This window comes from Pseudomonas sp. PS02303 (genome assembly GCF_029959925.1).
Taxonomy (GTDB): domain Bacteria; phylum Pseudomonadota; class Gammaproteobacteria; order Pseudomonadales; family Pseudomonadaceae; genus Aquipseudomonas; species Aquipseudomonas mandelii.
Genome location: NZ_JASCOM010000025.1, coordinates 1 through 53,276 on the forward strand (window position 1 = coordinate 1; position 53,276 = coordinate 53,276).

The window sequence follows — 53,276 nt, forward strand, 5'->3', positions numbered from 1 at the left end:
AGGCTTGCCCGCGAAGGCGATGTAACAGCCAACATAGATGTTGGAAGTTATGACGCCTTCGCGAGCAAGCCTCGCTTCTACAGGTATTTTGGACGCATGAAAGTCAGCAGCGGCCTTCGAGAATGGCGGCGTAGCCTTCTCGATAGCTTGGGTACTTCGGCGTCCAGCCTAGGGCCTTCGCCCGGGCATTGCTGCATTGCTTGCTGCCCGTGCGCCGTACGCTCGCGTCGTCAGCCCACTCGGTCACGCCCAGATACTCACGCAACCAGCCCACCACTTCGGCCAGCGGCGCTGGCGCGTCGTCGACACCGATGTAGACGTCATCCAACGCCACCCCGCGTCGATCCGCTTCAAGCAGAAACGCCATCAAGCCCGCCGCGTCATCGGCGTGGATGCGGTTGCCATACAGCGGCGGGTCAACCGCCACGCGATAGCCACGACGCACTTGAGTCAGCAGCCATTCGCGGCCCGGGCCGTAGATGCCAGTCAAGCGCACGATGCTTGCCGGAATGCCGCTCTGGAGTGCCACTTGCTCGGCCTCCAGCATCAATCGACCCGAGTAGCCTGATGCAAGGGTCGGCGAAGTCTCGTCGACCCACTCGCCCTCCTGCTGGCCATACACACTGCTGCTGGAAACAAACAGCAAGCGATTCGGTACCTGCCCGTAGTCGTCGAGCCACTCCAGCACATGCTCCAACCCCTCGACATACGCGGCGCGATAACCGGCTTCATCGTGATTGGTCGCGGCCGCACAATAAACGAGGTAATCCACGGCACCGATTGGCCACGTCTCAGGACAGTCCTTATCGAACAAGTCGCCGGCAACGCCAATGACCCCCTCGGGCAGGCGCGAGACGTCCCGCCTCAGGCCATGAACCTCCCACCCGGAAGCCATCAATTGCGTGGCCAAACGACCGCCGACATCACCACAGCCGGCGATCAACACAGAAGGCGCAGACATCAGAAAACTCCCATCAGAAAGGCAAAGACTAGCGCCGACAATGGACGAGCGGCTAGCAATGAAGGAAAAAAAGATACTCTATTACTTTTGTTAACAAGAATTACTTGCAATAATGCACGCCACTTTTGTTCTCGGCCTTACGAGGCCTGGAAGAGCATTTACCGTTTTTCTATTTCAGGTCCGGCCAGCATGACACGCAATCAATTCCCCGCTTCGCCAACCAAACGACCTCGCGCCTGGAGCGCAGTGGCCGCCCTGCTGCTCAGCCTGATGCTGGCACCGACCGCCGCTTTCGCTGACGTACAAGCTCCGGCCACTCCGGCCGCCACCGCTGCTCCAGCCCCGGCTGATCATGCCGCCCCCGCCGTTGCACCCGCCGCAACCGACCCGGCTCAGGCAGTAGATGCCGAAGACGTCCCTGAAGTTCTCGAAGCCGACAACACCCTGGGCATGGCCCACGACCTGTCGCCTTGGGGCATGTACCAGAACGCCGACATTATCGTGAAAATCGTGATGATCGGTCTGGCCATCGCCTCGATCATCACCTGGACCATCTGGATCGCCAAGGGCTTCGAGCTGATGGGCGCCAAGCGGCGTCTGCGCACTGAAATCGTCCACCTGAAAAAAGCCACCACCCTTAAAGAAGCCAGCGCCACCGCCACGAAGCAAGGCACCCTCGCCAACCTGCTGGTGCATGACGCCTTGGAAGAGATGCGATTGTCTGTCAACAGCCGCGAGAAAGAAGGCATCAAGGAACGTGTTGCCTTCCGTCTCGAGCGTCTGGTTGCAGCCTGCGGTCGCAACATGAGCAGCGGCACCGGCGTGCTCGCCACCATCGGTTCCACCGCGCCATTCGTGGGCCTGTTCGGCACCGTGTGGGGCATCATGAACAGCTTCATCGGCATCGCCAAAACCCAGACCACCAACCTCGCCGTCGTCGCCCCCGGCATCGCCGAAGCCCTGCTGGCCACCGCGCTGGGTCTGGTTGCGGCGATTCCTGCTGTTGTGATCTACAACGTCTTCGCCCGCTCCATCGCTGGCTACAAGGCGCAAGTGTCCGATGCCTCGGCTGAAGTCCTGCTGCTGGTCAGCCGCGACCTCGATCACCTGCCGACCGCCGAGCGCTCCGCGCAACCCCACATGGTCAAAGTAGGGTAATCAGCCATGGGCTTGCATTTGAAAGAAGGCGCAGACGACGATCTGGCCGAGAACCATGAAATCAACGTCACGCCGTTCATCGACGTGATGCTGGTGCTGTTGATCATCTTCATGGTGGCCGCTCCGTTGGCCACCGTGGACATCAAGGTCGACCTGCCCGCCTCCAGCGCCAAACCGGCGCCGCGGCCAGAGAAGCCGGTGTTCCTCAGCGTCAAGGCTGACCAGCGCCTGTTCCTCGGTGAAGACGAAGTGAAGGCCGAAGCACTTGGCGCCACCCTCGACGCCAGGACCCAAGGCAAGAAAGACACGACGATCTTCTTCCAGGCCGATAAAGGCGTGGATTACGGCGACCTTATGAGCGTGATGGACAATCTGCGCTCCGCCGGTTACCTGAAGGTAGGTCTGGTCGGGCTCGAGACGGCAGTCAAGAAATGATCACGACGCGCCATAAGCTGACGCGTTACAGCGCGAGCCTGGCCGTGGTGCTGGGCGTCCATGCACTGGCTATTGCGCTGGCGCTGAACTGGACGTCGCGCCCACCCATCGAGCTGCCTCCGCAGGCGATGATGGTCGAGTTGGCGCCGGTTCCGGCCCCACCACCTCCGGCACCGCCGAAGGTGATAACGCCGCCACAGCCACCGGCCCCGGTGGAAGAACTGCCGATCCCGAAACTGGCTGAAGTGCCGAAGGCCGAGATCGTTGTGCCGAAGCCGGTCAAACCCAAGCCGAAGCCGAAGCCGCAACCACCCAAGCCTGTGGAGAAAAAGCCGGAGCCGCCGAAGGAGAAACCGTCAGAGGAGAAACCTAGCGACGCGCAACCGACCCAGGCACCGACGGAGAAATCCGCGCAACCAGCACCGGGCCCATCGCCTGCACAACAGGCTGCCAAGGCCAGCTGGGAAGGCACTTTGCTCGCGCACTTGGGCAAGTACAAAAAGTACCCGGTGAGTGCACAGAATCGGGGCAAGCAAGGCACCAACCGTCTGCGCTTCATCGTTGATGGCGAAGGTAATGTGTTGTCGTACGAACTGGTGAGCCGCTCAGGCACCGCCGATCTGGACCGCGCTACCCTGGAAATGATCCGCCTCGCCCAACCGCTGCCCAAGCCACCGGCGGACATGCTGACCAATGGCACCATCGAAATCACGGCGCCGTTCCTCTACTCACTGGAAAAACGCCGCCGCTAAACGCAACACAAAACCATTGCAGGAGTGAGCCTGCTCGCGATCAGGCCACCACATTCAACCTTTTTGGTAAATGTATACCGCTATCGCGAGCAGGCTCACTCCTACAGGGGCCTCCTCCAGCAGAAAAGTCCATGATCATGCAGAGAAGGCACCGAAAGGTGCCTTTTGTGTATCTGCCAGCGGCAAACCGGCATTACCCAGTGTCACTCTGCACACTCACTCTGATAACGTGCGTCTATCGATTGCAGCCGTTATGCTTGGCGCGCAACTTCATGGACGCTTGCTATGACTCTCACAGAATTACGCTACATCGTTACCCTCGCCCAAGAGCAGCATTTCGGCCACGCAGCCGAGCGTTGCCACGTCAGTCAGCCGACCCTGTCGGTGGGCGTGAAAAAGCTTGAAGACGAACTCGGTGTGCTGATTTTCGAGCGCAGCAAGAGTGCCGTGCGCCTGACTCCGGTCGGTGAAGGCATCGTTGCCCAGGCGCAGAAAGTCCTGGAACAGGCCCAAGGCATTCGCGAACTGGCCCAGGCTGGCAAAAACCAGCTGACCGCTCCGCTGAAAGTCGGCGCGATCTACACTGTCGGCCCGTACCTGTTTCCGCACCTGATTCCACAACTGCACCGGGTCGCCCCGCAGATGCCGTTGTACATCGAAGAAAACTTCACTCACGTACTGCGCGACAAACTGCGCAACGGCGAGCTCGACGCAATCATCATCGCCCTGCCGTTCAACGAAGCCGACGTGCTGACCCTGCAGCTCTACGACGAGCCGTTCTACGTGCTGATGCCGGCCCAGCACCCGTGGACGCAAAAAGAATCCATCGACGCCAGCCTGCTCAACGACAAGAGCCTGCTGCTGCTCGGCGAAGGCCACTGCTTCCGCGATCAAGTGCTGGAAGCCTGCCCGACCCTGGCCAAAGGCAACGACGGTGCCAAGCACACCACGGTGGAATCCAGCTCTCTGGAAACCATCCGCCACATGGTCGCGTCCGGCCTGGGCATTTCGATCCTGCCGCTGTCGGCCGTCGACAGCCATCACTACGCCCCCGGCGTGATCGAAGTGCGCCCACTGACGCCTCCGGTGCCGTTCCGCACCGTGGCCATTGCGTGGCGCGCGAGCTTCCCGCGTCCGAAAGCCATCGAGATTCTCGCTGACTCCATTCGCCTGTGCTCGGTGGCCAAGCCGCAAGCACCGGTGGTTGCGGCCTAAGTCGCTGCCATGACCGAGTTGTCGCAAGTGTCGGTCACGGCACTCAAGGGTGTCGGCGAGGCCATGGCCGAGAAACTGGCCAAGGTCGGCCTGGAGAATCTCCAGGACGTGCTGTTCCACCTGCCGCTGCGTTATCAGGACCGCACTCGCGTGGTCCCGATCGGCCATTTGCGACCGGGCCAGGACGCCGTGATCGAAGGCACCGTCAGCGGCGCCGACGTGGTCATGGGCCGTCGCCGCAGCCTCGTCGTGCGTCTGCAAGACGGCACCGGCGGGCTCAGTCTGCGCTTCTACCATTTCAGCAACGCCCAGAAAGAAGGCCTCAAACGCGGCACGCGGATTCGCTGCTACGGCGAAGCCCGGCCCGGCGCGTCGGGGTTGGAAATCTACCACCCGGAATACCGCGCCATCACCGGCGACGAGCCACCGCCGGTGGATGAAACCCTGACCCCGGTCTACCCGCTCACCGAAGGCCTGACCCAGCAGCGCTTGCGCCAACTGTGCATGCAAACCCTGACCATGCTCGGCCCGACCAGCCTGCCCGACTGGCTGCCGACCGAACTGGCCCGGGACTATCAACTCGCGCCGCTGGCCGATGCGATCCGCTACCTGCATCACCCGCCCGCCGATGCCGATGTCGACGAACTTGCCCTCGGCCATCACTGGGCGCAGCACCGTCTGGCCTTTGAAGAACTGCTGACCCATCAGCTATCCCAGCAACGTCTGCGCGAAAGCATGCGCTCCCTGCGCGCGCCGGCGATGCCGAAAGCCACCAAACTGCCGGCGCAATACCTGGCCAATCTGGGCTTTACGCCAACCGGCGCACAGCAACGAGTCGGCAACGAAATCGCCTACGACCTGAGCCAGCACGAACCGATGCTGCGACTGATTCAGGGCGACGTCGGCGCGGGCAAAACCGTGGTCGCGGCCCTCGCCGCGCTTCAGGCATTGGAGGCTGGTTATCAGGTCGCATTGATGGCGCCCACGGAAATTCTCGCCGAGCAGCACTTCATCACCTTCAAGCGCTGGCTCGAACCGCTGGGCATTGAAGTCGCGTGGCTGGCCGGCAAGCTCAAGGGCAAAAACCGCGTGGCCGCGCTGGAGCAGATCGCCAATGGCGCACCCATGGTGGTCGGCACTCACGCGTTGTTCCAGGAGGAAGTGCAGTTCAAGAACCTCGCACTGGCAATCATCGACGAACAGCACCGCTTCGGCGTGCAGCAGCGCCTGGCATTGCGGCAGAAAGGCGTCGGCGGGCGGATGTGTCCGCATCAGCTGATCATGACCGCCACGCCAATTCCACGAACGCTGGCCATGAGCGCCTACGCCGACCTCGACACCTCGATCCTCGACGAACTGCCGCCCGGCCGAACCCCGGTCAACACGGTATTGGTCACCGATACCCGGCGTGTCGAAGTCATTGAGCGCGTGCGCGGTGCCTGCGCCGAAGGGCGTCAGGCCTATTGGGTGTGCACGCTGATTGAAGAATCCGAAGAGCTGACCTGCCAGGCCGCCGAAACCACTTACGAAGACCTCACCGCCGCGCTCGGCGAGCTGAAGGTCGGCCTGATCCACGGCCGCATGAAGCCCGCGGAAAAAGCCGCCGTCATGGCCGAATTCAAGGCCGGCAATTTGCAGCTGCTGGTTGCGACCACCGTGATCGAAGTCGGCGTCGATGTGCCGAACGCCAGCCTGATGATCATTGAAAACCCCGAGCGCCTCGGCCTCGCGCAGTTGCACCAATTGCGCGGCCGCGTCGGTCGAGGCAGCGCCGCCAGCCATTGCGTGCTGCTCTACCATCCGCCGCTGTCGCAGATCGGCCGTCAGCGCCTGGGCATCATGCGTGAAACCAACGACGGTTTTGTCATCGCCGAAAAGGACCTCGAACTGCGCGGCCCCGGTGAAATGCTCGGTACGCGCCAGACCGGCCTGCTGCAATTCAAGGTCGCCGACCTGATGCGCGACGCCGATCTATTGCCCGCCGTACGCGACGCCGCCCAGGCATTGCTGGAGCGCTGGCCGGATCACGTCAGCCCGTTGCTCGACCGCTGGCTGCGCCATGGGCAGCAATACGGCCAAGTGTGAGCACCGTCGCAGTTTGTGGACGATGCTTTTAAACAAGCTGGTTATACTCCTGCAATTGTTTGAATACGGATACAGACCATGACTGAAGCTGCCCTCGCCCCGGAACCCCTGCACGCTCCGTCTGTTATTCGGTTGCTGCTGGGCAAATTGGGCATTGCCTACGAAGAAGTCCTCGATCATCACGGCCTCAACGCCTCGCGCAAAGTGCAGGCGGTTCTGGTGGACGACGCCGTCGGCGCCTTGATGGTGCTGTTCCCGCAAAGCCAGTTGCTTGACCTCAATCGCCTCGCCGAATTGACCGGTCGCCGCCTCACCGCAGTGCCCACCGAACGCCTGGTGAAAATGCTCGGCAAGCACAACCTGAGCCTGCTGCCTGGCCTGCCGGCGCTGACCAGTTCGCCGTGCCTGTACGAAGAAAGCCTGCTGCGCGAACCGAAGTTACTGATCAACTCGGGCGAGCCGGGCCTGCTGCTGGAAATCACCAGCGAAGATTTCAAAAGCATGCTGACCAAGGCCAGCGCCGCCAACTTCGGCGAGAACCTGACCAGCATCCGCCCCAACCTCGACCGCCCCGACGATGACCGCGAGGAAATCACCCAGGCCGTCCAGGCGTTCACTGCGCGACGCATCCAGCAACGCCTGGAAGCCACCATCGAGATTCCGCCGCTGGCCGAGACCGCGCAGAAAATCATCAAGCTGCGCGTCGACCCCAACGCCACCATCGACGACATCACCGGCGTGGTTGAAACCGACCCGGCGCTGGCGGCCCAAGTCGTCAGTTGGGCCGCGTCGCCGTACTACGCCTCGCCGGGCAAAATTCGTTCAGTGGAAGACGCGATCGTGCGCGTCCTGGGTTTCGACCTGGTGATCAACCTGGCGCTGGGCCTGGCCCTGGGCAAAACCCTGAGCCTGCCCAAAGACCACCCGCAACACACCACGCCGTACTGGCAGCAATCGATCTACACCGCCGCCGTCATCGAAGGCCTGACCCGCGCCATGCCCCGCGCCCAGCGCCCGGAAGCCGGCCTGACCTACCTCGCCGGCCTGCTGCACAACTTCGGCTACCTGCTGCTGGCCCACGTCTTCCCGCCGCACTTCTCGCTGATCTGCCGTCACCTGGAAGTTAACCCGCACCTGTGCCACAGCTACGTCGAGCAACACCTGCTCGGCATCAGCCGCGAACAAATTGGTTCGTGGCTGATGCGCTACTGGGACATGCCCGACGAACTGGCCACTGCGTTGCGCTTCCAGCACGACCCAAGCTACGACGGTGCCTACGCTGAATACCCGAACCTCGTGTGCCTGGCCGTACGCCTGCTGCGCAGCCGCGGCATCGGCTCCGGTCCGGACGAAGACATCCCCGACGCATTGCTGGAGCGCGTAGGCCTGACTCGCGACAAAGCCAACGACGTCGTCAGCAAAGTCCTCGAAGCCGAAGTCCTGCTGCGCGAACTGGCTTCGCAATTCAGCCAAGCCTAAAAGCATCGCGGGCAAGCCCACTCCCACAGGATTCACGCAATCCCTGTAGGAGCGAGGCTTGCCCGCGAGGAATCCAACTCGGTCTATCTGAGTGAATCAAGCCAGATAGCGCAACATCCATCCGCCCTTAAAGCTCGGCAAAGGTTCACCGTCTCCCCACAGGCTTCCGCAAATAACAATGCGTCCATCAGCCATTAATGCCATGTCCAATGCGTGCTCAAACCCTTTCTCACCGTCAAAAACAGCAAAGCCTTTACCGGCATTGAATGTCATGTCCAATGAGCCGTCAGAAAGATAACGCGCCGTCACCACTGCCATCTCCTCAGAGACGAAGCCTTGCCCGGTGCTTCCGGTGACACTGATTGATCCATTGGCGTGCAACGCACAGCGCGCCCAATCCTGCCCCTGCGGCACCAACTCAGAAAAAAGGGCCCGTCCGTTGTTAAAAGGAAGATTGTAGGACCCACTCTTGTTTAAAACGACGATCACCCCGTTTTGAACGTCCTTCCCTCGCGAATTCCCCACCGCAACAATCCTGCCGTCACTTTCTCTAACCGTGATGGCGCTCAACATCATCCAGCGAGGACTCGGAATGGTCACCGCAAGGCCGCCATTAAACGTGCGGTCTACTTGTCCCAGTGAGTTGAAGCAAGTTACGAAGGCTCCCATGGATTCGTCCTGTTTCACGTACATGCCAGTCACCAATATCTGGCCGTCTGCCTGAACCGCAACACCTTCGGCACCGCTCCATTCATGCTCGACACCTGGGAGTTCGACAATCGCGAAGCCAGTCCCGGCAAACGTCAGATCGGGCGAGCCGTCTGAATTACGCCGCAGCACAATTCCCTTCGGTTTTCCGGAAGTGTTGATAACGGAACTGACCAGCACGATCTTGCCATCCGACTGCTCAACCACAGAGACTCCGCTGTTGCCAGAGACCCGGGAGCGTCCTGCCGAAGTCTTTTCGCCATGGCGGCCAGCAACCTCCAGCGTCACCCCACTGTGCTGGGGACTACCCAAATCATCATAAGGAATGAAGAGTTTTCCATCGCCATTCAAGGACGTATCCAGTCGGCCATCCTGAAACTGCCGCACGATGAGCAAACCGCCACCGCTGAACGATATGTATTGGCCAACGATCAGCCACCCACCATTAGCCAGAGGCGTGAGCCCGAATACATAGATGTCACTATCTTCGAAAGGCACTTCAACAAAGCCACGCTGCGCAGTGCCAAATGAGCGATCCAGCGTCCCGTCTTCATTCAGCCGCGCAACTATGACCGGAACGTTGAACGCTGTAGGCCTCATGGCAACAAGCGTTTTGTTGTCATCCAATGGGAGAACCGCATCGGGGAATCCGTACACTTCAGAGAGCGGAAAGTCCAAAACACCAGAACCGTTAAATGTCGGATCGAGGCTTCCTGAGTTGGCTGGTTTCAGCTGGTTCATGATTTTGCTCCATCAAGGTGAGTGGAATCCGCTATGGACCTCCCTCCCCGAGTAGAGCATTCACAGTCACCCTATCGCGCCTGTAAAAACTGACAGTTCTATTGTCCTCTTGAGCCTAAATGATGACAGCGTGAGCCAGCACTGGATTTATGAACGAACAGCAGCAGGCTTCTTCTTCGGCTTCAAATACTTGGTCAACCCCTGAAACCAGATCACCAACGCCGGATTGCCCTTGATCTGAATCGACTTGTCCTGAATCCCCGTCATAAACGCCAACTGCTTGTTCTTCGCCTGCATCGTGGCAAAGCCATACGCCGCGTCTTTAAAGGCAATCGCAAACGCCGGCTCGGCATACATGCCCGACTTGCTGGTAATGCGCTGATCCTTCACAAAGAAATGCCGCGCCACTTTCCCGTCCAGGGTCTGTAGCTGGAACACCAATTCCTTGTCACCCAACTGCTGCTGAAACGCAGGATTAGTCCGACTGGCCTTACCCATCAACAAACCCAGCATCCACAGAAGAAAACGAAATTTCATGCGCACAGCCTCAAGAGAAAAGTGAACGGCCGGCGCAGTGTAGCGGCTTCAAGCGAGAACGCCACTGTTGTGCAGCGATAGAAGAAGATGCCGTGGTTTTTGACGCTGATGACTACCAAGTCATTGACGAAACGAGGGTGTTTAAAAGCGTGGAAATTTTGAGCTTTCTACGCTCGACTCCATCGGACATTTCCTTCAACACGTGGTGCTGTTCGTGAACTAGGCAGCCGTGCGCTTCATCGATAGGCTTTGTTCGTCACCGCAAAATCGGTGACACGGACGTGCAAGTCCGGCGGGATACACAATGGTTATGGCAATTCATCGAGCATTTTCCTATGCTCGCGAACCGTTATGGCAGTTGTGTATGGGAGACCTTCGGGTCTGCCGGGTAATCCCGCCGGTCTTGCACACCTATGCACAGCTGCCACCTCTTTCGAAGTGCAAGCGAAACGGTGTCGGCTCCATAATTACGGGATAACACTTATGATCAAGCCAACACCTAATCCACCACAAAACGAAGCCACCTCCCCCTACGAATCCCTCGATTCGAAGAAACTCCACGAAGCCGCCGAACGCGCCCTCAACCACCATTTCGCCCCACCACCCGGCGACAAACCCAAGCCTCGCAAAGGCAACCTCTTCGCCGTCTCCCCCGATATCGACACCGAAGCCCTCCTGGCCAACGCCTCGGAAGACCTGCTATCCATCAGCGCCATCGCCGCCAACCTGGCCGACGACGTGGACGGAGCACGACGCTCCTTAGCTTTAGCGCTTAGCAGATTGGCGGATGGGGTCCGGTTGTTGGTGGAGCGAGCGCTGGATCACATTGATTCGCCGAATCCGGCGGAGCATCGGGGGAAGGTGTAAGCAGGAACAAGGAGCGCGCCAACATTGGCGCGCTCCTAAAGATTTCTACAGTGCGAAATCCGAGACTTCAGTAAGCATCCAACATTGCCCACGCACGAAGCGATACTCAACCACGTAGTCCGTATCAGGCTTTTGCAAAATGGCCGTCGCCTTATCCCCTCTCTGCTCTTTGACGGTTAGCATCAAACCTTCAGCCTCTCGCTTCGCACGCTCAGGCACGAGTGGAAACTTGATCTGATCGTCCTTCAGCGAACGCTTTTCTTGTCGCGGCTCCGGCTCAGCATTCACCGTCACCACAAAAGTTAGGGGCCGTTGGACGAAGACCTTTTGAATGGCCGCACTCTCAGAGAAGGAAGCGAGAAAAGTGTTGAAGTCAGAGGATGGGCAGACAACGTCAGCAGTTTGAGCGGCTGGACCAGCCGAAATGTCAGGTGCAATCTTGTCCAGATAAACCGAACGCTCTCGGCTCATTCCCGTGATGCAACTGTTCACTGTCGTGACATAAGCAGGCTTGCCGGGCTCAAGCTCAAACGCCTCAAGATGGCAATTCGCATCGCGAAGCTTAATCCACGCACGCTGCGACTCCTTCACCTTCACCGCATACGTCGCCCCCAATTCGGGATTGGCTTGATACTGGGTTTCGAGCCGCGCCAGCAGTTCGTGATAACTCGTATTCAACTGTGAATCAGCACCAGCCTTCGACGCTTCAGAGCACTTATCAATTTGTAGGCTTGTCATGATCTCGTTGCACTCATCCTGAGCAAACGCCGTTGAAACCGGCAGAGCGGCCTGGAAAGTCAGCGCACAAAGAATGCTGAAAAAAAAGCGTTTCACTGTCTTCTATCCTTGATCTATTCAGATGAAATCCGAGCAACCGAATCAGGGGAGAGATCGGTGACACAAAGCTTTGGCTCATTCATTTCCCAGTAGGTGCTAAGCAGAGCTCTCTTGTCGCGCTCTACCCGCAGATTGGAGAAATCGTCGCCACAAGCTGGAGTCAGCTCCTTGAAAAAACCTGCTTCGGGCTGGTAAACAAAAATCCTGTGAATGGTGTAGGTGCCCATTCCGTCATCGATCTGCCAGACCGCAAAATCCTTTGCACCGTCGAAATTGAAATCGTCTATTTGCACATGCAGTTCGTTTTCAGCTTGAAAATCGATTGTCCGAGATTCGCTTTGGGTATCGCTTTTAACAGCGACCGTTAACATTGAGCCTTCCAGCACGAGCGTCGCTTCGACGTTTTTGGTTGGGCTGAAAGTGGTTGCCTCGGCAAATACCGGTGCCGTCCACAGCAGGCCGAGCAATGAAATGGCTAAATACTTGAATCGCATGTGCTCGCCCTACTCTCACTTCCATTCGGTTTCCAAAAAAGAGTCGGAGGCCATCTGAGCGCCCTGAGACACCAACTCATAGATTCCATTCCTTTAACGGTTCATGGGTAACTGAAAACGCATCCGCACAGCGCAATAAGCGAGGTCTTCACGAAACAAACGAAAACTCATCTCGCACTGTCCGTCCGCATACTGCTTCCAAACCGGATCGTCGAAGTCACCCCCTCCGAGCAGATTGATCGAGGCCTTCAGACCGCTTTCGCGATCCTGCCCTGCCATCAACGAAGCAGCTTTGTAAAAGCCATCATTCGGCATACCTGTCTGTAGATAAATGAGCTCACCCAACCGGGCAGTGGTTGTCTGCGCCAAGCACGTAAGCTTATCGATGGGCGCCTCCGCTCCCGGCAAAACCGCTTGATACAGATCCTCGCAATACGCTTCCTTGAAGCGCACCCATCTTCTTTGCACATCGGTGAGTTGCTTCCTGTCTGCGGGAGACAAGCTGGCCAGGGTTTTCTTGTATTGCTCATTCAACACAGCGTCGACTTTTTCGAAGCTTTGCTGGCCGCAAATGATCAAATCGGGATTGGTAAAGCTGTCAGGGTTGCAGGTTTCCTTTGCGATAGCGGATACACTTGAAGCAGATGAAGCATTCCCCGCAGGAAGCTTAGCCTTTTCCGAGGTGCTGGAAACGCAATTTGACAGGCAGGCCAGCGCCAGCAGATTCGGCTCATCACTTCCAGCAAATAGGTAAGTTGCAGCCCCGACACGGGTTCCGGCTCTATACACGGGAACACTTACAGCCAAGGATTTGGAGGGGACGGAGATGGCTGGGGCTTTCGGCACCACTACCACGTTACCTTCAACATCTCCACACAGTGCCTGCATAGCTGATTCGCTGAAAGGCACGCCACTTCGCGGAGTAAATAATTTGAAGTCAGGTCGGCAATCGTAGCCGTGCCAGTAAGGCCCTGACTGTTTGGCGGTATCTAATGAGAAGATGTAAATCCTCTGTAGATCAATCTTTCCACCCTCGTATCCAAACACCACCCAGCGACGGGACCGAGCCCTGGAAATATTTTCATTAGCCAGAATGTATTGACTGCCATCCCGATAGAGTTCAAACGAATTGAAAGCTCCAGTCGGCTCCGCCGTGTCAGATAGCATCTTGCCGGACCCGGCATCCAATATAAAACCATTACTATCTAGCACCACCGAGCAATTAATCGTGACATTGCCATCCTGCGTACACGATTGCAGGTTGTGAACAATCGGTTCAGCGGCCACAATCGAAGGACATAAGAACACCCCCAACCAAAACAACTTACTCAATACTACTTCCTTTTATTGATGCAGACACTTGTAGAATATCGAACAAATTAATTTATAGTTCGAAAACACAACTAATAAAACAGTCAAAACTACCCGACCGCGACCACATAACCCTCAATCTAAAAGAGTAATCTTTATTCACCAGACTCACATTCAATCAAGGAGACGGATTAATTTGATGCTCGTCCTCATCAGAGATGAAGACAGCTAAACTAATCCGACTCCACTCGGTTATTTCCCTGCTTCGGAACAGCTCAGATCTTTAATCACCGTCGCCACGACAGGAATGACGCAGCTTCTGCGCTGCTCACCGGTTGGCTGCAGAGGGGTAAGACTCAGTGTCAAATGGATACCGTCAGCTTTCACCGAAATATCTTCGAAACCAGCATCGGCAAAATCCGAACCAAATTTTTTACCTTCAAAGGTACAAAAATTCGAAGAAGACAAAACTTTCCAATTTTTCTCAGGGCTAATCACCTGAACTTCAAGACAGCTTTTACCAAATATTTTTACATATCTGACGACATTATCGCCAACACGACCGGCTCCGACCTCTGAGACCGGGCCGATATCTGGTATTTCCGCCGCTGCGTGCCCCATGTAAAAAGCACAAAATAACGGTATCCACTTCGAAAACTTCATAAATCACCTAAGATAATCATTGAACCGATCTTCAGGCACATTGCCCCATTTTGAACGATCGCCTATTACACCTGAAAATGCAGACAAATTATTGTCAGTCATATGCCTTTGAATAAGAGCCCTCGAATCGCCAGTGTAGTCACCTCGATAAATCAAATCGATTGCCATATCCTGAATTTTTGGATTTGTCGAATCCCAGTTCAAACGACCGTAAAGGTTAATAGCATCGGACTTATCCGATATCCTAATAACTTCGCTCTTTAAGGAAAAGGGGACGGATTTATTTATTGGCGACCGCATCATCATAAATAAATCCGTCAACTTTTCACTTTCAACCTCCACTTATCTTGACTCACCTTCATACAGCTTCGTTTCTGAATTAAAGCGCCAAAGATGGGGAGTAGTCAGCGGCATTCCATCTCTGTGCATAATTTGATCTTGTTTATCTCTATTATATGAATGGATCTGAATATCTTTATATGGAGTATTCTCTGGATGGCTATCTACAACTTTTACATCTGCAAAGTAATCACCTTCCACATTCCTCAGAAAGCCTTGGCACTGGACAAAAAATCCGTAAGTAAAATCACCACTGGAACCCGCGCTAGAATATGAAAGAAAAATAAAGTCCTTCACTCCATCACCAATGAAGTCTTCGTTATAGACGATTTCCCTTCCTCAATTGAAAATTTCTCATCCTCAACCCGTGAAAGCAAATCGATTGTGCGTGAGTCTTCGGTCCACTGCGATAAAAAATGCTTAGGCCCTTCCGTGGGATAACAGACATCTACAGGGGCAGCGCCAGCAGCAGCAGTAGCAAACAAAGCAAGAACAAAAAAGTACTTCATATATAAATTCGCTCTTTTCGAATTTGCTGCGAGACAGGCCAAACCTCCACATAACTGTGAAAGCTTGCCCCCCCTTCCATCTGCAATTCAATAAACTGTTAAAGGAAACATGAAGAAGCTATATTTTTTATTATCACCAGATTTTGATATCCACTCGCCTTTATAGCCATCACCATCTGCCTTACCAACAAACTGAGCCCGCGGGCTTTTTCCACCAGCTGCGTACTCAGTCAATTTCATGCTTCCTGCTTCGACACATCCATCAAAAACAATTTTCTCGGAGGAGCTCTTATATTTATAACTCCCTTCACTAGCACATGAAGTATTTTTTATGTCGCCGAGAAACCAGGTACTTTTGGAAACTCTTCCGACATACGTGATGGCCGTGCCATCAGACTTCAGCTTGCAGTTCGAATAACAAGCCATCTGAAAAAAATCGGGCTTATCCGTGTCGAAAAACAAATACGTAGCTGAATCGGCTGTTTCCCCTGCGCTATAAACAGGGATATTTATAGCGATATCTACACCCATGGACGTATCAGGCGTTTCTTTTCTTAGCTTCAGACTATTTCTGGCAGCTTTTCCACAAAATGCGCTTACTGCCGACTCACTAAATGCTTGATCCTTTGCATTGATTAGACTTCCTTCGCCGGCTCGGCATTCATATCCATACCAAGCAGCTACCGATGCCGCTGAAATGACCTGAGAAAAACTGTAGATCCTATCGACCACAACTTGCTGCTTACTGTAGGAGAACACTACCCAGCTACGGGACTTAGAGGATGAAAAGTCCAAATGCTCCAGAACATATTTATCACCATATATATAAAGCCAGTTAGCGCTCATCATCCCCGTATCCTCAGAGATTTCTGATAGCTTTTCACCTGTAACAGCATCAACTAAAAAACCGTCTTCATTGAGTACAACTTTGCAAGCTTGTGATTTTTCTTTACCGGCGCACGAATCATGACTGGGAAAAAATGGCTTCGCGTAACTTAAGGAGGGAACCAGAACGGCTAAAATCAAAACTAAAATCTTCAATTTTTAATTCTCTCTAAAAGATTTTCAAATTTTTGGGCATAAAATGCAATTACGTTTTTCTTGTCAGTCCCATTAATGATTCGACGAGCCGTAACATAATTTTTATTTCCAGGAGATAAATGCGCAGCAAGTGTCTCTCCTGCTTTGAATACCCCGCCCTTCATTCCGCCAATCATAATTCTAGTTGCATATTCTAACTCTAAAGCCAAATCTGGATTATTTGTAAAATCTATCCCCAAGGCTGCAGAAAACTTTTCATAGTTAGCTTTCCAGGTTATCTGACTAAGCCCACGACCCCGATACTTGTAGCCATCACCAATTTCAGTATTATGATAGTCCCTCGCCATAGCGGCCCTACGCCCTGTGGGGCCAGAACCGTAATCTATTTCAGCTTTTTCTTCACTGATTTTTTCAGCAATAGGGGCGAAGAAAACAACGCGATTAAAATCGTATGCCTCCACACGAATTGTGGCTAACATATAGGCCAAGTAAACATCATTGCACTCATCAAAGTACTCACCCCACAACTTCATCATCATCGCCAATAGCTTTTTCAGATTTTCTTCTGACTCTTGATTCAGAGAATAAGCCAGTGAAACATGAGTCACGTTGTCGTCTTCGAACCAGCCAAATACATGCCGATGTTCTTTTTTGTACTCTTCAACGAACTTCTCTATATTTAAGCACCCGCAAGAATACTTCATACAATTTGATATCAAGCCAACAGGGTGAATATGCTGTACGCTAGTAGTAGCAGTTATTCCATGCTGCCCAACCAACTTCGCCCACCAACTTAACCGTTCAATTCGTACCTTTTCTTCTACCCAAGCTTTATGAGGGTCAGAATCGCTGTGGCCAATAATTTCATCCAGGGCATCCCAGTTTTCTTTTTTGTAGTCCCATTCATTCTCATAACGCGTCACCATCTGCGATATGGGTTGAGAGAACCACGGTTTGCCCAACGCCTCCGCAATTTCAGACGGCGCCAGCTTTTTATCCCCATTCCTGTCGAGAATCTTGTACAGCGTCTCGCTAACAGAACCAGCGAGGGCGACCTCTACATTCGGAAGATACGATTCACGCTCTTGTTCATCGAGCCTATCTTGGGCATGCAGAAAAGCTGCTAGGTGGTCGACATTGCTCGTGGTTTCGTCAATAAAGTTGAACCCATTCCATTCAAAAGGAGAGTGCCGCGAGATCACTGTGTCGGGTTCTGCAAACCATCCATCAATTCCATTACCGTCTTTGTCACCTAATAACCCATCTAGGCGCCACCAATAGGTGGTGGAGGTCGATGTACCCATCACAACAGATTCTTTGATTTTCTTCTCCGCTGGCAATGCTTCAAGCAATCCAACAGGAATATAGAAGTCATACCCCACTTTATTACCTGGATCTGCTGCTTTAGGAGGGGTCGCGGCATTCATGTGTGGAGCATGAGTAACTAACCACGTGTCTACTGGTATCTTGACTAATGTCTTTTCAGCAGCGGGTAGGCCGACAGCCTTTTCTTTACTTTTACTAGTAAAAGATTTCACGTCCTCACAGCTGAAAACTTCGAGATGTAATAAATTCTTCGGGGCGGCATCTGCATGGGTCTGGTATTTTCCAACATGCCCCAACACCTCACCGGCCCTAACTTTGAAGGCCTGAGCCAGTGGAACTACCTGCCCAATAGGGGCATGGGGCTCGTTCTTGGCCTCCAAATCTTCAAGCCAAACAAATCCAGGCAGTTTACCGTCGCCACCAGCCTTTAGAACTGGAATAGGCTGACCGCTTACGATCTCTACCAGCTTGCGATATTGTCTTGCGGCTTGTTCGTCGCTAATCCTAATCTGCGTACCCGCCGGTAAAAACGCGATCGGTTGCCCACTGCTAGTAGCATCGCGAACGTTAGCGCCGCTCTTTTGGTCTGGAGGAGCGTCTTTTGCTTCCTCTCCTACCAGATAGCTCTCACCCCCCAGATGTTTCATTTGCCCCTTAAATACCCATCCAGTGTTGACAGCCAAGCTTGGGAACTCAGGAGTGACGCTTACTACTTCAAGCCAGTTTTGGTTAGACGGTGCCGGTTTGGTGAGAATCTTAGTGCCACGGGGTAGTACGGCCAAAATGGGTGTTTGAGACGAATTTCCTTCACGAACCCTAAGCCCCAATGATTTGGTTCGAAGATTTTCCTTTACTTGATAAAGGCCTTTCCCCCAGAAACCCGGTGGTTTAAGCGTAGGATTCGTTTTATAGGTTTCCCAATCAAGTAGGTGCATATAGAGACTGAAGAAAGTCAGGCTCGGCCCAGTTGCAGCAGCCGCACCGGTAGCAGGAGCTGGCGTAGAAGGTGACGGAAGTTCAAGTCGATGCTTCACCAGCACAAACCCCGTCGAATAAACCGAGTGCGCCGAGCCAAAATCAGAAGTCGGATATTTCTCGTCAATTCGGTATGCGACGACCTCTCCATCAGCGATGCATCTGACCTCCGTCAAATCCTTCACCAACCCCGAAGCTTCATCGAAGTGAACACCACCATGCCAAAGGCCATTTGCCCCCAATGGGTAGTAACCATCTTTAGCTTTGGCTAACGCTTTGTAGAACTGCTGCGGATCGGTCGCTTCGGCTGTCCCTACTTTCAGGGGATACGACCATTTTTGAATTTTGTTTGTTGTCTCTGTCATTACCAATTACCTGAATTCTGATCCCTGGTGGCTTGGATTGCCGTCAATGTCTTACCCGGAAAAATTGAGCATTCGTTTCGGTTTGCGTTTGACCTGTTCCTCAGGCGCATTCCCCAACGCCTGATCCATCAAACTCCCCGCCTTATCCTTATCCGCAGCCCCCGGCAACACCGGCGGCTTAATTCCAATCCCTGTCCCGCTCCCTGCCGAACCACCCGCATTAATCTTCACCACCGGCCCAACAACGGTCACACCACCGGCATCCAGCTTGATAAAGCTCCCTCCCCCCAAAATGGTGAGTTCGCTGCCAGCTTCAATAACAATCTTCGCCCCAGCCTTCAGATGAATCTCTTTCCCGACACTCGTCAGCTGCGCAGTCCCCAGCTTCACATGCTGGTTCTGCCCAATCGTCAGATGATCATCCACCCGCACTTCACTCTTGCGATCAGCAATCGTGGTGCGGTGTTCTTCGGCTTTCAGTTCGGTGTAGGTGTTCTTGACCACTGTGTCGTGGCGTTCGTTACCCACGCGAATCTTCTGATCATGCTCAATGTTTTCATCCCAATCCCGCTGCGCATGGATGAAGATCTGCTCGGCCCCTTTCTTGTCTTCAATCCGCAGTTCATTAAACCCACCGCCCCCGGGGGAGCTGAGGGTTTTGAAGACGGTGCGAGTCTTGTTCGCCGGCAATTCGTAGGGGACTTGGTTTTCCTTGTGATACAGGCACCCGGTCACCAGCGGTTGGTCGGGGTCGCCTTCGAGGAAGGTGACGAGCACTTCCATGCCGATGCGCGGGATGACGATGGCACCGTAGCGATCCCCGGCCCAACTCGAAGACACGCGCATCCAGCAACTGGTTTTGTCGTCGGCCTGGCCTTCGCGGTCCCAGTGGAATTGCACTTTGATGCGGCCGTACTGATCGCAGTGAATTTCTTCGCCCTTGGGCCCTGTGACCATGGCGGTCTGGCTGCCGAGGACGCGGGGTTTCGGGTGTCCCAGCGCGGGGCGGTAGAAGACGTTCCATGGGGTGGCGAGGAAGCGGTTGCGGTAGCCCTGGTGGAAGTCGTCTTTGTTGTCGGTGGTGTCGCTGGTCACGGACTCTTCGAGGACTTGCGGTTGTTTGCCTTCGTGGACGATTTCGGTGAGTAGCCAGAGGTCGTTCCACTCGGTGCGCGGGTGGTCGGACATTTCCAGGAAGTGGCCGCTGATCAGCCTGGTCTGGTCGCCGTGGCCTTCGGCTTGCTGGTAGTCGGCGCGGTGGCGTTCGAGGGCGCGTTGGCTGAGAAATTTGCCGCGCGCGCGGTCGAGGAAGCGGCCAGGGTAGTCGTAATCTTCCAGATCCGGTTCGGTGCTTTCGCCGTCGGGTTTGTAGGCGGCTTCGAGTTGCAGGCGCGGTTTTTCGAAATCGTAGTCGCGGCGCGTGACGCGGCCGGTGCGGGTTTCGAGGCGCAGTTTGAAGCCTTTGATGACGGGCTCGTCGGCGACCATGCCGCTGCCTTGCACATACGCGGTTGGCTGGCCGAGCTTCGGAAATACGGTCTGGTCGTCGCCGAAGACCAGCAGATGGCCTTTGTCGCTGTGCTGGAAGTGGTAGTGAATACCTTCCTCTTCGCACAGGCGCTGGACGAAGTGCAGGTCGGTTTCGTCGTACTGCACGCAGTAGTCGCGATCCGGGCACGGCTGGCTGAGCTGGAAGCGGTAGGCGTTGCCCTTGATGCCGTGCTCGTCGAGGATCAGCGCGATGATTTTCGGCGCGGACATCTGCTGGTAGATGCGCTGGTTGGTGCGGTGATGCAGGTATTGCAGTTGCGGCACCAGGGAGATTTTGTAGCGGGTCAGGCGCTTGCCGGCGTCACCTTGGGCGACGCGGTAGATCTGGCCGTGGATGCCGGAACCCTGTGGATCGAACGCCAGGAACGCCTGTTTGTGCAGGAGTTTTTCCAGGTCCAGATCGGGGTTTTCGCTGACCAGTTCGAGGTCGAAGCGATACGGCTGGCTGATGCCTTCAGTGCCGGTGAACGACAGCACTTGCAGGTCGCCCACGTAGTCTTCAACAGTGAGGCTGAAGTGGGTTTCGTTAGCTGAGTTGAACATTGCTTGCTCCCTGTTCGGTAGTCATCCGTTACGCCCGCAGTCGCAGGCGTTGCAGCAAAGACGAAGTGGCGCCCAGGGCGTCACGCAGTTGGGCGGCGGTGATGGTGCGCTTGGCCGCATCGAAAGCCAGCGCCGTTCGCAGGGCTGGCCAGCAGTGTTTCGGTAGATTCCGTGGAGCGTGCAGTTCGCGTTCGAGGTGGCCGTCGCGGGCTTCGGTCGACGGCAAGCGGCGGAACGGGTGTTTGCCGCCCGCCAGTTCGTAGAGCACGCAGGCCACGCCGTAGACATCTGCACTGGCCGACAGCGGTTGACCTTCAAGCAGTTCGGGGGCGGCGTAGCCCGGGGTCCAGGCGTTGAAGCGGTCGCGGCTCAGGTGTGGCAAGCCAGGCAGGATGCCCTCTTCAGCCTGGCCGAGGCCGAAGTCGAACAGGCGCACGCCTTCTTCGCTGAGCATCACGTTGCTCGGTTTCATGTCACCGTGCAGCACGCCGCGAGCGTGGGCGTAGGCCAGCGCGTCGAGCAGCGGCAGCGCGATGTCGCGCAGTTCTTTCCACGGCAGGCCCAGGGGGCGCTCGCAGAGTAATTTGTCCAGGGTCAGCCCACGCATGAGTTCCATGGTGATGAAGGCACGCTGGCAGTCGGTGTCCACTTCAAAGGTGTGCAAACGCAGCACGTTGTCGTGGCGCAGTCGTCGGGTCAGGGCGAACTCGCTGTAGAGCAAGGCACTGGCGTCCGGCGATTCGGCAAATTCTTCGCTGAGGATCTTCAGCGCTATGTAAGGGTCGGGATCGCCGAACTGTTCGCTCAGCAAGTCCCGTGCGCGGTAAACCGCGCCCATGCCGCCGGCACCGAGCAGACGCTCGATGCGGTAACGGCCTGCGAGCACGTCGGGCATTTCGCCGATGCTGGCCTTGGTTGGCGCCAGCGCGGGCTCAGCTTTATGCGACTTGGCGAACGCGAAGTAAGTCAGGTTATTGGCTTCCTCGTCGGTCACCAGCAGGTCGTCGAGCGGCGGCATGAGTTGGGTCATTGTCGGATCACCACGGCAGTCAGGTTGTCCCGGGCCGAGCCACGCAAGGCGCCGTCGAACAGACGCTCCAGCGCAACGTGCGGCGCGGTCAGGCTCAGGGCGTTGCCCAAGGCATCGCTGCTGAGTCCTTGGTACAAACCGTCGCTGCACAACAGAAACGTATCGCCGGGGTAGACCTCGAGTTCGAGCACGTCCAGCGTCAGCACATCAGCCGCCCCGACCGCACGGGTCAGGGCATGGGCCGACGGATGCGCACGGGCGTCCTCGACGCTCATGTTTTGCTCGTCGATCAGTTGCTGTTGCAGCGAATGGTCCTTGGACAGCTGATACAAACGCTGGCCGCGCCACAGGTAGCAACGGCTGTCGCCGGCCCAGATACAGGCCGCTCGATTGCCTTCCACCAGCAGCGCCACCACGGTGCTGCCCATGATGCTGTCATGGCGCCCGGCGGTGACGGTCAACTCCTGACCCAAGCGGCGATTCAACCAGTGCAGGCACTGGCGAATACCTTTGAGTCGTTCGTCGAAGTCGTCCTGCACCGGCAATTCCGCCAGGCTGGCGACGATCAACTGGCTGGCGATGTCGCCACCCTGATGACCGCCCATGCCGTCCGCGACCACCCACAGCCCCTGCTGTGGACAGTCGAGGAAAGCATCTTCGTTGCGCGCCCGAACCTTGCCCGGATCGGTACGCGCAGCGCTGCGCCAGGGACTGGCAACCAGCATCAGAGCTGCACCGGCATACGGAAGGTGCGCAGCACGCCCATGTCGAACGGGTTCGGCGTGCGCTGGCTGCTGAGCAGGTAATTGGCGCGCAGGCCACCCACGTCAGCCTTCAGGACCATCACGTCGCGACCGTTCAGGTACTCGGTCTGCATCAGGTCGAACAGACGGAACAGCGACCACGGGCCGGTGTTCTTCTCGATGCCGATCGGACGGCCAGCCATTTTGTCGAGGACCAGGCTGGTGCGACCGTCTTCAGCGTCGGTCGGCCATTTGAAGGACACCGGCACGATCGGGCCGTGACGGTATTCGATGGTCTTGTCGCCAAACTTGAACTCGGAACGGCTGACAGCCGGGTCGAGGGTGTACGGCTCCAGTTTGAACTGCACTTGCGGCTCGGCCGGGTTGACCGAGAAGAAGCTCTGGCGGATCACTTGGGCCGCGGCCATCTGGTCGAGGTAGACCTTGGAGATCGGCATGCTGTGACCGTCGATGGAACGCAGACGGTAATTGCCTGGATCGCCACTGACGAACGGACGCATGTAGGTTTCGAAGAAGCGATCGTTGATGCCCTGCGCCTTGAAGAACTCGCGGAAGTCGCTGATCGCGACGTCGCTGGTGCTGTGGGCGCTGAACGGGTAGCGCTTGTTGATCGCCTTGCCGTAGAAGCTGTACAGCTCGCTCTGATAACGCTGGTTCAGGTACTGGTAGGAATCGTTCAGCACCAGACGCCAGGTGTCTTCGGCCAGCACGTTGAACCAGACGCTGACGGGACGCGGCAGACGGTTCGAGGCATTGCGCAAGTTGCTCAGCGCATCACGCTGGCCGCTCATGCGAGTCTTGGCCATTTCGAACGCGGCCTGATCCGGGGAACTGGCACGCGCCAGGCTCGCCAGTTGCAGTTGCAGGTCGTTGAGCGCCGTCAGTGCCGGGGTCAAATCAGCGGCCGGGCCGTTGTTGTCATCCAGCAGACGGTGCAACGGTTCGAAGCGGCGTTGCAGGGATTTCTTCGCGGTATCCGGCAGGTTTTTGATCGCCGCCATCTCCGAAGCCTGGTCCGCTGCGGCAGACGCCAGTTTGCCCAGCTTGCCCAATTTGCCTTTCTGATCGGCCAGTGCTCCAGCGGCTTCAGCCGCTTGCTCAGCCGGTTCGGCTTCTGCCGGGAACCGGGTGTTCTCGCGCACTTCCACCAGCAGTTGCAACACCGGGGAATTGGCCGAAGTCAGGCCCGCCAGTTGCTCGGCGCCCTCGCCCGCATCGTTGATCGGTGGCAGGGCAACCTGGCCGACCGCCTCACTCCAGAAGTTGGCGTAGTCGCGGAAGTACAATTGCTCCAGTTCGACCATCAGGCGACGCAAGTCCATGCCGCTGATGCCCGCGCCTTCGCCCAGTACCCAGTTGTCACGCAGGATATCGGTGACCAGCGCGCTGCCCTGGACCGAGAAATACTGCTGGTAACCCTGCTGGGTGTAGAACCCCGGGATCACGTAATCGGTGCCGACAAATAGCGAAGCCTGCGGACCGATGTGTTGGCTCAAACGGTATTCCGGCAGGTTGCGGGCCTGCTCGCGCAGCATCCGGTAAACCACGTTGGCCAGCGACTCGCTGCGCAATACCTGACGCGCTTGGGCCACCAGTTGATCGTTCAGCGGGTAGATAAACGGCTGCTTGAGCAGACGCTCGAAGTGCGTGTTCAAACCGTTCTGCACCGCGGTGTTGCCGGCGTAACGCTGGGACCAGTCAGTGGCGACCCAATCCTTGAGCCATGCCGCATCGCGACGATCCTTCATGTTCAGCATCAGGTACGCGCGCAGGCTGTTGAGCAAGCGTTCGCGGTCCTTCATGTTGGCGCGGATCTGCCCTTCCAGCAGCGTCGCAACCTTCGGCAGCAATTGCGCTTCGAGCTCACGTTCGTAGGCGTCCTTGACCACCGGATTGACCTCTTCACCTTGGTACAGTCCGCCACGTTCGTGGTAGGACACGTCACCTTTTTTCGGGAAGACCTGGGTCGCCGCATAGCTGGTGTCGAGGGTCTTGAGCACGGCCATGGAATCATCACGCGCGGTCAGGGCCGAGCGCTGCTGAGTCCAGTTGGTCGCCAGGTTGCGCAGGTTTTCCAGACGCTCGTAGTTGGCGGAGAAACCGCCGGCCCAGAGCATGCCGAACAGTGCCAGTGCCGCCAGTGCGCCCACGTAAAGGGCACGTTGCCCCCAATGGATGCGGCTGCGTTCGCGCTTGTCCAGACCGGCCAGGTCGGCCTCGGGGAAAATCACCCGGCTGAGCAAATGGTGAATGAACCGCGAACGGCCACTGCGCAAGGTCGGCAGCATGCCGGCGCTCATGCCCAGACTGGCGCCGATGCCGGCGGTGGTCTGGTCCATCTCTTGGGTCAGGTGCGGGGCGCTGGTCAGGTAGAAACCACGCAACTGGCTGACACGCTGGTAGCGGTTGCCGGTGAACGCCATGTCGACGAACAGGCAAAGGCGCTCGCCGATCTGCCCCAGTTGATGCGGGAAGTCGAGGATGCGGCCACGGCGCTGGGTATCGCGCTCCTGGTGCATGCGCATGATCACCTGGCTGTTCAGGCGACGCAGCAGCTCTTCGAACTCGGCGCGCAGAACGGCAACGTCAGTGCCGCTCTGCTCTTTGCGGAAGCTGGTGCCGAGCACCTGATCGCTTTCTTCACGGGTCAGTTGATCGAAAAACTCGTCGAAACCAAGCAGCTTGTCGGCCTTGCTCAGCACCAGATAAACCGGCACATCGACATGCAGTTTCTGATGCACGTCTTGCAGACGCGCACGCACCTGGCGAGCCAGGGTGTCGAGGTCCTGCTCGGTGTTGCCCAGCAGCAATTCAACCGGGATGGTCACCAGCACGCCGTTCAACGGACGGTTGCGGCGACGCTTGCGCAGCAGGTCGAGCAAGGTGCTCCAGGCACTGCCATCGACTTCGGCATCCGGCTGGGTCAGGTAACGCCCGGCGGTGTCGATCAGCACACCGTGGTCGGCGAAGTACCAGTCGCAATGACGGGTGCCGAGGGTGTCGCGGGTCAGCTTGCGGTCGATCTTGTTGATCGGAAACTCAAGGCCCGAGAAGTCCAGCAGGCTGGTCTTGCCACTGCCCTGCGGGCCGATCAGCAAGTACCACGGCAAGTCACTGCGCCAGCGTTCGCTGCGACCGCGATACAGACTCGAGGTCTTCAGGGTTTTCAACGCATCCTTGAAGCGCACGCGAAGTTCTTTCTGCTCTTCGTCGATCAGCTCTTCACGGCGGATACGATCCTGGCCGTCTTCGGTGTCTTCGATAGCCTTTTTGCGTACGCCAGCGCGCCAGCTGACGAAGACCATGGTCAGGCCCCAGATCAGGAACAGCACACTGATGGTCAGCAGGCGGGAGGTCGAACCTTCCCAGAACTTGTAGTCATCAACGGCCAGCAGCGGCCCGACAAACCACACCAGCAGCGCGACAAACAGCACCACCAGCAAGGTCCAGACCCAGGTCTTGCGCAAGAATGCGCCGACTTTCTTGAAAAACTTTTTCATCACACGTCCCTGTTTACGGCTGCGACTGCGGCTGGACCGCGGCCGGATCTAGCTGCTGAAAAGGTTGCAGAACGGTTTCGCGTTGCTCGCCCAATACCCAGGCGAAACCCGAATACATCACCACCAGGCAGACCACGGTGAACAGCACCACCATCCACGCCGGCACGATGCGCACCAGGCTGCGGCGCTGATCGTTCAAGCCTTCCCAATGCGGCGACAACTCACGAGGCACGTCGCCGCGCAACTGACGGATCTGGCGATACAAGGCGTCGCGGATGCCTTCGAGTTCGAGCATGCCGCGGGCTTGCACCCGGTATTTGCCTTCGAAACCGAGGGACAGGCACAGGTACATCAGCTCCAGCATCGGCAGGTGCTTGACCGGGTTTTTCGACAGGCGATCCAGCAGCTGGAAGAACTTCTCGCCACCGAAGGTTTCGTTGTGGAAGCTGCTGAGCAGGCTCATCTGCGACCACTCGCTTTCGTTGCCCCACGGCGTGGTCACGACGGCTTCGTCGACCACGGTGCAGAGCACGTAACGCGCGGCCATCACCTGGCTGCTTTCGGCGCCGTTGTGCAGGGCGCGCACTTCAAACAGTTTCAGCCCGGCAGTCAGGCGCTCGTTGAGCGCGTACATGTCTTCGCGGGTATCGCTGTGCTTGAGGCGCACCACTTCCGACAACAGATCGGACGCCGCGGCCACCAGCGAATTGAGGCTGATGTTGAAGGATTCCGCCGGGCGCAGGCGCGCGGCATAAATCATCCGTTCTTCAAGCTGTTCGAAGCGCGGCGGTGCAGCGAAGTCTGTCAGCGGACTCGAAGCAGGGCCGTGGCCCTGGCGGTCGAGCAGGACGGTTTTATCGTCCTGGTTATGTTCCATGTCCTTGATCATGTCGGTCAGTTCCTGATGGCCCAGAATTTCAGTTCAAGCTCGGCAAATTCGCCGGACACGTGGAACGCGAAGCCGCCGGAGCGCTCGAGTTGTGCCAGGTCTTCGGAACTGAGTTCGAGAATGAAATAGGTTTTGTTGGAGTGGAACGCGATCTGCCGTGGTGCAACCGGCAACGGTTTGACCTTGATCCCCGGCAGGTGCAGGTTGACCAGCTGGCGGATGCGCTCCACCGGGCCGACCTTGAGGTGCGCCGGCAAGCGGTGGCGCAATTCTTCGGAGTCGCAGTTGGCACTGGCGGCAAGCACGAACGAGGCCGAGCCCAGCAGTTTGTGGTCGTGCAACGGCGAGACAATGATCCCGTACTGACGCGCTTGCAGCACCAATTCGATGGCGTGCTGTTCGAGCACCATCGACAGCACCTGACGAATCGCTTCCATCAGTTTGCGGAAGCTCGCGCCCTGGTCGCTGTGCTGGTAACGGCTGTCCAGACGCGGGCGTTTGCTGTCGCTGGAGAAGGTTGCCAAGTCGCCGAGCATGGTCAGCAGCGTGCGGTACAACTCTTCCGGGTGAACCTGCTCCAGGCCGAGGTAGTGACGCAGCAGCAGTTCGGTGCGGTTGATCAGTTGCAGCATCATGAAGTCGCCGACTTCCGCGCCACCGACCTTGCCGTTGGAACGGATGCGCTCGGCGATGGTGTCGCCACGGTGACCGAGCATGCTGATCACTTCTTTCAGGCACGACAGCAAGTAGCTGGAGGCATGCGCCTGAATGTAGGTCGGCACGAAATCCGGGTCGAGGCTGATTACGCCGTCGGGCGTGGTGTCGAGCACGTCGCAGATTTTCAGCTTCACGTAAGCCTGGTCGCTCTGTTGCTCACCGAGCAACAGTTTGAAGTCCGGGCGGCCACAGCTGACCTGGCTGGCGGAGTCATCGCCGGCGTTGGAGTCGGCCACTTCCGCTTCATACGCGGTATAGCGCGCCAGCACGTCGGATTGCTCCGGGCGGCGGGACTCGATGTGATTGCCGGTGACCAACGGCAGTGCCAGGTAGATCGGCGTGTTGCCGGTGTTCGGTGGCACGTCGAGGGCCAACGGCTCGGTGTTGCCGCCGAGTTCGAACAGACTGCCGTCCGGCAGAATCCCCGAGGCCTGGCTGATCACCAGTTTGCCCATGTTGAGGAACTGCAAATCGATTTCCAGATTGAGGAAGCCCCAGGTGTAGCTGCCCAGCAACTGGGTGCGGGTCTTCATCTGGTGGTCGTAATAACGGTCGTTATGCTGGAAGTGCTGCGGACGCAGCAGCATGCCTTCCTGCCAAATGACTTTATGGGAATTCATGTTCAGTCATCCGCCTTGGCGAGCGTTTCGTTGCTGTTGCGAATACCGGCCTGATCGAGAGTCAGGTCTGCGTCGGTGACTTCCACCGGGGTGATTTGCACCGTATAGCGCCATTTGGTTTCCGGCAGGTCGCGGTAGGCGGCGAGGATGCCGACGTAGCGGCTGCCCTCCTCCACGCTGAGCTTGAGTTCGACGGTTTCGCCCGGGCGCAGTTCGAGTTCTTCGCTGGCCACCAGGTCCGGGGCCAGGGATTCCTTGGCGCGCTCGTACAGGCTGAAGAAGTCAGCGTTCTCGAAGGTCACCGGGTGCTTGAGCTCGAACAGGCGCACGACGATCGGCGACGGACGCCCATTGAGGTCCGGGTTCAGCTGATCGCTGGCGGTGAGCTTCAAGTTGAGCTTGGTGACGTGGGAATACGGCGACAGCGACGAGCAGCCAGCCAGCAGCACCAGGGCCGCGAACGCCGTCAGCGTCTTGAAAAAAGCGGTCGAGCAGCGAGACATGCGCATCATCCTTGGTGGTCGGTGTGAAGGGTGGAAATCAGGCGGATCTGTTCTTCGTAGGCCTGGGCGAAATCGCGAGCCAGCAGGCGCTCGCTCCAGTCATCGTCCTGGCGCAGGGCCTGGTGATAACGACCGTAGGCTCTCCAGCGGCTGCCGGACGTGGCCAGCAACGGCTTGTTGTCGCGCTCGAAACGCAGGGTCAGTTGCTGCGGCGAGAAGTGTTCCAGCGTGCCCCGAACGGCGGCGCGGCTGGCGGTCAGCAATGCCACCTGATGCGCCTGCAAATCACGGAACGCACGGGAGATCGCTTGCTCGGGCGGCATCTGGCCCGGCTTGTTCGGCTGCAACAAAATGCCCAGCGCTTCGCCGGCATCGACGGCGAATTTCAGCGGGTTCTTGTGAGTGCCTTGCACCGTGGTCTGGGCCAGGCGCAGTTCGTTTTTCAGTTCGCTGCGGGTGCGCAGGCTCTGCTGCAACCCGCCGACGCTCTGCTTGAGCAAGCGCGCAGCGTTCAGCGCCATGGCTTCGCGGGCGTCGTGGTCGAGGCCTTTGAGGTCCACGCCCAGCGCCGCGCCGAAGTGCTCCCAGAAACCTTCGCTCTGACGCTCGACCGCTTTGGGCGGTGGAGCAGGGGCTGGCTCTGCCGGGGCGTTGATCAGCTCCGGGACCATCAGGCTTTCCATGTCGATGCGGGCGTAGTCGGCGCGCTGACGGGTGTCCTCAATGGTCGTGCTCGGGGAGATCAGTTCGTCGATTTCCGAATACACGCGCTCTTGCTGATCGAGAGCGTTCAGCGGGTCGAGGTCGAGGAACGCATCGTCCGGAATGATGCTGCCGGCCGCTTGCGGACGGCCGACTTCGACGTCGAAGGTCGCCGGATCGCGGACCAGTCGCGCACGGATCTCGAAATCACCCAGCACGTACACGCTGCCGTGCTCGATGCGCATCGCTTCGCCCTTGCGCAGGCGCGCGCCGCTCTCGCTGTCCTGGATACCGTTGCTGCTGGTATCGGTCAGGAAAAACGTGCCTTCGCGGTAGCTGATCAACGCGTGGTGGTTGGACAGATGACGCTTGCGGTCAGGGATGATCCAGTCGCAGTCCTCGCCCCGGCCAATCACGCCACCGGCCTGTTTGAAGGTCTTCTGGCACAAATCCGTGGGCACGAATTGCTTGGTGTTCAGCATTTCGAAAACCAGTTCCATGGTGATACTCCTTGCGGTCACTTGCCGCGATTGACCGCCTGCGGATCACCCAATGGGCGATAGGTGTTGTCGTTGTATTTGTAATTGCCGCTACAGCCGCCGAGGCCGCATAGAACGACGAGGGTCAGCAGGACGGCTTGCCAGTGACGAACAGGCATCAGAGGGTCTCCATGGGTAGACAAAGCACAAAGCGCCGACCCGGTTGGGCGGCGCTATCGAAAGCAGATGAAATGGGTTGTGGGGCTCTAATCCGGTGGTTAGAGCCGATCCCCTGTGGCGAGGGAGCTTGCTCCCGCTCGGCGGCGCAGCAGTCGTAAATCAACGAATGCGGTTTGACTGAGACACCGCGGCGCATGGTTTTGGGGCTGCTGCGCAGCCCAGCGGGAGCAAGCTTCCTCGCCACAGGGAATGTGCTGGCCAAAGCAAGCATTCCAGCCAGAGTTATTGGTGGGTAGAAAATGGGGTTAACCATCGAAATCACCCAAATTGATATTCAGGCGCCCAAGGCGATACAGCAGCGTGCGGCGTGGCAGGCCGAGTTCGCGGGCGGCGAGGGTCTGGTTGCCGTCGTTTTTGCGCAGGCAATCGAGCAACAGGCTGCGTTCGACCTGCTCCAGGCGTTCGCGCAGGTTCAGGCTGTTGTCTTCGGGCATGGCCTCCATGCGCAGGGAGAAATGCTCGGCCAGCAACTCACCGCCCTCGCACAGCAACACCGCGCGTTCGACCAGGCCTTTGAGTTCGCGCACGTTGCCGGGGAACGCATAGCCGGATAGGTGATCCAGCGCCGCATCGGACCAACGCACCGCATCGCGCTGCAAGAACGAGCACGCCTTGTCGGCGAAATGCCGGGCCAGGTCGAGGATGTCGCCTTCGCGCTGGCGCAGGGCCGGGAGCTCGATCGGGAATTGCGCGAGGCGGTAGTACAAGTCCTCGCGGAATTTGCCTTCGCTGACCAGCACCGACAAATCCCGGTGCGTCGCGGCAATGATGCGCACGTCGATCTTGTGGGTGTCGTTGGAACCCAGCGGACGAATCTCGCCTTCCTGCAAAACCCGCAACAGCTTGGCTTGCAGGGACAACGGCATGTCGCCGATTTCATCGAGCAACAAGGTGCCGCCATTGGCCGCGTCGAACAGCCCGGCACGGTCGCGGTCCGCGCCGGTGAACGCGCCTTTGCGGTAGCCGAACAGTTCGCTTTCCAGCAGGTTCTCGGGGAACGCCGCGCAGTTCTGCACGATGAACGCCTGGGAACGGCGCGGGCCACAGTCGTGGATGGCGCGTGCGACCACTTCCTTGCCGGTACCGGTTTCGCCGCGCAGCAGCACGGTGTACGGGCTGTGCAGGACTTTGCTGATCAGCGAATACGTCTCGCGCATGGCCTTGCTCTTGCCGATCAGGCCATAACCGCTGGCGCTCGGGACGCTGGCCTTCAACGGTCTCGCCTCACCCGCCGGCTGGCGCAAACGCTGCAACAGATGCAGTTGGCCCAGCACGAACGAACCCAGTTGAGCGAGGGAATCGGCAAAGCCTTGCAGGTCGACGTGCCGGCGACTGGCGCACAGCAGCAAGCCTTCGACAGCTTTCTGCTGATTGACCAGCGGCACGCACAACAGCGACTGCCAAGGCGTGGCCTGTGGCGGCAAAAAGCTGGTTTCGTGCAGGCTGCCGCTCAACTCGCTGAGGCTCACTACGCGGTTCTGGCACAGGGCGAATTGCAGCAGTTGTTCACCGTTGTAATCCGCCGGCAGGCTCGCCGCTTCCCGGGGTTGCAGGATGCCGTTGAGGCACTCGGCGTTCATCCCCAGGCACGTGTGAGTCGCGTCCAGCAAGTACAGCTGCGTCAATTCGCAACCACTGAGCTCGGCCAGCCCGCGCACGAAGTCACCCAGCAGCGCAGCACCGTCCGCCGCGCGCGACAGGCTGGCGAACTGCGCCAGCAAGGCTTCGGCATAGATCAGCGGTTGCGGTACTTGAGTGAACATCACACCCACCTCAGGCGAACTCGCACGTCACGCTGGCGTTGCCGTCGAGCGTCGCGTGGACACGCTTGAGGCTTTCACCGGTGGCCATCGCGTCGAGCAGGCGGTCGGCCACCAACGGCAGCACGTGCAGGTCGAGCAAGTGGTCGATCAGGCGCGCGCCGCTGTCGCTTTGGGTGCAGCGTTCGGCCAGGTGATCGACGAGGTCTTGCGAGTAGGTGAAATCCAGCTGACGACGGTTCAGGCGCTCGCCCAGACGACCGAGTTTGATTTCGATCAGCTCGCGCAGCACCGGGCCGCCCACAGGGTAGTAAGGCACCACGCGCATCCGCGCCAACAGCGCCGGTTTGAAGTGCTTGCTGAGCACCGGGCGGATGGTTTCTTCGAGGACTTCGGCCGATGGCCGTGCGCCGTTTTCGCAGAGTTCGCTGATGCGGTCGCTGCCCAGGTTCGAGGTCATCAGGATCAACGTGTTGCGGAAGTCGATCTCGCGCCCTTCGCCGTCGTTGGCCACGCCTTTGTCGAAGATTTGGTAGAACAGGTTCAGCACGTCCGGGTCGGCCTTCTCGACTTCATCGAGCAACACGACCGAGTAAGGTTTCTGGCGCACGGCTTCGGTGAGCATGCCGCCCTCGCCATAACCGACGTAGCCCGGCGGTGCGCCGATCAGGCGCGAGACGGTGTGTTTCTCCTGGAACTCGGACATGTTGATGGTGGTGATGAAACGATCACCGCCGTACAGCAAGTCGGCCAGGGCCAGCGCGGTTTCGGTCTTGCCGACGCCGCTCGGGCCGACCAGCAGGAACACGCCAACCGGGGCGTCTGGTTTGTTCAGGCCGGCAGCGGTGGCGCGCATCGAGCGGTCCAGCGCGTGAACGGCTTGTTCCTGACCACGAATGCGGGTGCGCAAATCGGTGGCGAAGCTCGCGACTTTGGCGTTGTGCTCGCGGGCCAGTTGAGCCAATGGCACGCCGGTCCAGGCGCTGATCACTTCGGCGACCAGACGCGGGCACACTTCGAAGCTCACCAGACGTTCTTTGACCTGCAGCTCGGTCAGGGCTTTGTGAGTGTCGTTGAGCGCGGCTTCCAGGGTTTCGACGCTGTGCGCTTCGTCCACCGGCAGTGTTTCGATCACGGTGCCTTCGGCGTCTTCTTCAACCGTGACGGTCGGTTCGACGGCCGCTGCTTCGCGGGCCTTGGCCAGTTGCTGACGCAGATCCAGCAAGCGTTCGGCCAATTCTTTCTGTTCGGTCCACAGGGTTTCCAGTGCGACCATTTCCTCTTCGGCGGTGGCCAGGCGATCTTCCAACGCGTCCAGCGCTTCGTGATCGATCAGCAAACCGGCCTCGGCATCACGGCGCAGGGCCTGACGCTGACGGCCACCTTCAGCCAGTTCACCACGCAGGCGTTCGAGGCTTTCCGGGGCGGCGGCGAGGCTGATGCGCACACGGGCGCAAGCGGTGTCGAGGACGTCGACGGCTTTATCCGGCAGCTGACGGCCCGCGAGGTAACGTGCCGACAACTCCGCCGCCGCCACCACCGCGTCATCGCGCAGGTAGATGCCGTGGCTCTTCTCGTACACCTGAGCCAGGCCACGGAGGATGGTCACCGCTTCGCTGACGGTCGGTTCGTGCAGTTGCACCGGCTGGAAGCGACGGGCCAGGGCCGGGTCTTTTTCGAAGTATTTTTTGTACTCCGCCCAGGTGGTGGCGGCGATGGTGCGCAATTCGCCTCGGGCCAGGGCAGGCTTGAGCAGGTTGGCTGCGTCAGAACCGCCGGCATTGCCGCCCGCGCCGATCAGCGTGTGCGCTTCGTCGATGAACAGAATGATCGGTTTCGGCGAGGCTTTGACTTCGTCGATCACGCCTTTGAGGCGACGTTCAAATTCACCTTTGACGCTGGCGCCGGCCTGCAACAGGCCCATGTCCAACGACAGCAACTCCACGCCTTTCAACACTTGCGGCACTTCACCAGCCGCGATGCGCGAGGCCAGGCCTTCGACGATGGCGGTTTTACCGACACCGGCTTCACCGACCACGATCGGGTTGTTTTTGCGGCGGCGGGCGAGGATGTCGACCATTTGGCGAATCGCGCCATCGCGGCACAGCACCGGGTCGAGTTTGCCGTCGCGGGCTTGTTGAGTGAGGTTGTGCGTGAAGCGCTCCAGCAGCGATTCGCCCGGCACGGCAGGCTTACCGGTGGCCGGTTGTTCTTTCTGCGACAGGGCGAATTCTTTCAGGCGTTCGATGTTCAGCTTGGCCAGCAACGACTGGTAGCGGCTGCCGGCGTAGCGCATCGGGTTGCGCAGCAGCGCGAGGATCAACGCGGCTTGCTCGACCTGGCTCTGACCCAGTTCAAGGTTGGCCACCAGCAACGCGTCTTGCAGCCACTGCACCAGTTCCGGGGCGAACACCGGGTTGCGCGAAGCGCTGTGCTCGACCCGCGATTGCAACGCGGCGCTCAGTTCGCCGGCATCCACTTCGGCGTCTTGCAGCGCGCGTGCGAGCAGGCCTTGCGGGCGCTCCAGCAGGCCGAGCAGCAAGTCTTCGACGAGGATTTTGCTGCCGCCACGGGCGACGCAACGTTCGGCCGAACTTTCCAGGTCACGACGGGTTTCGGCGTCCAGCGCCTTGATAAGTTGTTGCAGGTCTACGTTGATCATGGGTCATCTGTCCTTAATGAATTTTGCTGCCCAGGGTAACCACGCCGTCCGCTTTTTCGCGGCCCAGCCAACTGGTCCATCCCAGGCGACAGGCGTTTTGCTCACCGATGCGCAGTTCGCGGATTTCTTCCTGGCGCAGCACCAGGCGAATGTCGTAATCGAGCGGGTCACGCAGGGTGAACCGCACCAGCGCGCACAGCGGCTGGTAGCCGAAACCGATCGGCAGGAATTCGTGGAAGCGCTGCCAGTCGAGCTCGCGGATGTGGATGCGGAATTTTCCGCTGCGGTCGCGCACGTGCTCGCCCAGCACCAGGTCTTCGCCAAGCAGGCTGTTGGCGCGGCCCAAACGATTGCGCTGCTCGTCGAGAATCTCCACGCGACGCTCGATGCACTGCTCGATGGTCAGTTCAGCGTGCTTGAAGTAGTAACGCAGCACCGCTTCGATCAACGCCGCCGAGTGCGCCCGCAAACTGAGCAGGCCGAGGTACGGCAGCAGACGCTTCCAGTTCAGTTCCTGGGCCTTGCGGATCTCTTCGCCGCCAAGGCCGATCAGCGCAAATAACTGCGCCGAGAACGGATCGAGGGCGCCACTTTCGAAACTCGCGCGGTAGCGGTATTTGCGCCAGATCGGCAGCATCAACCGTTGCAGGCGATGGTGGAAAAGGTCGAGGAAGTTGCGGGTCGGGTTGCCGTCTTCGCTGTCGCCCAGGGCTTGTTCACCGTAGAACGCCGGCAACGGCGAACCTGAGCCGACCAGGCCGATCAGGTTGAAACGAAGGCGCGCGCGCATGTGCCCGTGCTCCTGGAAAAACTCCACGCGATCGACGTCACTGCCCGGGAAGCCCAGGCTCGGGTTGGCCTGGAATTCGAGCTGGTCGTACAGATCGTCCTGGCTCAGGTGCGGGTGGGCCTCGCGCAGCCGGTCAACCACCAGCAGCACGGCCTGAAACAGCGAGTACTCGCGTATTCCTCGGGTCAGTCCGCTTAAAGAAGCGGCTGAAGGCCCATACGTGGTGTCCATTGGTACACCTCTCCCTGTGTGCTTTTTACTCGCAGCTCGTGGTACGAATTGAGACTGGCGTAAAGCGCGAAAAACTCGTTAAGAACCGAGGCGAAAACGAACAGGTCGCCCTCGCCGATATACCCTTCCGGGTCGATGGTCAGTTCGGTGCGCAACCCGCGAACCGGTAACCCTCGGTGCAACCGGTCGACGTGTTTGTGCTTGATCGACTTGAGCCCGCCGAGCAGGCGTTTGCTGACTTTTTCAGCGTGTTGGTCGTAGTAGCGCGGCAGATCGTAGGTTTCCAGAATCACCTTCAACGCGTTGACGTCGGCCAGCGACAGGTAGTTGAGCGACATGTTGCTGATCAGCTTCCAGAGAAAGTCGCGGTTCAGCGGCGGCGCGTAACTGGGTGTGGCCGGGGTGATGTTGCGGAAGCTCAGGAACTCCGGCGTGTCTTCGCAGGCCATGCTGATGTCGCCGAGCTTGAGCTTTTTGGGCAGATTCTGGTTGGTGCACATCAGCTCGATCGACAAGGTTTCGTGGGCTTCGGTGTGGCGGATGCCGAAGCTCAAATAAGTGTCGAGGCCGTCGTGCAACAGCGACGAACGCTGGCGGATGCTGTAATGCGGACGGCTGTTGGGCACGTCGAAACTCGGGTCGTGCTCGAACGATTCGAACGGCACGTATTCCTGATACCCGAGGCCACCGGGCTTCCATCCCGTGACCGTTTCCACCGAGAACACGCCGCAGTTCTGCAGGTCGAATTCGGCGGGCAACAGCAGGTATTCGTCTTGCTTGCCGTCGAGGCGGATCGGCAGCGCGTCGTGCTTGAACAGGTTGACGATCGGCGTGCAGTAGAGCTTCACGTTGTCCAGCGTCGGGCGCATGCGCATGATGCCGCTCTTGCGAATGTCAAAGCGCAATTCGAGGCCGCGCATTTGCTTCAACGTGTCTTCCGGCAATGCTTTGAGCATGTCCAGGCCGTTGACGTCGACGAACAGGAACTTGTCCTGGAAAGCGAAGTATTCCTGCAAGTAGCGATAGCCACGGAAGGTATTCAGCGGATACGGGATCAACGCTTCTTCTTCGGCGAAACCCACCGGCTGCACGCGGTCGCCGGGCATCTTGAACGCCATCGGCATGCCGTTGACGCCGTTGATGGGTTTACCGGCGCCGTCCAGCGGGATCAGTTCGATGCCTTCCAGATTGCGCAGCAGGCTGAGGTAGAGCATCTGGCTGATGTAACGCTCGCCGGCGAAGTGCAGGCGCAGGCGGCTCAGCTCCAATTCACCGAGATGACCGTCAGCGCTCATCTCCAGACGCAGGCTCAACAGCGAGCCGTCGCCCTTCACCGAGTAATTCAGCGCAGCCAGATCCAGCGGCAAGACTTCGGTCGGGTAGCACGTGCGGAAACGGCAACGCACGTCGTCGATTGGCACACTCTCGACTGGCGTGTCGCGCTCGACCATCAACGCAGGACCCGAACGCTTCAACGGATCGAACTGCAAAATGCTGAACGCCGGCAACGGCCGCATGTAGTTCGGCCACAGCAAGTGCATCAGGGAATGGCTGAGTTCTGGCAGTTCGTCATCGAGCTTCTGGCGCAGGCGCCCGGTCAGGAACGCGAAGCCCTCAAGCAACCGCTCCACGTCCGGATCCCGCCCGGCCTGGCCAAGGAAAGGCGCCAATGCCGGGCTACGCTCGGCGAATCGACGACCTAACTGGCGAAGTGCGGTGAGTTCGCTTTGGTAGTAGTGGTTAAAGGACACGGGGTACCTGCCTGGTAGTGGAACTCATTAAAAAACTGTCCTTTGGATTACGCTCGATATCCGACTTGACCGCTGCATGGCACCTGCAGGTTGGCTTGGGCCAGCGCAATGGCTCATGCGGGGGGTCAGTTTTCAATGTGTACATAAGGGGTGTTGCTGATAAACATATTCAGCCAATGCGATTCCCACTGGGGCATGGCGATGTCGAACGTTTTTTTGTCTCTATTGAAATAGATCCAGGCAATGCCGACAGTTTCGTCATCTTCGGTCACCCTCATATCCAGTGATTGAGTGTCGTACAGAGGTGTACGGTAAACCTCTTGTGGGTTTTGCCTATCAATCACTCTCAAATAAGCCATTCCACCAAGCGTGAGGATCCTCCCAACCCTAACGTTCTCCAAAATATACCGGCCAGAAGGACTGACTACTGTCGAACTGGCTGGATAGTTTTTCATCGTAGTGACAACAGAAAACAGCAGCACAGAAAGAACTACGAGCAAAACGATTGCTCGGCGAATACCTTTTCGATGCTTACCAACAAATAAACTGCTGAACCCAGGCATCATTCCCCACTCTCGCTTAACCAAAACAATGGGGACAGCCCCCTTTTTTGCGTTGAGTTAAAAACCCGCACCAGATCAATAATTGCCTCTAAGCCGGAGGCAAATTAGCGTAGTAACTACCGATCAATTCGATTACCGGAATCGACATCAGACATACGAATGTCAAGAACCTGTGAATCCAGTTATTGCGAATTTTTGATGAGATTCCACTGACAGCCAAGAGCAAACAAAGCAATGCCAAACAACCGAAAAAAAGACTGTCTGCAACAACCCCAAGGTAAACGTCAAAATCCATCTCACCCATCCTTTATTGTGAAATCCATCCGACTTACGCCGGCTTCCCGCACATACCGTTAAACTCGAAAAAATTCCAACGAAACAAGTCGAAGTTTTTCAGGTAATCATTTTTAAATGAATTGGCCGACAGATTGTGATAATCCCAACCCACTACAACCTTCTCAAAGTAACCAGACTCAATCGGCATTCCCGCATAACCCTCATTTTGAGGGTCTGCCATGTTTTTTCCCATGACATTTCGGACAGCGGTCCATGGCTGAGTACTCCATCCACCGGTATTTCCCTGCCTGATATCAACTCTAGTGGCGGCCACCTTGAAAGCCATCTGAATGTGGTGCGCCCGGGTTTTCATGGGAATATCGCGAATGAGCGCGAGAATATCGCCAGGTTTCAATACGCCGACTTCTGCAACGGCCACGGTATTCTCGTCAACTCGCTGCATGTCTGGCGCACCATATGTCAACATCACCATTTCCGAAAAACCGTACATGGTCGAACTGTATTTATCATGTTGCTCCGGGTTATAGACTTCCATGTTCTTGTATGTCCTGACACCCGTCTTCAACACAACTGGAAGCCCTCGCTTGCTCGCAAACTCACAGAGCACTCTGAGCGCAAAGTCCTCACAAGTGAATTTGTTATTACTTACCGCACCCTCTCTGTTCCAGTACTGTTCTACCATCAAGCGCTCGATAATGTTCGGAGCCTGCTCGTGGTACTCGGCAATATCTGAATCAGACCAAAATGCAGTTGTCTTCCAAAAAACTTTTAGAACAACTGTCGCGCCCGTTTTTTCCGCTTTCGGGGTCAGATTGACACCGGTAAACTCGATGCCTTTGCTCATAGCCTGCGGTGTTATGACTACGCTCAACTCATCACCCCTTTAATGGCTGCGAAGAAATCGAACTTTTCACCCTCTTTGCCACCGACTAGTTGAGTTCGGCCCATCGCATCAGTGCTACCTGAGATCATTTCACCTTTCGCGTTTCTAATTTGATAGGGAATATCCTGAAGAGGGTTTCCGTCCTGATCTTTCATCACGACATGTTGAGTATGAGAAAACAGCATCAACGGAACCGGCGGAACAAACGGCACCGCCGAATGCGAATTCCCGATAATCACCGTCCCGGACCCAGCCGTAACCTTGTTGCCATGAGTGCCAACAGAACCCACGGTGGCCGCCGGTTTCCCATTAATCAAAACCGTTGTCGCAAGATCGCCAACCATCGCACCACCACACGCCGAGGCATCGCCTTGGCGGGCGGCCGCGAGGCCGTCGAAGAAGACGTCGCCGGAACCGGCGGCGATCGGGTTGGTGCCGTGGCCGGGGAGCGGGCAAGCGGTGGGGTCGGATACGCGGGCTGCGGGTTTGCCGGACATACGAATCTCCTTAGTTGACCTTGACTTGACCGCTGCCATCCAGGCGCGCGGCGAAACTGACCTGGCGCTTGAAACCATCAACTTCCAGCAGGCCTTCGATGCTGAAGGACAGGCGAAGCTGATCGTGATCACGCGGCAGGGAGATGACACGCACATTGCTCAGGCGTGGCTCGTAGGCTTCGATGAAATTTTCGATGGCCAGACGGGCCTGACTCAGGGAGTCGTGCAGGCTCAGACGCATGTCATTGAGATCGGGTAGCCCGTAATCGGACAGCGTTTGCACGCTGCCCGCACGGGTGCTGAGCATCTTGGCCAGATGGGCAGCCACGGACGCCATGGCGGAGACCTCGCGGCTCCAGCCGACGCGTTTGTCCGCGTCGCCACCCAGGCGTTCGAAAAGGCTGCCGTATCCAGTCATGACTCAGGCTCCTCTTACTCTTTGTCCAGCTTGCCAACCAGCGACAGGGTGAAATCGGCACCCATGTACTTGAAGTGCGGACGCACGTTCAGGCTGACGCGGTACCAGCCAGGCTCGCCTTCGACATCGCTGACGATGATCTGGGCAGCGCGCAGTGGACGACGGCCACGGACTTCGGCGCTTGGGTTTTCCTGGTCGGCCACGTACTGGCGGATCCACTTGTTCAGTTCCAGCTCGAGGTCGGTACGTTCTTTCCACGAACCGAGTTGCTCGCGCTGCAGCACTTTCAAGTAGTGAGCCAGGCGGTTGACGATCATCATGTACGGCAGTTGGGTGCCGAGCTTGTAGTTCAGCTCTGCCGCCTTGCCTTCTGCGCTGATGCCGAAGAACTTCGGCTTCTGCACCGAGCTCGCGGAGAAGAACGCCGCGTTGTCGGAGCCTTTGCGCATGGTCAGGGAGATGAAGCCTTCCTCGGCCAGTTCGTATTCACGACGGTCGCTAACCAGAACTTCCGTAGGAATCTTGGTTTCGATTTCGCCCATGCTTTCGAAATGGTGCAACGGCAGGTCTTCAACCGCGCCACCGCTCTGCGGGCCGATGATGTTCGGGCACCAGCGGAATTTGGCGAAGCTGTCGGTCAGCTTGGTGCCGAACGCGTAGGCAGTGTTGCCCCACAGGTAGTGCTCGTGGCTGTTGGCGACGGTTTCTTTGTACACGAACGATTTGACCGGGTTTTCTTCCGGATCGTACGGGTTACGCAGCAGGAAACGCGGCACGGTCAGGCCAACGTAACGGGAGTCTTCCGACTGGCGGAAGCTCTGCCATTTGGCGAATTGCGGGCCTTCGAAGTGATCTTTCAGATCCTTGAGGTCCGGCAGGCCGGTGAAGCTTTCCAGACCGAAGAATTTCGGGCCGGCAGCCGCAATGAACGGCGCGTGGGACATGCAGGCAACGCTGGACACGTACTGCATCAGTTTCACGTCCGGCGAGCTTGGGGACATGAAGTAGTTGGCGATGATCGCGCCCACAGGCTGACCACCGAACTGACCGTATTCAGCGGTGTAGATGTGCTTGTACAGGCCCGATTGCATCACTTCCGGCGAATCGTCGAAATCGTCCAGCAGGTCTTCTTTGGAGACGTTGAGGATTTCAATCTTGATGTTTTCGCGGAAGTTGGTGCGGTCGACCAGCAACTGCAGGCCACGCCACGACGATTCCAGGGACTGGAAGTCAGGGTGGTGCAGGATTTCGTCCATCTGACGGCTGAGCTTGGCATCGATCTCGGCGATCATGCGGTCAACCATGGCTTTCTTGACCGGCTCACCGTTGTTCTGCGGCTTGAGCAGCTCTTCGATGAAGGCCGACACACCGCGCTTGGCGATGTCGTAGGCTTCGTCGTCCGGCGTCAGGCGGGTTTCGGCGATGATGCTGTCGAGAATGCTGTATTCGCCACTCTCTTTGTTCTTTTGCTGTGCTGCGCTAGTGCTCATGGTGTTGGCTTCCTTAGGCTGATGGAGACTCAGGCGTCCTGGGCTGCGGCGTTCAGGCCCAGCTCACCCAGTACGCGACCGCGGGATTCGTCGTCGGCGAGAACGCCTTCGATGGCTTTGCGGAACGCAGGCGCGTTACCCAGTGGGCCTTTGAGGGCCACCAGCGCGTCGCGCAGTTCCATCAGTTTTTTCAGCTCAGGCACTTGCTCGACCAGCGAGGCCGGGTTGAAGTCCTTCATCGAATTGACGCGCAGTTTCACGGCCAGTTCTTCAGTGTCACCTTCTTCCTGAAGACGGTTCGGTACGCTCAGTGTCAGGCTCAGCTCTTGCTTGGCCAGCACTTCGTCAAACGTCATTTTGTCGATGCTGATCGGCTTGCGATCTTCGACTTTGCGTTCGTCCTTGCGGTGGGTGTAGTCACCGATTGCCAGTAGTTTCAACGGCAGTTCGATCTCTTCCTGTGCACCACCGGTGGCAGGTTTGAAGGTGACGTTGATGCGTTCCTTGGGGGCTACCGAGCCTTCTTTGGCCATGGCTTTTCTCCTTGCGGTTGTGGCCCTGGGGCCTATTCGAGTACCACTTCGAGATCGAGGTGGCACAGCCTGCGATAAATCTCTTCCTTGCGTTCACGTACGGCATGGTTCTGCGGCAACAACTCGCAGCAGCTATGCAGTAAATGCAGCACTTCCAGCGCAAGATCGGGCTCCCAGGCGTTCAGGCCTGAGTCCTGTAATGTTTGGTCGAGTGTTTCGAGTTGGGTCTTGGCCAATTCGTATTTCTTGGCCATGAAGCACAGCCGCGCGAGGGCGAACTGCCAGAAGAACCGGACGCGTCCGCCCTGGGCGCTTTGCAGCCCCTGCTTGAGGATCTGCACGGCGGCCTTGAGGCCGTCCTTGCGCAGGATCGGCAGGACTTCTTCGAGGGCCACTTCCCAGGCGGGCTGGGTGTCGGCGACTTCAACCTTGCGCGGCGCACTGGCGCTTTGCAGGTGCGGCATGACGTTGGCGCTGATCCAGGCGCGGGTGGCCGGATCGGCGAACGGCGCGCCGTCGTGGAAACGCAATTCGATGATGCCGGGCAGGCGCTGAATCAAAAGCGCGAAGTGGATTTCCACTTCGCGCATTGCCATCTCGGCGTTCAGGCCCTGGAGGCACTCCCAGACCATTCGCTGGCCATCGAACCAGAACGGCGCCTTCGCCAGGCTCGCCTCCAGTTCCACCAGCAAGTCGGCGTATTTGGCTTGATCGTAGCGGTCCTGATAGGCCTTGAGCTTGTCGGCGGGCAAGCCGCGCAACACGGTGATTTGCTCGGCGTTACGCTCGGGCACTGCGTCGATGGGCAGCCACAGCAGCGTGCGATTGAGGCGCAGGGCGCGCAGATCAGTGGCTTTCTGCTTGAGCCACCAGGCACACAACGGACGGGCACTTTCCTGCTGAGCGCGCAGGGCCTTGTGGGCTTCTTTTTCGTTGTCGATCGGTGCGCCGGGGGCGAACAGCTGCGTCGCGGCCTGTTTGACCTGGGCCACTGCGGCGCCAACCACGCCGGGTTCCGGCTGGTTGTCGGCGGCGCGTTGCACCATGTTTTTCAGACGGCGGGAGATCGGCAGCAGCAGCGGCGCATCGTCACCCAAATGCTCGGTGCAGGCGGCATCGAGGCCTTCCAGATGTTCGACCAGCCGCCGGAACATCGGCAACTGCTCTTTGATCGCGACGTTCTCGGTCAGCACCTGCTCAAGGCGCGGCACCAGCCAACTGATTGCAGCGGAGCGAGTGCGGGCCTTGTTCGGGTGAAGGTCAGCCCAGTGGTTCTCGCACAGGTGGTGCAGCAACCCGAGGCCAGCCAGCAAGCCCTGGAACGATTCGCGCTGGTACAAGGCCCACGTCAGCCAGGCGCCGACCCGCAAATCCTTGGACTGGGTGCGCAGCAGGTTTTCGCTGTTTTCGCGGATTTTCAGCCAGTCGATCTGACCGCTTTCGTGCATGGACGAGGCTTTCGCCAGCTCGCTTTCCAGTGCCTCATATTCGCTCGAAAAGCGAACGTCCTCGCCCGCGAAATTCTCTTTGGAAACAGAGGCTTTTGCGAGTTCGAGGTAATGAGCGGAAAGTTTGCTTGAGTAGGACATCCATGGCCTTTAATTAGGATTACTGTCGAACGCCAATTGCAGTTGCAGCGGCGCGGGACAGTATCAAAGAGCTGCGATGAGTCTCATCCAATTGAGTTCGTGCTCTTTCAAGTGCGCGCATCGTAATCATAATGATGGCCACTAGCAAGCATCTGATTAAACAACAAGACGAAGTGTTGTTTATTACGTGTAGGAGATATCCCTATATGTGTAAGGGGATTCCCTGATGTCGATTTAATATTCCCCCCTCCAGCCAACAGCCCTGAAACCGTTGAGGCAGAGCGGCGGATGAAACCATCATCAAGTCGTGGCCGGCACCTCCCCAATGGAGGACGTGAAGCATGCCAACAATAAAGCAGGATGAATGTAGGAACGATCCGAAAGATTAGTGTCATCTGTGAACAAAACGAATCTGGACAACGGAGGATTAAGAAAGTGCCACCAAAATGATGGCATTTTATATTAAGCGGTATTTTTGTAAGGTCATCGCAAACAATGGGATCTGTGGACGGTTATTTTCCAATCTGTATTAATCAGTCCACGAAACATATACAGAACTAAACGTTGCCCATAAAAAATGGGCACCCGATTCAATCGGTGTGCCCATTTTTCAATACGGTTCTCCCCGTTATTCAGGGAGTTCGCCGCAATTACGGATTAACGCTGTCTTTCAACGATTTGCCTGGCTTGAATGCAACGGTGTTGCTGGCCTTGATTTTGACAGGTTCACCGGTTTGCGGGTTTTTGCCGGTGCGGGCACCGCGGTGGCGTTGCAGGAAGGTACCGAAGCCCACCAGCGTGACGCTGTCTTTGCGGTGCAGAGCGCCGGTGATTTCTTCGAGAACGGCGTTGAGAACGCGGTTGGCCTGCTCTTTGGTGAGATCTGCTTTTTCAGCGATTGCAGCGGCGAGTTCTGGTTTACGCATTAGTGAAGCCCCTTTGACGGTTTTTTGTTGTTATGTCCGTGCTGTTCTCGTTGGAACAGCGCCCAAAGCGCCGCAGGTGCTCTACTCTGCGGCAGACGGGAGTGAGAATGGCACGCACGGAAGAGCCGCGCCAGTCTCGGCGCGACCTTTGTAGGGGCAAAAGAGGGGTGATTCCGACAGAACGACCGGTATTTACGCCAGCAGTGCCGGAAGCTCTTTGTTCAGGGCCAGTTTTTCCATCACCGCCGCGCCTGTCAGGGCATAACCGAGCAGTTTTCCGCTGGCATCGCGGCATAAAGCTTTGATGTCCGCGCCCTGCCCTTCAACGGTCCAGACACCCTCGGCGCCCCGTGGTGGTGGCGAAACCACCAACGGACAGACTGGGGTTTTCACGGTGATTGGCATCGGGCCATAACTCACGGCGGTGGGGTTGCCGGCGAGGGTTTGCGCCAGCGCTCTCGCACAGCTCATCAGGGGCATGACGTACAACAGATTCAGCCCATCGACCTCGGCGCAGTCGCCCAGCGCGTAGATATTGGCGTGGGAGGTTTTCAGGTGGCGATCGACCATCACGCCGCGATTGACCTGCACACCGGCCGCAGCCGCCAGATCGATACGCGGACGCAGGCCGATGGCCGAGACCACCACGTCGCAAGCAATCACCTGACCATCGGACAGATGCGCTTCCACGCCGTCTGCGACGTGCTGCAAGCGGTTGAGCACCGGCCCCAGGTGGAAACGCGCCCCCAGGCTTTCCAGCCCGGCCTGCACCGCAGCAGCCGCCGCCGGGTGCAGCAGGGTCGGCATGACTTGCTCGCACGGTGCAACCAGTTGCACCTCGTAGCCGCCGAGGATCAGGTCATTGGCAAACTCGCAACCGATCAGGCCGACGCCTAGCAGCAACACCCGGTGTTTGCCTGCCGCTGCGGCGCGAAAGCGGGCGTAATCTTCCAGGTCGTTGATCGGGAACACCACATCCGCCGCATCGCCATCGATGGGCACCCGCACGGTTTCCGCGCCCCAGGCCAGGATCAAGTCGCGATAAATGACCGCTTCCTCACCGATCCACAGGCGCTTGTGGCCCGGATCGATGCCGCTGATGCGCGTGTGGGTGCGCACTTCGGCCCTCAATTGCTCGGCCATGGCACCCGGCTCGGCCATGCTCAGGCCGTCAGCGTCTTTGTTTTTGCCAAAACCGGTGGAGAGCATCGGTTTGGAGTAGGAGCGTCCGTCATCGGCGGTAATCAGCAGCAACGGGGTTTCGCTATCGAGTTTGCGAAACTCCCGGGCCAGGTTGTAACCAGCCAGCCCGGTGCCGACGATCACGACAGGTGCGTTCATTCCTTACTCCTCTGGTGTTTTGTTAGTTGATTTCGATCATTTCGAAATCCATCTTGCCGACACCGCAGTCCGGGCACAGCCAATCTTCCGGCACGTCCTGCCACAGCGTGCCCGCCGCAATGCCGTCGTCCGGCCAGCCCTCGGCCTCGTTATAAATCAGGCCGCAGACCACACATTGCCACTTTTTCATTCAGGTACTTCCTCAGGATTCAGGCTTATTGCCGGCGCGAACGGTCGATGGTTGGAGCGCTGCCGTCCGGCTCAGGGGCGTTTTGTACTGATCGGGCCCGGCAGATGCAAGCGCGTTCCGCGCAACGGCGGCCCCGATCAATCAAAATCGCTGGCTGACATGGTAAGCTCGCCGCCTCATTTGCTGCCAATAATGACTCACTGTGCCGCACTCAAAACTCCCCTCCGCTACCCCGCTGTGGCTCCCTCAAAGCCAACTGACGCCCCTCCCCGACACGTCTACCCTCGACTGGCTGTTCGACGAAGGCTCCCTGACCCGACGCCTGATCCGCTTGTCGAATGACGGCTTCAGCGTCACGCCGTTGTTTGAAGGCTGGCAAACGCTGCGCGCCGACGAATGTGCTGCGCTGGAGTTGGAGGAAGGCAGTGAAGGCTGGGTGCGCGAGGTGTATTTGCGGGGGCACGGCGAAGCCTGGGTGTTTGCCCGTAGCGTGTCGGCGCGCAGCGCCTTGCAGGGCGACGGCTTGCACATGGATGAACTGGGTAGCCGCTCGTTGGGTGAGTTGCTGTTTTGCGATCAGGCGTTCCAGCGTCGCGCCATCGAGGTTTGTCACTATCCTCAGGAATGGCTGCCGCTGGCGTCCCGGGCCCCCGAACTGTGGGGCCGTCGCTCGCGGTTCGACCGTGGCGCCTTGAGCGTGCTGGTGGCTGAAATCTTCCTGCCGACCTTGTGGCTCGCCGCCCGCGCCCACCCGGAGAACTGCTGATGTACCAGAGCCTGCTCAAGTCCCTGAACCGCTTGAACCCTCGGGCCTGGGACTTCATTCAGCTGACGCGCATGGACAAGCCGATCGGCATCTATCTGCTGCTATGGCCAACCCTGTGGGCGCTGTGGATTGCCGGCAAAGGCTCGCCCTCCCTGGCCAACATTGTGATTTTCGTCCTCGGCGTGGTCCTGACCCGTGCGGGCGGTTGCGTGATCAACGACTGGGCGGATCGCAAGGTCGACGGCCACGTGAAGCGCACCGAGCAGCGCCCTTTGGTCAGCGGCAAGATCAGCTCCAAAGAAGCCCTGGTGTTCTTCGCGGTGCTGATGGGCGTGAGTTTCCTGCTGGTGCTGTGCACCAATGCGGCCACGGTCTGGTTGTCGTTCGGCGGTTTGGCGCTGGCCTTCAGCTACCCGTTCATGAAGCGCTACACCTATTACCCGCAAGTGGTACTGGGCGCGGCGTTCTCTTGGGGCATGCCGATGGCGTTCACCGCCGAAACCGGCGAGCTGCCGGCAGCGGCATGGTTGCTGTGGATCGCCAACCTGCTGTGGACCGTGGGCTACGACACTTACTACGCGATGACCGACCGCGACGACGACTTGAAGATTGGCGTGAAATCCACCGCCATTCTGTTCGGCGATGCGGATCGGGTGATCATTCTGACGTTGCAAGGCTTGGCGCTGGGGTGTCTGTTGCTGGCAGGATCGAAATTCGAGCTCGGGGGCTGGTTCCACTTGGGATTGCTGGCGGCGGCGGGCTGTTTCGCGTGGGAATTCTGGTACACCCGCGGCAAGGACCGGATGCGTTGCTTCAAGGCGTTTTTGCACAACCACTGGGCCGGGTTGGCGATTTTTGTCGGGATTGTGCTGGACTACGCCACTCGCTGACCGCCCAAGCCGTTGCCGACGCTTTGTGTCGGCAACGGCTACAGGCGTTGAGTCGTCTATTTTTTCGACTCGTGAACAACGTGCCAGACGTCTTTCATTTTGTCGCCCACCATGTCGCCGGGTTTTTTGTCCTTCACGAAGGTGTAAAGAGGTTTACCGTCGTAGGCATATTGGCTCGTGCCGTCATCGCGCTTGATGACGCTCCACTTGCCAGCGGCCGTGGCACCCGCCGGTGCCATCATGGGTGGCCAGTTTTTGGCGCAATCGTCATTACACATCGACTTGCCGCCGCTGTCCTTGTCAAACGTGTACAAGGTCATGCCCTTGTGGTCGACCATCATCCCGTCCTTCATCATCGCCGGGTCGGCGGCGAAGGCCATGGTCGGCAGCGTTAGAGCTGCAGTCACTAAAAATGCCTTCCAGGATTGAGCAATGTGATTCATGGAAACCTTCCTTTTGTGGTTGTCAGGATTCGGACTTAGAGCTTAGTTCAGGATCATGACCACCGCCGACCTGCTAAATTGCTGTCACACGACTGCAATAATTCCGTTATCTAATGCGGCGCAAGACAGTTAAATGACAAGAGGATTAAGGCATGGTTGGCAGGAGCATTCTGATCGTCGACGACGAAGCGCCCATTCGCGAAATGATCGCCGTTGCGTTGGAAATGGCCGGCTATGACTGCCTGGAGGCCGAGAACTCCCAACAGGCCCATGCCATCATCGTCGACCGCAAACCGGACCTGATCCTGCTCGACTGGATGCTGCCCGGCACGTCCGGTATCGAGCTGGCTCGCCGTCTCAAGCGCGATGAGCTGACCGGGGACATCCCGATCATCATGCTCACCGCCAAGGGCGAAGAGGACAACAAGATCCAGGGGCTGGAAGTCGGCGCTGACGATTACATCACCAAACCGTTTTCCCCCCGTGAGCTGGTGGCGCGCCTCAAAGCCGTGCTGCGCCGTGCCGGTCCTACCGATGGCGAGACACCGATCGAAGTCGGCGGCCTGCTGCTGGACCCGATCAGCCACCGTGTGACCATCGACGGCAAACCCGCCGAGATGGGCCCGACCGAATATCGTCTGCTGCAGTTTTTCATGACTCACCAGGAACGGGCCTACACCCGTGGCCAGTTGCTGGATCAGGTCTGGGGCGGCAACGTGTATGTCGAAGAGCGCACCGTCGACGTGCACATCCGCCGTCTGCGCAAAGCCCTCGGTGATGCCTATGAGAATCTGGTACAAACCGTGCGCGGCACCGGTTACCGCTTTTCTACCAAAGCCTGACCAAGAGCTTTCCCGCCCGACAAGCTGACAAGGACGCGTGTTCAATTGAACCAAAACTGGCATGGCACCCTGATCCGCCACATGCTGTTGCTGGTGACCGGGTGTCTGGTGATCGGCCTGATTACCGGCTACTACGGCTGGAGCCTCGCCGCGGGCCTGGGCCTTTACCTGGCCTGGACCCTCAAGCAATTGCTGCGGCTGCACGAATGGCTGCGGCTGCACAAACCCGACGAGGCACCACCCGACGGCTATGGCCTGTGGGGCGAAGTGTTCGACAGCATCTACCACTTGCAACGTCGCGACCAACGCGTGCGCGGACGCCTGCAAGCGGTGATCGATCGGGTCCAGGAATCCACTGCCGCGCTGAAAGACGCCGTCATCATGCTCGACAGCGAGGGCAACCTTGAGTGGTGGAACCGCGCCGCCGAAACACTGCTTGGCCTGAAGACGCCGCAAGACAGCGGCCAGCCGGTCACCAACCTGGTGCGCCATCCGCGCTTCAAGGAATATTTCGAGCAGGACAGCTACGCCGAACCGCTGGAAATCCCTTCGCCGATCAACGATCGCCTGCGCATTCAGCTGTACATCACCCGCTACGGCAACAACGAACACTTGATGCTGGTGCGCGACGTGACGCGTATCCATCAGCTGGAACAGATGCGCAAAGACTTCATCGCCAACGTCTCCCATGAACTGCGCACACCGTTGACGGTCATCTGCGGTTACCTGGAAACCTTGCTGGATAACGCCGAGGAAGTGAACCCGCGCTGGACCCGTGCCTTGCAGCAAATGCAGCAGCAAGGCGGGCGCATGCAGACCTTGCTCAACGACTTGTTGTTGCTGGCCAAACTGGAAGCCACCGATTACCCCTCGGACAACCAGCCCGTGGCCATCGACGGCTTGCTGCAATCGATCACGAGTGACGCCCAGCAGTTGTCCGGCCAGAAAAACCAGCGCATCACCCTGGAAGCTGATCCGACGATCCTGCTCAAGGGCAGCGAAGCCGAGTTGCGCAGCGCGTTTTCCAACCTGGTGTTCAACGCAGTGAAATACACCCCGGCCGAAGGCAATATCCGCATTCGCTGGTGGGGCGATGAGCAAGGTGCGCACCTGAGCGTGCAGGATTCCGGGATCGGCATCGACAGCAAACACCTGCCGCGCCTGACTGAACGTTTCTACCGCGTCGACTCCAGCCGCAATTCCAACACCGGCGGCACCGGCCTCGGCCTGGCAATCGTCAAACACGTGCTGCTGCGCCACCGCGCACGGATGGAAATCAGCAGCGTGCCGGGCCACGGCAGCACCTTTACCTGCCATTTCGCGCCCGCTCAGGTCACAAAAACCCGGGTCATCAGCACCGCCGACTGATACCGGCCAGCACTCGCCACTAGGCAATCGCCCGGTCAGCCGCTACATTGGCTGACTTGTGCCTGCCCTTCAGGCACCGCATTGACCCCCTATTCGAATACACGGAACCCGCAAAACTCCATCATGGACCCATCCCCTGGCTTGACCCTTGCGACACTCTTCGCCGATTTCGGCATGATTCTTTTTGCTCTGATCCTGGTTTTGCTCAACGGCTTTTTCGTTGCGGCGGAATTCGCCATGGTCAAATTGCGCTCGACCCGGGTCGAGGCCATCGCTGAGAAAAACGGCTGGCGCGGACACATCCTGCGCACCGTTCACAGTCAGCTCGATGCGTACCTCTCAGCGTGCCAATTGGGTATCACCCTCGCCTCCCTGGGCCTGGGCTGGGTCGGTGAACCGGCGTTCGCACACATTCTGGAGCCGCTGCTTGAAGCCGCCGGCGTGCAGTCGCCCGAAGTGGTCAAAGGCGTATCGTTCTTCGCTGCGTTCTTCGTCATCTCGTACCTGCACATTGTGGTCGGTGAGCTGGCCCCGAAATCCTGGGCCATTCGCAAACCCGAGTTGCTGTCGCTCTGGACCGCAGTGCCGCTGTACCTGTTCTACTGGGCCATGTACCCGGCGATCTACCTGCTCAACGCCAGCGCCAACACCATCCTGCGGATCGCCGGCCAGGGTGAACCCGGCCCGCATCACGAACACCATTACAGCCGTGAAGAACTGAAACTGATCCTGCACTCCAGCCGTGGCCAGGACCCGAGCGACCAAGGCATGCGTGTGTTGGCTTCCGCCGTGGAAATGGGCGAGCTGGAGGTGGTCGACTGGGCTAACTCCCGTGAAGACCTGGTGACGCTGGAGTTCAACGCGCCGCTCAAGGAAATCCTGGCGATGTTCCGTCGCCACAAGTTCAGCCGCTATCCGGTGTACGACAGCGATCGCCAAGAGTTCGTCGGCTTGCTGCACATCAAGGATCTGCTGCTGGAACTGGCGGCTCTGGACCACATTCCCGAGTCATTCAACCTCGCCGAACTGACCCGGCCGCTGGAACGCGTGTCGCGGCACATGCCGCTGTCGCAGTTGCTGGAGCAGTTCCGCAAGGGTGGCTCGCACTTCGCCCTGGTCGAAGAAGCCGATGGCAACATCATCGGCTACCTGACCATGGAAGACGTGCTTGAGGTGCTGGTCGGCGACATTCAGGACGAACACCGCAAGGCTGAGCGCGGCATTCTCGCGTACCAGCCGGGCAAGCTGCTGGTACGCGGCGATACGCCGTTGTTCAAGGTCGAACGCCTGCTGGGCATCGATCTGGACCACATCGAAGCCGAAACCCTCGCCGGGCTGATCTATGAAACCCTGAAACGGGTGCCGGAAGAGGAAGAAGTGCTGGAAGTCGAAGGCTTGCGGATCATCATCAAGAAAATGAAAGGGCCGAAGATCATTCTGGCCAAGGTGTTGATGCTCGATTAAGCGCGACACCGGCGGCGAGCGAGCTCTTGTGGCGAGAGAGCTTGCTCGCGCTGGCCGATCCGCGCCAGAGCGTAGCAGTCGTAAACCGATGAATGCGGTGTGCGGTTGCAGGCGTTGGGGCCGCTTCGCAGCCCAGCGGGAGCAAGCTCCCTCGCCACAGTAATCGTGCTGATCCGGCTATTGCTTGCCCAACGCAAAGTTGGGCAACGCACCCACTGGCTGATTGAACTGATACGGAATCGACACCAACCCAAGCCCCGTATTGCGCTGCACCACGAAGTGCAAATGCGGCCCGCTGCTGTTGCCGGTGTTGCCCGACAGGGCCAGCGCACTCCCCACCGCTACCCGTTGCCCCTCGCGAACGCCCACCGAACCTTGCTTGAGGTGCAGGTACACGCCCATCGTCCCGTCATCGTGCAGCACCCGCACGAAATTGCCTGAAGGATCGGTGCCACGTCCGGTCTGGGCATTTTCGGTTTTCACCACCACCCCGCCCCGCGCCGCAATGATCGGCGTGCCTTCGGGCATGGCGATGTCCATGGCGTAACGGTTTTTAGCGCCGAAATGGCTGTATTGGCCGTTGGCACCCTGACTCAAGCGAAACGGCCCACCACGCCAGGGCAGCGGATACCGATAGGCCATGGCAGCCCCTGAAGGGTCGCCCAGGGAGTATTCGAACCTTGGGGTGTACGCCAGCGGCCTTCCGGCCTTCGTCGCCGTGAGCAGCGCCAGACGGATGTTGCTGCGGGCCGGCATCACCCGGCGAATCGGTCGGCTCGGCGCGCCGCTGACATTGCTCAACCCGGCAAAACTCAGCTCGATCTCGACCGGCGCATACAGGTCGTTGCGCACGTACACGTTGTCCACGCCCTTCTGCTTCTTGATCTCCAGGTACACCTGGCGCTCAAGGTGCTCGACCATGCGATCACGAAAAACGAACACCTGGGAGCCTTTCGTGGGGCGGTCGCTGTAGGAGACCACGCCATTGGCGTCTTTGGACTTGTAGATCGTCATGGCCACAGCCGAGGTGGAGGCCATGAAAAGACCACAGAAAAACAGCAGGCGCGCGAGCATGGGCAAGAGTCTGTCGAGTAAGGCCTGGGAAGGAGCCTAGCAGCTGCAATGGACCCGGGTAGTCGGCAGATGTTTCAAAATGGGCAGCAAAGGGGATGTGCGGTGAGTTTGATGGCCCCTTCGCGGGCAAGCCTCGCTCCTACAGGTCGGTGTGATCTGTAGGAGCGAGGCT

At 58.2% G+C, this 53,276-nt stretch carries 49 protein-coding genes; 12 read left to right on the forward strand and 37 right to left on the reverse strand.

What is annotated here, in order from left to right; all coding sequences use genetic code 11:
* Window positions 1-103: 103 nt before the first annotated feature.
* Complete coding sequence (locus tag QMX98_RS09245) at window positions 104-961, reverse strand: SDR family oxidoreductase (protein WP_282410623.1); 858 nt, start codon at window positions 959-961, stop codon at window positions 104-106.
* Between the two features lie 189 nt (window positions 962-1,150).
* On the opposite strand from QMX98_RS09245, the gene exbB reads away from it, so the two are divergent.
* The 6 genes from exbB to QMX98_RS09275 all read left to right on the forward strand — a co-directional run bounded on the left by exbB (window position 1,151) and on the right by QMX98_RS09275 (window position 8,085).
* Window positions 1,151-2,119 carry a tonB-system energizer ExbB gene (gene exbB / locus QMX98_RS09250; protein WP_282410624.1) on the forward strand — a complete coding sequence of 323 codons (969 nt, stop codon included), beginning with the start codon at window positions 1,151-1,153 and terminating at the stop codon, window positions 2,117-2,119.
* A 6-nt stretch (window positions 2,120-2,125) separates the two neighbouring features.
* Window positions 2,126-2,554, forward strand: a complete 429-nt coding sequence (gene exbD, locus QMX98_RS09255) for a TonB system transport protein ExbD (RefSeq protein ID WP_010465232.1) — start codon at window positions 2,126-2,128, stop codon at window positions 2,552-2,554.
* A complete protein-coding gene (locus QMX98_RS09260) occupies window positions 2,551-3,306 on the forward strand; it encodes an energy transducer TonB (protein ID WP_010465234.1) in 756 nt (251 codons plus the stop codon). Before exbD ends, QMX98_RS09260 begins: the two co-directional genes overlap by 4 nt.
* A 285-nt stretch (window positions 3,307-3,591) precedes the next feature.
* Complete coding sequence (locus QMX98_RS09265) at window positions 3,592-4,521, forward strand: hydrogen peroxide-inducible genes activator (RefSeq protein ID WP_010465236.1); 930 nt, start codon at window positions 3,592-3,594, stop codon at window positions 4,519-4,521.
* Window positions 4,522-4,530: 9 nt separating this feature from the next.
* Complete coding sequence (gene recG / locus QMX98_RS09270) at window positions 4,531-6,606, forward strand: ATP-dependent DNA helicase RecG (RefSeq protein WP_010465238.1); 2,076 nt, start codon at window positions 4,531-4,533, stop codon at window positions 6,604-6,606.
* Window positions 6,607-6,684: 78 nt separating this feature from the next.
* The gene (locus QMX98_RS09275) at window positions 6,685-8,085 is read left to right on the forward strand and encodes an aminoacyl-tRNA deacylase and HDOD domain-containing protein (protein WP_077748573.1); all 1,401 of its coding nucleotides are present in this window, start codon (window positions 6,685-6,687) and stop codon (window positions 8,083-8,085) included.
* 96 nt (window positions 8,086-8,181) lie between these two features.
* Here QMX98_RS09275 and QMX98_RS09280 read toward each other — a convergent pair whose 3' ends face one another.
* Window positions 8,182-9,534 carry a delta-60 repeat domain-containing protein gene (locus QMX98_RS09280; protein WP_282410625.1) on the reverse strand — a complete coding sequence of 451 codons (1,353 nt, stop codon included), beginning with the start codon at window positions 9,532-9,534 and terminating at the stop codon, window positions 8,182-8,184.
* A 147-nt stretch (window positions 9,535-9,681) separates the two neighbouring features.
* A complete protein-coding gene (locus tag QMX98_RS09285; protein ID WP_282410626.1) occupies window positions 9,682-10,071 on the reverse strand; it encodes a helicase in 390 nt (129 codons plus the stop codon).
* Window positions 10,072-10,554: 483 nt separating this feature from the next.
* Between QMX98_RS09285 and QMX98_RS09290 the strand changes: the two genes are divergently transcribed.
* Entirely contained in the window at window positions 10,555-10,938 is a 384-nt protein-coding gene (locus QMX98_RS09290; protein ID WP_077748570.1) for a DUF6124 family protein, read from the forward strand.
* Between the two features lie 45 nt (window positions 10,939-10,983).
* Here the strand turns inward: QMX98_RS09290 and QMX98_RS09295 are convergent, their stop codons facing one another.
* The 32 genes from QMX98_RS09295 to QMX98_RS09450 form a co-directional block, all read right to left on the reverse strand.
* Window positions 10,984-11,772 (reverse strand): lysozyme inhibitor LprI family protein, encoded by a 789-nt coding sequence (locus QMX98_RS09295; RefSeq protein ID WP_234452916.1) that lies wholly within the window; start codon window positions 11,770-11,772, stop codon window positions 10,984-10,986.
* 17 nt (window positions 11,773-11,789) lie between these two features.
* On the reverse strand, window positions 11,790-12,269 hold the full coding sequence (locus QMX98_RS09300; RefSeq protein ID WP_059181945.1) for a hypothetical protein: 480 nt from the start codon (window positions 12,267-12,269) through the stop codon (window positions 11,790-11,792).
* 93 nt (window positions 12,270-12,362) lie between these two features.
* Window positions 12,363-13,601 (reverse strand): lysozyme inhibitor LprI family protein, encoded by a 1,239-nt coding sequence (locus QMX98_RS09305; protein WP_245006788.1) that lies wholly within the window; start codon window positions 13,599-13,601, stop codon window positions 12,363-12,365.
* A 231-nt stretch (window positions 13,602-13,832) separates the two neighbouring features.
* The gene (locus tag QMX98_RS09310) at window positions 13,833-14,243 is read right to left on the reverse strand and encodes a hypothetical protein (RefSeq protein WP_138739042.1); all 411 of its coding nucleotides are present in this window, start codon (window positions 14,241-14,243) and stop codon (window positions 13,833-13,835) included.
* A gap of 3 nt (window positions 14,244-14,246) precedes the next feature.
* Window positions 14,247-14,585: a hypothetical protein gene (locus tag QMX98_RS09315; RefSeq protein WP_221107784.1), complete on the reverse strand. Its 339-nt coding sequence runs from the start codon at window positions 14,583-14,585 to the stop codon at window positions 14,247-14,249.
* Window positions 14,586-14,879: a hypothetical protein gene (locus tag QMX98_RS09320; RefSeq protein ID WP_245006789.1), complete on the reverse strand. Its 294-nt coding sequence runs from the start codon at window positions 14,877-14,879 to the stop codon at window positions 14,586-14,588.
* Window positions 14,876-15,091 carry a hypothetical protein gene (locus QMX98_RS09325; RefSeq protein WP_282410627.1) on the reverse strand — a complete coding sequence of 72 codons (216 nt, stop codon included), beginning with the start codon at window positions 15,089-15,091 and terminating at the stop codon, window positions 14,876-14,878. The genes QMX98_RS09320 and QMX98_RS09325 overlap by 4 nt, the downstream gene beginning before the upstream one ends.
* A gap of 87 nt (window positions 15,092-15,178) precedes the next feature.
* Window positions 15,179-16,132 (reverse strand): hypothetical protein, encoded by a 954-nt coding sequence (locus QMX98_RS09330; RefSeq protein ID WP_221107785.1) that lies wholly within the window; start codon window positions 16,130-16,132, stop codon window positions 15,179-15,181.
* Entirely contained in the window at window positions 16,129-18,798 is a 2,670-nt protein-coding gene (locus QMX98_RS09335) for a hypothetical protein (protein ID WP_245006791.1), read from the reverse strand. Before QMX98_RS09335 ends, QMX98_RS09330 begins: the two co-directional genes overlap by 4 nt.
* Before the next feature lie 51 nt (window positions 18,799-18,849).
* Window positions 18,850-20,892: a type VI secretion system tip protein VgrG gene (locus QMX98_RS09340; protein ID WP_282410628.1), complete on the reverse strand. Its 2,043-nt coding sequence runs from the start codon at window positions 20,890-20,892 to the stop codon at window positions 18,850-18,852.
* A 28-nt stretch (window positions 20,893-20,920) separates the two neighbouring features.
* Window positions 20,921-21,922 (reverse strand): serine/threonine-protein kinase, encoded by a 1,002-nt coding sequence (locus tag QMX98_RS09345; protein WP_282410629.1) that lies wholly within the window; start codon window positions 21,920-21,922, stop codon window positions 20,921-20,923.
* Window positions 21,919-22,647 carry a PP2C family serine/threonine-protein phosphatase gene (locus tag QMX98_RS09350; RefSeq protein WP_010465258.1) on the reverse strand — a complete coding sequence of 243 codons (729 nt, stop codon included), beginning with the start codon at window positions 22,645-22,647 and terminating at the stop codon, window positions 21,919-21,921. The genes QMX98_RS09345 and QMX98_RS09350 overlap by 4 nt, the downstream gene beginning before the upstream one ends.
* A complete protein-coding gene (tssM, locus tag QMX98_RS09355) occupies window positions 22,647-26,186 on the reverse strand; it encodes a type VI secretion system membrane subunit TssM (RefSeq protein ID WP_083375451.1) in 3,540 nt (1,179 codons plus the stop codon). Before tssM ends, QMX98_RS09350 begins: the two co-directional genes overlap by 1 nt.
* A gap of 13 nt (window positions 26,187-26,199) precedes the next feature.
* Complete coding sequence (gene icmH, locus QMX98_RS09360; protein ID WP_010465262.1) at window positions 26,200-27,075, reverse strand: type IVB secretion system protein IcmH/DotU; 876 nt, start codon at window positions 27,073-27,075, stop codon at window positions 26,200-26,202.
* Window positions 27,076-27,080: 5 nt separating this feature from the next.
* On the reverse strand, window positions 27,081-28,412 hold the full coding sequence (gene tssK / locus QMX98_RS09365; RefSeq protein ID WP_200667299.1) for a type VI secretion system baseplate subunit TssK: 1,332 nt from the start codon (window positions 28,410-28,412) through the stop codon (window positions 27,081-27,083).
* 2 nt (window positions 28,413-28,414) lie between these two features.
* Complete coding sequence (gene tssJ / locus QMX98_RS09370; protein ID WP_010465266.1) at window positions 28,415-28,915, reverse strand: type VI secretion system lipoprotein TssJ; 501 nt, start codon at window positions 28,913-28,915, stop codon at window positions 28,415-28,417.
* 5 nt (window positions 28,916-28,920) lie between these two features.
* Complete coding sequence (gene tagH, locus QMX98_RS09375; RefSeq protein ID WP_077748562.1) at window positions 28,921-30,117, reverse strand: type VI secretion system-associated FHA domain protein TagH; 1,197 nt, start codon at window positions 30,115-30,117, stop codon at window positions 28,921-28,923.
* Window positions 30,118-30,134: 17 nt separating this feature from the next.
* Window positions 30,135-30,275: a hypothetical protein gene (locus tag QMX98_RS09380; RefSeq protein WP_007894589.1), complete on the reverse strand. Its 141-nt coding sequence runs from the start codon at window positions 30,273-30,275 to the stop codon at window positions 30,135-30,137.
* A gap of 306 nt (window positions 30,276-30,581) precedes the next feature.
* On the reverse strand, window positions 30,582-32,099 hold the full coding sequence (locus QMX98_RS09385) for a sigma 54-interacting transcriptional regulator (protein WP_282410630.1): 1,518 nt from the start codon (window positions 32,097-32,099) through the stop codon (window positions 30,582-30,584).
* Between the two features lie 10 nt (window positions 32,100-32,109).
* Entirely contained in the window at window positions 32,110-34,758 is a 2,649-nt protein-coding gene (gene tssH, locus QMX98_RS09390) for a type VI secretion system ATPase TssH (RefSeq protein ID WP_282410631.1), read from the reverse strand.
* Window positions 34,759-34,771: 13 nt separating this feature from the next.
* Window positions 34,772-35,779, reverse strand: a complete 1,008-nt coding sequence (gene tssG / locus QMX98_RS09395) for a type VI secretion system baseplate subunit TssG (protein ID WP_221107790.1) — start codon at window positions 35,777-35,779, stop codon at window positions 34,772-34,774.
* Window positions 35,743-37,530, reverse strand: coding sequence for a type VI secretion system baseplate subunit TssF (tssF, locus tag QMX98_RS09400; RefSeq protein WP_010465276.1), 1,788 nt, complete (start codon window positions 37,528-37,530; stop codon window positions 35,743-35,745). The genes tssG and tssF overlap by 37 nt, the downstream gene beginning before the upstream one ends.
* Before the next feature lie 125 nt (window positions 37,531-37,655).
* Window positions 37,656-38,096 carry a hypothetical protein gene (locus QMX98_RS09405; protein WP_195840165.1) on the reverse strand — a complete coding sequence of 147 codons (441 nt, stop codon included), beginning with the start codon at window positions 38,094-38,096 and terminating at the stop codon, window positions 37,656-37,658.
* A gap of 325 nt (window positions 38,097-38,421) precedes the next feature.
* On the reverse strand, window positions 38,422-39,261 hold the full coding sequence (locus QMX98_RS09410) for a hypothetical protein (protein ID WP_238588307.1): 840 nt from the start codon (window positions 39,259-39,261) through the stop codon (window positions 38,422-38,424).
* Window positions 39,258-39,770 carry a PAAR domain-containing protein gene (locus QMX98_RS09415; RefSeq protein ID WP_017341540.1) on the reverse strand — a complete coding sequence of 171 codons (513 nt, stop codon included), beginning with the start codon at window positions 39,768-39,770 and terminating at the stop codon, window positions 39,258-39,260. Before QMX98_RS09415 ends, QMX98_RS09410 begins: the two co-directional genes overlap by 4 nt.
* 10 nt (window positions 39,771-39,780) lie before the next feature.
* Window positions 39,781-40,188, reverse strand: coding sequence for a type VI secretion system baseplate subunit TssE (tssE, locus tag QMX98_RS09420; protein WP_008150080.1), 408 nt, complete (start codon window positions 40,186-40,188; stop codon window positions 39,781-39,783).
* Window positions 40,189-40,202: 14 nt separating this feature from the next.
* Complete coding sequence (tssC, locus tag QMX98_RS09425) at window positions 40,203-41,678, reverse strand: type VI secretion system contractile sheath large subunit (RefSeq protein ID WP_010465290.1); 1,476 nt, start codon at window positions 41,676-41,678, stop codon at window positions 40,203-40,205.
* A gap of 29 nt (window positions 41,679-41,707) precedes the next feature.
* Window positions 41,708-42,211 (reverse strand): type VI secretion system contractile sheath small subunit, encoded by a 504-nt coding sequence (gene tssB / locus QMX98_RS09430; RefSeq protein ID WP_010465292.1) that lies wholly within the window; start codon window positions 42,209-42,211, stop codon window positions 41,708-41,710.
* Window positions 42,212-42,243: 32 nt separating this feature from the next.
* Window positions 42,244-43,800: a type VI secretion system protein TssA gene (gene tssA / locus QMX98_RS09435; RefSeq protein WP_282410632.1), complete on the reverse strand. Its 1,557-nt coding sequence runs from the start codon at window positions 43,798-43,800 to the stop codon at window positions 42,244-42,246.
* A gap of 650 nt (window positions 43,801-44,450) precedes the next feature.
* Window positions 44,451-44,726: an HU family DNA-binding protein gene (locus QMX98_RS09440; protein WP_003213368.1), complete on the reverse strand. Its 276-nt coding sequence runs from the start codon at window positions 44,724-44,726 to the stop codon at window positions 44,451-44,453.
* Between the two features lie 192 nt (window positions 44,727-44,918).
* Window positions 44,919-46,067, reverse strand: coding sequence for an FAD-dependent oxidoreductase (locus tag QMX98_RS09445; protein ID WP_282410633.1), 1,149 nt, complete (start codon window positions 46,065-46,067; stop codon window positions 44,919-44,921).
* Window positions 46,068-46,089: 22 nt separating this feature from the next.
* Window positions 46,090-46,257 (reverse strand): rubredoxin, encoded by a 168-nt coding sequence (locus QMX98_RS09450; protein WP_010465298.1) that lies wholly within the window; start codon window positions 46,255-46,257, stop codon window positions 46,090-46,092.
* 202 nt (window positions 46,258-46,459) lie between these two features.
* Between QMX98_RS09450 and QMX98_RS09455 the strand changes: the two genes are divergently transcribed.
* Both QMX98_RS09455 and ubiA read left to right on the forward strand, forming a co-directional pair.
* Entirely contained in the window at window positions 46,460-47,023 is a 564-nt protein-coding gene (locus QMX98_RS09455) for a chorismate lyase (RefSeq protein ID WP_282410634.1), read from the forward strand.
* On the forward strand, window positions 47,023-47,913 hold the full coding sequence (ubiA, locus tag QMX98_RS09460; RefSeq protein ID WP_010465303.1) for a 4-hydroxybenzoate octaprenyltransferase: 891 nt from the start codon (window positions 47,023-47,025) through the stop codon (window positions 47,911-47,913). Before QMX98_RS09455 ends, ubiA begins: the two co-directional genes overlap by 1 nt.
* Window positions 47,914-47,969: 56 nt before the next feature.
* On the opposite strand, the gene QMX98_RS09465 is transcribed toward ubiA, so the two are convergent.
* Entirely contained in the window at window positions 47,970-48,356 is a 387-nt protein-coding gene (locus tag QMX98_RS09465; protein ID WP_282410635.1) for a hypothetical protein, read from the reverse strand.
* A 152-nt stretch (window positions 48,357-48,508) separates the two neighbouring features.
* Between QMX98_RS09465 and phoB the strand changes: the two genes are divergently transcribed.
* The 3 genes from phoB to QMX98_RS09480 all read left to right on the forward strand — a co-directional run bounded on the left by phoB (window position 48,509) and on the right by QMX98_RS09480 (window position 52,030).
* Window positions 48,509-49,198 (forward strand): phosphate regulon transcriptional regulator PhoB, encoded by a 690-nt coding sequence (gene phoB / locus QMX98_RS09470; protein ID WP_008150066.1) that lies wholly within the window; start codon window positions 48,509-48,511, stop codon window positions 49,196-49,198.
* A gap of 81 nt (window positions 49,199-49,279) precedes the next feature.
* On the forward strand, window positions 49,280-50,566 hold the full coding sequence (gene phoR / locus QMX98_RS09475; RefSeq protein ID WP_231990966.1) for a phosphate regulon sensor histidine kinase PhoR: 1,287 nt from the start codon (window positions 49,280-49,282) through the stop codon (window positions 50,564-50,566).
* 123 nt (window positions 50,567-50,689) lie between these two features.
* Window positions 50,690-52,030: a hemolysin family protein gene (locus tag QMX98_RS09480; protein WP_083375445.1), complete on the forward strand. Its 1,341-nt coding sequence runs from the start codon at window positions 50,690-50,692 to the stop codon at window positions 52,028-52,030.
* Window positions 52,031-52,207: 177 nt separating this feature from the next.
* Here the strand turns inward: QMX98_RS09480 and QMX98_RS09485 are convergent, their stop codons facing one another.
* The gene (locus tag QMX98_RS09485) at window positions 52,208-53,104 is read right to left on the reverse strand and encodes a peptidoglycan DD-metalloendopeptidase family protein (protein ID WP_077748554.1); all 897 of its coding nucleotides are present in this window, start codon (window positions 53,102-53,104) and stop codon (window positions 52,208-52,210) included.
* Window positions 53,105-53,276: the final 172 nt, after the last annotated feature.

What these genes read in the sequence shown, in the direction of transcription:
- tssE (WP_008150080.1), bottom strand. Translation starts at nt 40,188, where the DNA reads ATGACTGGATACGGCAGCCTTTTCGAACGCCTGGGTGGCGACGCGGAC.
- tssA (WP_282410632.1), bottom strand. Translation starts at nt 43,800, where the DNA reads ATGTCCTACTCAAGCAAACTTTCCGCTCATTACCTCGAACTCGCAAAA.
- QMX98_RS09285 (WP_282410626.1), bottom strand. Translation starts at nt 10,071, where the DNA reads ATGAAATTTCGTTTTCTTCTGTGGATGCTGGGTTTGTTGATGGGTAAG.
- QMX98_RS09300 (WP_059181945.1), bottom strand. Translation starts at nt 12,269, where the DNA reads ATGCGATTCAAGTATTTAGCCATTTCATTGCTCGGCCTGCTGTGGACG.
- QMX98_RS09380 (WP_007894589.1), bottom strand. Translation starts at nt 30,275, where the DNA reads ATGCCTGTTCGTCACTGGCAAGCCGTCCTGCTGACCCTCGTCGTTCTA.
- tssG (WP_221107790.1), bottom strand. Translation starts at nt 35,779, where the DNA reads ATGGACACCACGTATGGGCCTTCAGCCGCTTCTTTAAGCGGACTGACC.
- QMX98_RS09485 (WP_077748554.1), bottom strand. Translation starts at nt 53,104, where the DNA reads ATGCTCGCGCGCCTGCTGTTTTTCTGTGGTCTTTTCATGGCCTCCACC.
- QMX98_RS09340 (WP_282410628.1), bottom strand. Translation starts at nt 20,892, where the DNA reads ATGTTCAACTCAGCTAACGAAACCCACTTCAGCCTCACTGTTGAAGAC.
- QMX98_RS09350 (WP_010465258.1), bottom strand. Translation starts at nt 22,647, where the DNA reads ATGCTGGTTGCCAGTCCCTGGCGCAGCGCTGCGCGTACCGATCCGGGC.
- exbB (WP_282410624.1), top strand. Translation starts at nt 1,151, where the DNA reads ATGACACGCAATCAATTCCCCGCTTCGCCAACCAAACGACCTCGCGCC.
- QMX98_RS09245 (WP_282410623.1), bottom strand. Translation starts at nt 961, where the DNA reads ATGTCTGCGCCTTCTGTGTTGATCGCCGGCTGTGGTGATGTCGGCGGT.
- QMX98_RS09310 (WP_138739042.1), bottom strand. Translation starts at nt 14,243, where the DNA reads ATGAAGTTTTCGAAGTGGATACCGTTATTTTGTGCTTTTTACATGGGG.
- tssK (WP_200667299.1), bottom strand. Translation starts at nt 28,412, where the DNA reads ATGAATTCCCATAAAGTCATTTGGCAGGAAGGCATGCTGCTGCGTCCG.
- QMX98_RS09335 (WP_245006791.1), bottom strand. Translation starts at nt 18,798, where the DNA reads ATGACAGAGACAACAAACAAAATTCAAAAATGGTCGTATCCCCTGAAA.
- tssB (WP_010465292.1), bottom strand. Translation starts at nt 42,211, where the DNA reads ATGGCCAAAGAAGGCTCGGTAGCCCCCAAGGAACGCATCAACGTCACC.
- QMX98_RS09265 (WP_010465236.1), top strand. Translation starts at nt 3,592, where the DNA reads ATGACTCTCACAGAATTACGCTACATCGTTACCCTCGCCCAAGAGCAG.
- QMX98_RS09450 (WP_010465298.1), bottom strand. Translation starts at nt 46,257, where the DNA reads ATGAAAAAGTGGCAATGTGTGGTCTGCGGCCTGATTTATAACGAGGCC.
- exbD (WP_010465232.1), top strand. Translation starts at nt 2,126, where the DNA reads ATGGGCTTGCATTTGAAAGAAGGCGCAGACGACGATCTGGCCGAGAAC.
- QMX98_RS09260 (WP_010465234.1), top strand. Translation starts at nt 2,551, where the DNA reads ATGATCACGACGCGCCATAAGCTGACGCGTTACAGCGCGAGCCTGGCC.
- tssC (WP_010465290.1), bottom strand. Translation starts at nt 41,678, where the DNA reads ATGAGCACTAGCGCAGCACAGCAAAAGAACAAAGAGAGTGGCGAATAC.
- QMX98_RS09445 (WP_282410633.1), bottom strand. Translation starts at nt 46,067, where the DNA reads ATGAACGCACCTGTCGTGATCGTCGGCACCGGGCTGGCTGGTTACAAC.
- QMX98_RS09480 (WP_083375445.1), top strand. Translation starts at nt 50,690, where the DNA reads ATGGACCCATCCCCTGGCTTGACCCTTGCGACACTCTTCGCCGATTTC.
- tagH (WP_077748562.1), bottom strand. Translation starts at nt 30,117, where the DNA reads ATGGAACTGGTTTTCGAAATGCTGAACACCAAGCAATTCGTGCCCACG.
- tssM (WP_083375451.1), bottom strand. Translation starts at nt 26,186, where the DNA reads ATGAAAAAGTTTTTCAAGAAAGTCGGCGCATTCTTGCGCAAGACCTGG.
- QMX98_RS09415 (WP_017341540.1), bottom strand. Translation starts at nt 39,770, where the DNA reads ATGTCCGGCAAACCCGCAGCCCGCGTATCCGACCCCACCGCTTGCCCG.
- icmH (WP_010465262.1), bottom strand. Translation starts at nt 27,075, where the DNA reads ATGATCAAGGACATGGAACATAACCAGGACGATAAAACCGTCCTGCTC.
- QMX98_RS09385 (WP_282410630.1), bottom strand. Translation starts at nt 32,099, where the DNA reads ATGTTCACTCAAGTACCGCAACCGCTGATCTATGCCGAAGCCTTGCTG.
- QMX98_RS09280 (WP_282410625.1), bottom strand. Translation starts at nt 9,534, where the DNA reads ATGAACCAGCTGAAACCAGCCAACTCAGGAAGCCTCGATCCGACATTT.
- tssH (WP_282410631.1), bottom strand. Translation starts at nt 34,758, where the DNA reads ATGATCAACGTAGACCTGCAACAACTTATCAAGGCGCTGGACGCCGAA.
- recG (WP_010465238.1), top strand. Translation starts at nt 4,531, where the DNA reads ATGACCGAGTTGTCGCAAGTGTCGGTCACGGCACTCAAGGGTGTCGGC.
- ubiA (WP_010465303.1), top strand. Translation starts at nt 47,023, where the DNA reads ATGTACCAGAGCCTGCTCAAGTCCCTGAACCGCTTGAACCCTCGGGCC.
- phoR (WP_231990966.1), top strand. Translation starts at nt 49,280, where the DNA reads ATGCTGTTGCTGGTGACCGGGTGTCTGGTGATCGGCCTGATTACCGGC.
- QMX98_RS09405 (WP_195840165.1), bottom strand. Translation starts at nt 38,096, where the DNA reads ATGATGCCTGGGTTCAGCAGTTTATTTGTTGGTAAGCATCGAAAAGGT.
- QMX98_RS09345 (WP_282410629.1), bottom strand. Translation starts at nt 21,922, where the DNA reads ATGACCCAACTCATGCCGCCGCTCGACGACCTGCTGGTGACCGACGAG.
- QMX98_RS09290 (WP_077748570.1), top strand. Translation starts at nt 10,555, where the DNA reads ATGATCAAGCCAACACCTAATCCACCACAAAACGAAGCCACCTCCCCC.
- tssJ (WP_010465266.1), bottom strand. Translation starts at nt 28,915, where the DNA reads ATGTCTCGCTGCTCGACCGCTTTTTTCAAGACGCTGACGGCGTTCGCG.
- QMX98_RS09465 (WP_282410635.1), bottom strand. Translation starts at nt 48,356, where the DNA reads ATGAATCACATTGCTCAATCCTGGAAGGCATTTTTAGTGACTGCAGCT.
- QMX98_RS09325 (WP_282410627.1), bottom strand. Translation starts at nt 15,091, where the DNA reads ATGAAGTACTTTTTTGTTCTTGCTTTGTTTGCTACTGCTGCTGCTGGC.
- QMX98_RS09440 (WP_003213368.1), bottom strand. Translation starts at nt 44,726, where the DNA reads ATGCGTAAACCAGAACTCGCCGCTGCAATCGCTGAAAAAGCAGATCTC.
- phoB (WP_008150066.1), top strand. Translation starts at nt 48,509, where the DNA reads ATGGTTGGCAGGAGCATTCTGATCGTCGACGACGAAGCGCCCATTCGC.
- QMX98_RS09275 (WP_077748573.1), top strand. Translation starts at nt 6,685, where the DNA reads ATGACTGAAGCTGCCCTCGCCCCGGAACCCCTGCACGCTCCGTCTGTT.